The sequence below is a fragment of the Tenacibaculum sp. Mcav3-52 genome (assembly GCF_022347665.1).
Taxonomy (GTDB): domain Bacteria; phylum Bacteroidota; class Bacteroidia; order Flavobacteriales; family Flavobacteriaceae; genus Polaribacter; species Polaribacter mesophilus.
On sequence record NZ_JAKRGE010000003.1, the window covers coordinates 346,029 to 400,079 of the forward strand.

A 54,051-nucleotide genomic window follows, 5' to 3' on the forward strand; every position below is an offset into this window, starting at 1 on the left:
CCAATTCAAAATTTTGGGTTTTGTTGTATTTTTTGTTACAACTAATGTTTTTAAATGTCTCATGATAAATCCTTTTTTACCCATTAAATGGGATTAATTATTCGATGCTTAACATCGAAATTAATTGAGTTTACTTTTTCTGAAATATTAAGTGAGTTAATCTCCACTTTTTATTTCACTGTAAAATTACGGCAACAAAAAAAGGTATGCATTGACCTATGGTAAGAACGAATTACGATTATCTAACAACCGTAAATAAACAATCATAACTCGTATCTTAATTATTTGGTTTGAAGTTTTCTTCAGCAAGTGATTTACGAACACGACTCAAGCTTTCTGGAGTTATTCCTAAGTAAGAAGCTATCATCCATTGCGGAACTCGTAACATAATATCTGGATACATCTTTACAAAATCTAAATAACGTCTTTTTGCTGAAGCTCCAAGTAGTTGACTAATACGTTTGTATAATTGACGAATATGTTTTTGTAACAAATGCTCATTTTTTCTTCTAAAATCAGTATTTATTTTTGACACTTTATTAATAAAGTCCTCGTCTAACATTATAACTAATGTATCTTCTACAGCGTCAATATAATATGTTGATGGTTCTTGAAAATATACACTACCTCTATCACTTACAATCCAATTTTCAGTAGCAAACTGTAAAATATTTTCTTTTCCCTCTTCATTTAGGGCATATAAACGTAACAAACCTTTTTCTACAAAAAAGAAATGTGAACACACATCTCCTTCTTTTAATAAAAAATCACTTTTAGAAACGTTTTTTAAAGAAATAAACGATTGCATTTGAAGGTAATCATCTTCTGATAATCCTCCTTTTTCAATAAGATACTTTTTAAAGTTTGGTAGCTCCATACATTGATGTAATGAGCTACTAAAAATACAGTATTATATACAATATTTTACTTTTCTTCTGAAGTTTTAAGTACCTTACCTCTATATCTAATTGAATTTTTCTGCGTACTATTTACATAAATGGTACTCGATAAGCTAGGATATACTCTAACTATAACATTATAGTTTTCAGTTGTTGTATTTTTATCCTTTATTTTAAAACTAATTTTGTAACTATTCTCTTTATCTTCTGATACAACTAAATCTTCAGGAGTTCCTTCAAATTCAATTCCAATATCTGTACTTCCATAAGAACCTCCCATTTGTCGCTCTCCAAAATATGGTAAATAGGCTGCAACAGTATCTTTTTTCATTTTGAAAAAATTACTATTTCCTACTAAATTAATGTTTCCAGCGTTACTTCCTATAGGTAACAAACCTGCATTAGCTATTTGTGCCATTGCATTTGTAACCATTGGTTCAGCCCACTCTGATTCTATTTCAAAAGTTTTACTTTCTATAAGAGCGTTTAAGTTATCTATTTCTGACTGAGTTATGTTTTTAGAAGATGCACAACTAAGTAGTAAAAAAATCATACTAATAAAAAAAACAAATCTTTTCATACTTTACTGTTTTTAAACCTTTTACAAGATACTTAAATATCGTAAAACTTTCAAGAAAACAAGACTATTTAACGTTTGTTTTACTCTTTATTAGGTACAGAGAACAGATCCGGTTTTGCTCCTTTAATATCTCTATAAAAATCATAAAAATGATTCATATCAGCGTTCATATCATCTGTTAAGTAATAAGGAGGCGCTATAATAATTTGTTTGTTTTTAAAATCGAAAGCAAACATAACCACAGGTACATTGGCCCCTTTTGCGATGTAATAAAATCCAGTTTTCCATGAGGTTACTTTAGCACGAGTTCCTTCTGGAGATAACGCTAAACGGAATTCTTCATGCTGATTAAAAACAGCTACAATAGCATCAACCTTATTCGTGCTTTTACTTCTATCAACAGGAGCACCTCCTAAAGCTCTAAAAATAAACCCAAAAGGAGGTTTGAATAACGATGCTTTACCTATAAAGTTGACTCTTACACCAATAGTATTCCTCGCTAAAATAGCAATTGGAAAGTCTTTCCAGCTCGTGTGTGGAGCTCCAATAACAACATATTTTTTTAAGTCTCTTGGAAAATCTCCAACTACCTTCCAGCCTAAAACTTTGTGAAATATAAATTTAGATATCATTTACTAGGTATAAAGGTCAATGATACGGTTTTCCTTACAAAAATCAAATAATTTTAACCTATCTTGTCCTATATTTGTTCACTTAATTAACTTTTATTTATTCTAATGAATACCACTCTTTTACTTATTTTAATTGCTATTAGTACCTTACTAATTGGGTTTGTTATCGGAAACTTACTCTCTAAATTGAAGTTTAAACAACAAACTTCTGATTTAGAAAAAGAGATTGTAACCCTACAAAACCATCAAGCTAATTTTGAAATTCAGAAAAAAGAAAAGGAAGAATCATTTTCTCAACAAAAGGAAGACTTTTTAAGTAGATTAGACGAAAAAACTAAAGAAAATAGTGAATTACGTCGTGAAAAAGAGTTTACAGCTCTTGAATTAGCTAGAAAAAATGAAGAATTAAAAAACGTTCAATTAAAACTTCAAGAAAATAAAGAAGAAATAGAAAAGCTACAAGATAAGTTTACCAAAGAGTTTGAAAACTTAGCGAACAAAATTCTAGATGAAAAATCGAATAAGTTTACTGAGCAGAACAAGAAAAATATTAAGGATATTTTAAATCCACTTCAAGAAAAAATCCAAACTTTTGAAAAGAAGGTTGAAGACACTCAAAAAGAAAGTATTTCGATGCATTCTGCTTTAAAAGAGCAATTATTAGGGTTAAAAGAGTTAAATGCTCAAATGAGCAAGGAAACATTAAACTTAACTAAAGCTTTAAAAGGTGATAGCAAAACCCAAGGAAATTGGGGAGAATTAGTATTAGAACGTGTTTTAGAAAAATCTGGCTTAGAAAAAGACAGAGAATACTTTGTGCAACAATCTTTTACCAATGATGAGGGTAAACGTATCATGCCCGATGTCGTAATTCACTTACCTGATAACAAAAAAATGGTGGTTGATTCTAAAGTATCTTTAACTGCTTATGAACAGTATGTAAGTAGTGAAGACGATATTGTAAAAGAGCGTTTTGCAAAAGAACATGTTAACTCATTAAAGCGACATGTTGAGCAGCTTTCAGAAAAAAAGTATGAGGATATTTATAAAATAGAGTCTCCTGATTTTGTACTACTGTTTGTACCAATAGAACCAGCTTTTGCTGTAGCTTTAAATGAAGACAATACTTTATATAATAAAGCTTTTGAAAGAAATATTGTTATTGTTACTCCAACTACTTTATTAGCTACCTTACGTACTATTGATACCATGTGGAATAATGAAAAGCAACAACGTAATGCTTTAGAAATTGCACGACAAGCAGGTGCTTTATACGATAAATTTCATGGGCTGTTAGCTGATTTGGTTAATATTGGGAAGAAAATAGACGGTACTAAAGCCGATTATGCCGCAGCTATGAATAAGTTGGTAGAAGGTCGTGGAAACTTAATTACAAGTGTAGAAAAATTAAAGAAAATGGGAGCGAAAGCTAAAAAAGCACTTCCTGAAAAAATTCTCGAACGAGCTCAAGATAATGACGAATAAAAATAGGTACTCTTACCAGAGTACCTATTTTTTTTACCTTTAATTTTTTACTGTTTTTATTGATTTTTCAAAACACTTATTTCTTGAGGTGTAAGAGCTTTCTTTAATAAGATTAATTCGTCTATTGAGCCTATAAAGTTGTTAAGACCAGAAATAACACATGGTGAGTGTCCTACTTTAAACTTAGCAGTATTATCTATGCTCACAATTCCATCAGGAAGACTCCATGGAGTACTTACTTTTTCTTTTCCATTTATATAAATAGTCGTTTTTCTAATAGAATTATCTTTCACGATAACTACATGAGTCCATTTAGTTGGGCTCACATTTTCTAAATCAGCTGTTGCAGAACCATTTAAATCTGTCATAACATTGTCTGATCTCATTTCAACAGTTAATTCATTCGAACCTTTTTTATATGCTACTTGAATAAAGTCTCCTTTTCTACAGGCTTCTCTTTTAGATAAAATAGTAAAAGTAGCATCATGTAAGTTTGTAGGAACCTTGAACCAAAAACTCATAGAAAAGGATTCATTTTTAAAAGGAATAGCAGCAGGAAAACTAATTTCTGCTGAAGTTGTTGTGCTTTTATAAGCACTAGAGTTGTTTCCTTTTCTGTCTTGAGTAGCATCAAAGTCTTTTACAATACCATCATACGAGTTTTTGTTATCATTTGCTGAACCATTGAAAGGGTAATAAGCTATTAGATTGTTGTCTTTTAATAAATTTTCAAAAGGAGTAACTTCTTTTACAGGTAAATTTTCTTCATCTTTTGAACAAGCCCCAATAAGTAAGCTTACACACACTAAAACTGTGTAAATTTTTTTCATTTTTTTATTGTTTAAAATTAACTATATCGAATATAGTTTTACGACCTATAAAAAAACGAAATGGCTTTATGAGCAGTATAAAAAACTTTATAAAGAGTAAAAACAAAACCTGGGTTAGGTATATAAAAAAAGGTTGTCTTTCAAGACAACCTTCTTTTTATAAGGATATTGTTATATTACATAATAAACAAGCGTCTGTTATGCATTAAATCATATACCTTCTCTCCTACTGTTTCTAGTACTTCTTCGTTCTCAGCATTCATTAATGCTTCGTCTATTAAATCAACAATTACCTGCATATCTTCTTCTTTCAAACCACGTGTAGTAACTGCAGCAGTACCAACACGAATACCAGAAGTAACAAATGGTGATTCTGTATCAAAAGGAACCATATTTTTGTTTACAGTTATTTCTGCTTTTCCTAAAGCTTCTTCAGCAGCTTTACCTGTAATCTTTTTGTTACGTAAATCAATTAACATACAATGGTTGTCTGTACCTCCAGAAATAATTTCATATCCTTTCTCTACAAAAGCTTTGGCCATTGCTTGTGCGTTTTCTTTTACTTGAATTTGATATTCCAAGAACTCATCTGTTAAAGCTTCACCAAAAGCAACTGCTTTTGCTGCAATAACATGTTCTAATGGTCCACCTTGGTTTCCTGGGAATACCGCAGAGTTAATCAATGTAGACATTTTCTTTAATTTTCCTGATTTTAATTTTAATCCGAACGGATTTTCAAAATCTTTTCCAATCATAATCATTCCTCCACGAGGTCCACGTAATGTTTTATGAGTTGTTGTAGTAACTATATGACAGTGTGGTAGTGGATCAGATAAAATACCCTTTGCTATTAATCCTGCTGGATGTGAAATATCAGCCATTAAAATAGCTCCAACACTATCAGCAACTTCTCTAAACTTTTTAAAATCAATATCACGAGAATACGCTGAAGCTCCAGCAATGATTAACTTAGGTTTGTGCTCTTTTGCTTGTTGTTCTAAATGATCATAATCGATATATCCAGTTTCTTTTACCACTCCGTAGAACACAGGATTGTATAATTTTCCTGAAAAATTAACTGGTGAACCGTGTGTTAAATGACCTCCATGAGATAAGTCAAAACCTAAAATAGTATCTCCTGGTTGTAAACAAGCTGCAAAGACCGCAGTATTTGCCTGACTTCCAGAGTGTGGCTGTACATTTACATACTCAGCTCCAAATAATTCTTTAGCTCTATCAATCGCAATTTGCTCAACGATATCTACCACTTCACACCCTCCGTAATAACGTTTACCTGGGTATCCTTCAGCATATTTATTTGTTAAAACTGATCCTTGAGCTTCCATTACTTGGTCACTCACAAAATTTTCAGAAGCAATCAATTCTAAACCATTTAATTGTCGTTCTTTTTCCTCTTGAATTAAATCAAATATTTGATGATCTTTTTGCATGTTGTTTGTTTTGTTGCGTAAAGTAGCCAAATGTACTAAAATTTATGTATCCTTTTTTAAGGATTTTTAAAGAAGTTTACGCTAAAATACTTTCACATTTTTTTTACTCATCTTTTTGGGGTAAATTGAAAAAAATATGTAGGTTTGATGAAAATATAACAAAAACGATAAATGGAAATAACTGCTAATAACCCGAATAGAAAATCTTGGTTAACTGTAGCTGAAAACTCAGATTTTCCTATTCAAAATATACCTTTTGGGGTTTTTTTAACTAAAGATGATATCATAACAATTGGTACAAGAATTGGTGATTATGCGATTGATTTAGGTGCTTTACATCAATTAGGATATTTTGATGGAATTCCTTTAACAGATGATATCTTCTTACAAGACACCTTAAATGATTTTATTGCAGACGGACGTAAAACATGGCGTTTAGTTCGTAATAGGATTGCTGATATTTTTGATGTAAAAAACAGTAAGCTAAGAGATAATGCTGAGCACAAAGACAAAATAATCTTTAGAATGGATGAAGTTGAAATGCAACTTCCTGTCGCTGTAGGAGATTATACCGATTTTTATGCTAGTAAAGAACACGCAACGAATGTAGGGAGCTTATTTAGAGATCCTGAAAATGCCTTACTTCCAAACTGGTTACAAATTCCTATTGGCTATCACGGAAGAAGTTCTTCTATCGTGCCATCTGGTACTCCAATTCGTCGTCCTATAGGGCAACAGCGTCCTAATGAAGGAGAAACTACACCTAATTTTGGACCTTCTAAATTATTAGATTTTGAATTAGAAATGGCTTTTATTACTACAGTTGCTAACGACTTAGGAGATAGAATACCTATTGAAGAAGCAGAAGATTATATCTTCGGACTGGTATTGTTTAACGACTGGTCTGCTCGTGACATTCAAGCTTGGGAATATGTTCCATTAGGACCTTTCTTAGGAAAGAATTTTGCTTCAACAATTTCTCCTTGGATTGTAACCTTAGATGCACTAGAGCCTTTTAGAGTAGATAATCCTAAACAAGTATATGAACCTTTACCTTATTTAAAGAAAGAAGGAAAAGATAGTTACGATATTAATTTACAAATGGCTATTCAACCAGAAGGTAAAGAAGAAACTGTAGTGTGTAATTCTAACTTTAAATACATGTATTGGACTATGGTACAACAATTAACACATCATACAGTAAATGGGTGTCCTGTAAATGCAGGTGATATGATGGGTAGTGGTACTATTTCTGGTCCTACTCAAGATAGCTTTGGTTCAATGTTAGAATTAACTTGGAGAGGTAAGAACCCTGTTAAATTAAACGACGGTAGCGAACGTAAATTTATAAATGATAACGATACTGTTATTATGCGTGGTTATTGTAAAAATGAAAAAATTCGCATTGGTTTTGGTGAATGCTCAGGTAAAATTTTACCAGCTAAGTAAATACTTATCATTACTAATAATATAAGCATAAAAAAATCCAGTTCAAAAGAACTGGATTTTTTATTTTTATTCATCTTCAGGTGGTGGATGTCCATGAATTTGCTCATATACTTCATCAAAATTATTTCGTAAATAACTATTTAATTTTTTACGATAGTCATCTTGTAACCAATCAATGAAATTATGAGTACTCTTTGAGATACATTTTGAGTATCTAAAAATTCTATCATCAATATCTCCTCCCAACATTTTTGCTAATATCAATGCATCAAAAACATCTTCACTATTTTCAACACACATTTTTGCATGATGTTCTATTGATTTTTCCAGTACTCTTTTTGAAGACTCTCCTCCTTGAATAGTGTCTCTGTATACTTTTTTAACATCAAAATAAAGGTCTTCAGAATTAGCAAACTCTGCTTTAACATCTGCTGGTAACTCATATTTAAAGTCACTTTCTATTTCTTCATCAGATAATAAATTGTCTAGATAGAAATTAGGTGCCCTAAACATTTTTTGCCAATCTAAATCGGCACCCCAAGGTCCAAAACGATGGAAGTTGTTTCCTAAATCAATTACATTAAATTCTGATTTCCCAGGTAAAATACGAGAACCACGACCAATCATTTGGTAATATAATGTTAACGATTTCGTTGCTCTATTAAGAATAATTGATTGTACAGAAGGTTCATCAAACCCTGTTGTTAAGATACTTACCGAAGTAATTATAGCATTAGGTGTTTTATGAAACCATTTTAAGATAAAATCACGTTCCTTCTTAGTGTTAGTGTTATCTAAATGTGCAATTGGGTACCCAGCTCTTTTAAACGTATCATATACATGCAACGATGTATTAATACCATTGTTAAAAATTAAGGTTTTTGTTCCTTTAGCCCGTTCTTCATAAGCTTGTAAAAGCTTTGAAAGCATATCTGTATTTGTATATAAATCTTCAGATGATTTTACAGTATAATCACCATTAGCCCCTACTTCTAACGAAGTTAAACCTACATTATAAGAATAAATATTGGCTTTTGCCAAATATTCATTTTGAATTAAAGCCCCAATACTCTCCCCATCAATAAGCTCATCATAATTATCCTTCATAGGAAGCTTAATATTTGAACTTAAAGGAGTTGCAGTTACACCCAGTATAAAAGACTTATCAAAGAACTTAAATAGTTTAGTAAAAGAATTGTAATGTGCCTCATCAATAATTACTAAACCTACATCTGAAATATCTAACATATCGTCATTCAAACGATTGTTTAACGTTTCAACCATAGCTACAAAGCAATCAAACTCATTTTGATCGTCTAAACTTGCTTTACTATCTATAATTTTATTTACAACACCAAACTCTTTAAGCATTTTTGCTGTCTGTTTACACAGCTCTATTCGGTGTGTCATAATCAATACTTTCTTTTGATAATGTTTTAAGTATTGACGTGTAATTTCAGAGAAAATAACGGTCTTTCCTCCTCCTGTAGGTAGTTGATAAAGTAAATGGTAATTTTCGGGGGCATTCTCAAAACTTTTGAAAATTTTGTGCAATGCTTCTTTTTGATAATCGTATAGATTTTTTCCTTTCTTTGGTTGTGAAGTTGCTGTTTCGTTACTCAAATCTCTATTAATTTTGAAATACGCAAAAATACGAGGTATTTAAGGAAATCCCATTAAAAATGGCATCTTTTTTAGATTTTTTTCAAATCAATACGAGCAATATCGTAATGAGAAGCATGCGAAATTACTTCTCCATTTTTAACTACCAACAACTGAGGAGATTGATGTAAAACCTGAAATGTATACCCTATTTCATTAGAAACATCTCTATAGCTAAGTAAGTCAAGATAATACACTTTAAAATCTTTTAATTCCTCATCAAAACTGTTTACAAAACGTTTAATTACCATACTACTAATTCCACACCTTGTTGAGTGTTTAAAAATAGCAATTGGTTGTTTATTCGATAATTCTTTTATTTCCTTTATTTGCTCTACCGATGTTAATGGAGTCCAGTTAATAAATGACTCTTTTCCTTCTTTATTTTTGTCTTTTCTTCCAAAAATAGTGTTTAATACTCCCATTAAGTTCTTATTTTAATAACATTATTGTTCTTAATTATCATCCTACCAGTCAAAAAGTCATAAAAAATTTATTTTTAAAGACAAAATGTCTCTTGTTTTAAAAAAAAATCAATTGGTATTGAATTTGACTTTTATAGAGAAAAATAAAAACGATATGAATTTTAACAATTATACAATAAAATCACAAGAAACCATACAACAAGCGCAACAATTAGCGCAAAGTTATGGTAACAACCTTATAGAAAATGAACACATCTTCAAAGCTTTATTTTTAGTCGACGAAAATGTACTTCCTTTCATTTTAAAGAAACTCAATATAAATGTAACTGTTATACAACAAATATTAGATAAGCAATTAGAAAGTTTTTCTAAAGTTACTGGTGCTGACTTAATGCTTTCTCGTGAAGCTAATAAAACATTAAATGAAGCATCTATTATTGCTAAGAAAATGAACGATGAATATGTTTCTATTGAGCATTTAATTTTAGCTATTTTTAAATCTAAAAGTCAAATAGCACAAGTTTTAAAAGATCAAGGTGTTTCAGAAAAAAGTTTAAAAGCAGCAATTGAAGAATTACGTAAAGGAAATCGTGTGACCTCACAAAGTGCCGAAGAAACTTATAATTCTTTAAATAAATATGCTAAAAACTTAAATCAGTTAGCACAAGACGGAAAATTAGATCCTGTAATTGGTCGTGATGAAGAAATTAGACGTTTATTACAAATTTTATCACGTAGAACTAAAAACAACCCGATTCTAGTTGGGGAGCCTGGTACAGGTAAAACTGCGATAGCTGAAGGTTTAGCACACAGAATCATTCGTGGTGACGTTCCTGAAAACCTTAAAGAAAAACAAATTTTTTCTTTAGACATGGGAGCACTAATTGCTGGAGCTAAATATAAAGGTGAATTTGAAGAACGTTTAAAATCTGTAGTAAAAGAAGTAACAAAGTCTGAAGGAGACATCGTATTATTTATTGATGAAATTCACACTTTAGTAGGTGCTGGTGGTGGTCAAGGTGCAATGGATGCTGCTAATATTTTAAAACCTGCTTTAGCACGTGGAGAATTAAGAGCTATTGGAGCTACTACTCTAGATGAATATCAAAAATACTTTGAAAAAGACAAAGCTTTAGAACGTCGTTTTCAAAAAGTGATGGTAGATGAACCAGATACAGAAAGTGCTATTTCTATTTTACGTGGTATTAAAGATAAATATGAAACACACCATAAGGTTCGAATAAAAGACGAAGCCATTATTGGAGCCGTAGAATTATCCCAACGTTATATTACCAATCGTTTTTTACCAGATAAAGCGATTGACTTAATGGATGAAGCTGCTTCTAAATTACGTATGGAAATCAATTCTAAACCAGAAGAATTAGATGTACTAGATCGTAAAATAATGCAGTTAGAAATTGAAATTGAAGCTATTAAACGTGAAAACGATGAAACTAAGTTAAAATCTTTAAATGCCGATTTAGCTAATTTAAAGGAAGAGCGTAATGAAATCAATGCCAAGTGGCAATCTGAAAAAAATGTTGTAGATACTATTCAGAACTTAAAAACTGATATAGAAAACTATAAACACGAAGCTGAAAAAGCTGAGCGCAATGGTGATTATGGTAAAGTAGCTGAATTACGTTATGGTAAAATTAAAGAAGCACAAGAAGAGCTAGATAAACAACAAGATATTTTAGCAAATCAACAAGGAAACTCTTTAATTAAAGAAGAAGTAACCTATGATGATATTGCTGAAGTTGTAGCTAAATGGACCGGAGTTCCTGTTACTAAAATGTTACAATCTGAGCGTGAGAAGTTGTTAAAACTAGAAGATGAACTACATAAACGTGTTGTTGGTCAAGAAGAGGCTATTGAAGCAGTTTCTGATGCTGTACGCCGTTCTAGGTCAGGATTACAGAACCCTGACAAACCTATTGGTTCTTTCTTGTTCCTGGGAACAACTGGAGTCGGTAAAACTGAGTTAGCCAAAGCTCTTGCTGAATATTTATTTGATGATGAAAATGCCATGACACGTATTGATATGAGTGAATATCAAGAACGACATTCAGTAAGCAGATTGGTTGGTGCACCTCCTGGGTATGTTGGATATGATGAAGGCGGACAACTAACTGAAGCTGTTAGAAGAAAACCGTATTCAGTTGTATTATTAGATGAGATTGAAAAAGCACATCCTGATACTTTTAATATTTTATTACAAGTACTAGATGAAGGTAGGTTAACGGATAATAAAGGACGTATTGCTGATTTTAAAAATACCATAATTATTATGACCTCCAATATGGGCAGCCACATTATTCAAGAGAAATTTGATAATATGAAGGGAGACATTGATACTACTATAGATTTAGCTAAAACAGAAGTTTTAGGTTTATTAAAACAATCTGTAAGACCTGAATTTTTGAATAGAATTGACGATATTATCATGTTCACTCCATTATCAGAGAATAATATTAAAGAAATTGTAAAACTACAATTGAATAATGTTAAAAAGATGATTGCGCAACAAAACATTATTTTTGACGCTACAGATGAGGCTATCAATTACTTAGCTATAAAGGGATACCAACCAGAGTTTGGCGCGCGTCCTGTAAAACGTGTTATTCAAAAAGAAGTTTTAAATCAGTTATCTAAAGAAATTTTATCTGGACAAGTAACTACTGATAGTATTATTTTACTAGATGCTTTTGATGATGAGCTGGTATTTAGAAATCAATCGGATTTAGTTAATAACTAATTTTGAATAAAAAAAGGGAGTTTTTAACTCCCTTTTTTTAATTTACTACAATATCATTTAGTACGATTTCAGAAACTTTTTTTAGTTTACCTTCTTCATAAAGTTTATCAATGATATAAAAGTCAATACCATCTTCTAAAGGTTTATAGTTGTTATAATCAACAAAACGAATTCCGTTTATTATTTTTTCCTCTTTTATATCTCTAAAGCGTACTCCTCCTCCATTTGTATGATATTTATACGCTAAATAATCTAGTTGAAAATTATCTTTAGCAAACCAATATATAAATACATCATCAAAATCATCTCCTCCTCCTTCTTCTGTAAATGTTATTCTAATTTTATAATACTCTTTTCCTTTAACTTTAACTGATTCTAATAGCTTTTTTTGAACAGCTTTATCATTCAATCCAAAAGGTAAAACTGAAAAATAGTGAACTGAGTTTACAGAGTTTCTATAACGATTTTCATCTTTTTCCGTTAGCTCAACTAAGCTATCATTTACAAAACGCTCAAAATTGTCATTTGACAACACATCTTTTATTCTTACCGAGTCATTTTTTATAGTTCTAACTAATTTAAAAGCACCGTTATTTCTGACTGCTTTATAATTATTTTTTCTGAAATCAAAGGAAATTGTAGCATCTCCAATTTCGTTCAACCTAGAGTATGCTATTGACTTATCAATTATTTCTTGGGCAGTAAATTTTGGTTTACAAGAAACTATTGATAAAAATAATAAAATGTATAAATATCTCATAAAATGTTGTTTATTTTAGTCATTATAATCATAAACAAATTTACAAGTATTCATTAATTTTACTTGTTAAGTTTAACATAAAAAAAGAGCTACAATTAAGTAGCTCTATAAAAGGAATTAAAATTTATTGGTTTAAAACCTCATACCTACTCCAAAACCAATAAGTAACGGGTTTATATCTACTTCTGCTGGTACTGTCGCTACACCTGCATTTACAGAAACATCTGTACTTAGTCCTATATATTTTGCATCTACGTTTAAAAACCAAGTATCGTCTAAATCGTAATCAAAACCTAACTGAAGTGCATACCCAAAACTATTTTCATAATCTACATCAACCACAGCTCCTGGATTAGCATCGTAAAAAACAGTATAGTTAACACCTGCCCCAACATAAGGTTTAAAATCACTTATATTAAAATGGTATTGTAGCGTTAATGTTGGAGGTAATAACCAAACATCACCTAAATTAACATTTCCCAAGGCTGTGTTTACTGCTTTTACATCGTGATTAGTTGTTCCTAAAATTAATTCAGCTGCTATATTTTGAGTAAAATAGTAAGTAAAGTCTAATTCTGGAATAAAATTTTTACCTATTTCAACATCTCCTCCAATAGTACCAATTGTTGCAGATTCATTTGGTAAAACACTTACCCATCTAAAACGAGCTTGCCATTTTTTAAAATCATTTGTCTTAGCATTTTCTTGAGCATTTACATTACTAAAAAACAATGTTCCTAATACAATACTTAATATAATTTTTTTCATGATTATAAGTTTTAATTTTGAGCAAAATTACACTCCACACTTCCCTAAAAACATGACTTAAATCATAGCTTAATAATTTTATTTAACAACTTAAAATTATAGTTATATTTGTGTTTTATTTTATGCAAAAAAAAATTAACATACAGAATAAAAAGGCTCGTTTTGAATACGAGATACTTGATAAATACACAGCAGGAATTCAGCTCACAGGTACTGAAATAAAATCAATACGACAAAGCAAAGCTCGAATTACTGAGAGCTTTTGCGAGTTTAACGATAAAGGAGAGCTTTTTGTTGTAAATATGTACATCGAAGAGTATGCCTTTGGGCATCATTACAACCATAATCCCAAAAGTGAGCGCCGTTTACTACTTAATAAACGTGAATTAAAAAAACTTGAAAAGGAAGTTGAAGCTAAAGGTAATACAATTGTTCCTTTGCGTTTATTCATTAACGAAAGTGGTTGGGCTAAATTAGATATTGCTCTAGCTAAAGGAAAGAAAACCCATGATAAAAGACAAAATATTAAAGATCGTGATAATAAACGTGATTTAGCCAGAATAAAAAAGGCTTTTAACTAAATGAATGATACTTTCTTAAATATCATACAATGGAAAAAAATTATATATTTTATTTTTATTTTATTTCTATTTAAGTATTCTTTTTTATATGGTTATGGTTTTGAAACAACTCTCTCTTTTTTTGATCTTGGTTTACTATCTATTTCAAGTGCTTTCTTATTAGCTTCTGGTTACTTAACTAGCTTTTTTTTTAGAAACAAACAAAAAAAAACCAGACTCCCTTTAAATAAGATAAAAAAAGTATCTATTTTATTAATGATATTTGGAATTTTAGTAGGCTTAATTGTATCACTAAAGGTAAATAAAATATGGTATGGTCTTATTTTTATAATTTGTCCAATAGTTGTACACCTATATTCAAAAAACAATATCCAGAAAACCTTTTTTAGTAACATTGTTACTTCTTTTTTAAAACCTTTTGCCTTACTTATGCTTTGGTGGTTTGATTTCCCATTAAACTTATCTATAGAACAATGGGAATTATTTTATAACCTCCAGTTGATAACCATAGGTTACGTAATTATTTCTTTTCTTAGCAATATGGTCATAGAAATAATTATTGATATTATTAACGTAAACCATGACAATATAAATAAACAAAATACCCTACCTGTTTTACTTGGTAGAAAAAGGGCTAAAGATATTGCCTTGATGCTTTCGTTTATAGCTTGTTTATTTGTGTTTTCTGTTGCTGTTGCCTTTTTAAAAAATAAATTTATTTTTTCAACTATTATGCTGCTAGGAATACTCCCTGAACTATATTTTATATATAAACTAATGTTAGCTTCAGAAAGCAAAGACTATAATAATTTATTAAAAATAAGCTATATAAGTTTTTTTCTTGCTCTTTTAAGTGTTCCTACTATATCTTATTATATTAAATATGTTATCAACTAAATTATCACAGTATTCTATTATTCTTGCCTCAAGCTCTCCGAGAAGACAAGAACTTATTAAAAGCTTAAATATTCCTTTTACTGTTAAAATCAAAGATATAGAAGAAATTTATCCTGAGGAATTGCAGCAAACAGAAATAACTGACTTTTTGGCTGATTTAAAAGCCATTCCTTTTAAAAAAGATTTAAAAGAAAATGAGTTATTAATAACATCAGACACCATTGTATGGATAAATAATGAAGCCTTAGGAAAACCTAAAAATTACAATGAGGCGTTCCAAATGCTTAAAAAACTATCTAACACTACACATAAAGTTATTACCTCTATATGTATTACTAACAAATCATTTCAAAAAACTGTGAATGACACCACTATAGTCAGTTTTAAAGAACTTTTAGACGATGAAATTGATTACTATATAAAAACGTACCAACCGTTTGATAAAGCGGGAGCCTATGGTATTCAAGAATGGATTGGTAAAATAGGAATAACAAAAATTGAAGGAAGTTATTTTAATGTTATGGGGTTTCCTGTTCATAAACTTTACAAAGAATTATCAAAATTGTAGCTTTACATCTATATAAAAGATTATTTTTGATGCGTATTTACACAACACAAACTGATGAAAAAATATACTTATACTGAAAAAAAAGATACCCGTTCTGGGTTTGGTGATGGTTTAACAGAATTAGGACAGAAAAACCCTAATGTTGTAGCTTTATGTGCTGATTTAACAGGTTCATTAAAAATGAATGAGTTTGCTAAAAATCACCCTGAACGTTTTTATCAAGTAGGAATTGCCGAGGCAAATATGATCGGAATTGCTGCTGGATTAACTATTGGAGGAAAAATTCCTTTTACTGGTACATTTGCTAACTTTTCAACTGGTAGAGTTTATGATCAAATTCGTCAATCAGTTGCTTATTCTGATAAGAATGTGAAAATTTGTGCTTCTCACGCAGGGTTAACTTTAGGTGAAGACGGAGCGACACACCAAATTTTAGAAGACATTGGATTAATGAAAATGTTACCAGGTATGACTGTTATAAATACTTGTGATTACAGCCAAACCAAAGCTGCTACTTTAGCTATTGCAGAACATGAAGGTCCTGTATATTTACGTTTTGGGCGTCCAAAAGTACCAGTATTTATGACCGATCAACCTTTTGAAATAGGAAAAGCAATTCAACTTACTGAAGGTAATGATGTTACTATTGTTGCTACAGGTCACTTAGTATGGGAAGCTTTACAAGCTGCTGAACAATTAGAAGTTAAAGGTATTTCTGCTGAAGTAATAAACATTCATACTATTAAGCCATTAGATGAAGAAGCTATCTTAAAATCTGTTGCTAAAACAGGCTGTGTAGTTACTGCTGAAGAGCATAACAAATATGGAGGCTTAGGAGAAAGTGTAGCTCGTTGTTTAGCTACCAACGCCCCTACTCCACAAGAGTTTGTTGCTGTAAACGATAGTTTTGGTGAATCTGCTACTCCAAATCAGTTAATGAAAAAATATGGTTTAAATGACGAAGCTATAGTAAAAGCAGTTGAAAAAGTTATTTCTAGAAAATAAAAAACATAAACAACTAAACAATAAATACATCACTTTTAAGGTTTAAAGTGATGTATTTTTTTATATAAAAGTAAATATTTAACTCAATTATAATAGTGTAAATTAAAAACAAATGAAAAAAGCAATTTTTATCTTATGTCTTCTAATTGGAGGCTCACAGTTAGCACAAAGCCAAATACAAGGAGGTATTAAAGGAGGTATTAACTACAATTCTGACTCTTTTTATGATGTAAAAAATGATGTCTTTGATGGGGCCAAAAGTAAAACAGGTTTTCATGCTGGTGCTTGGTTACGTATAAAATTACCAGCTACTGGTTTATATATTAGACCTGAATTGGTATATACACAATTGAATAATAATGTTGTTTATTATCCAGAAGGAAAATCAAACAACTCAACAAATAACCAGAATGTCTCTTATGAAATTCAAAAAATAGATATTCCTGTTTTATTAGGTTTAAACTTTTTAAAAGTAGGACATGTTTTTGCTGGACCATCTTTTCAATATATTTTAGACTCTGATTTTAACTTTAAAGATCTTAAACAAGTAAATTCTGACGGTTTTTCAGTTGGTTTACAGTTAGGAGCTGGTGTTGAACTTGGTAAGTTGGGATTAGATGTACGTTGGGAAAGAGCTTTGTCTGATACTGAGTCTAAATTTGTAGATAATAATATTAGTGAAAATGTAAATTTTGATACTCGTATAAACCAAATTATTATAGGTTTATCATATAGGTTCTAACTTTTAAATTTTAAACATAAAAAAAACCGAAGTCTAAGACTTCGGTTTTTTTTATTTTACTTTTTTACCTTAAAAAATATCCCTGTTTAGATAATCTGGTATCGTAGGCTTATTTGGATCACTAAAATCGTTAGCTGGGTTTCCATCTCCATTTTTATCCTCGTCTTTTGATAAAACTCCATCTCCATCATCATCTGTATCTAAGTAATTAGGAATATTATCTCCATCAGTATCATCATTTCTAGGGTTTCCATCTCCATCTAAATCTTCTAATATAGAAGGTACTCCATCTCTATCATGATCTGTATCTTCTACAAAGTCGAATAAATCAATATAAAAGATTAACTGAGAATTGGCAGGTATTCCTCCATTTACCGAATTTCTATAAGCTAAGCCTGAAGGAACAATCAAAATTCCTTTTCCAAATTTATCATAAGAAATAGGCTCTCCTTGGCTAGATGTGTTAATGCCTGCTTTAAAGTTTGGAATTCCTAAAGTCCACCCTCTAATAGGCGTAGGAGCATCGAACTGACTTCCTGATAATGTCAAATTCCACCAAATTGGAGTAGTTCCTGTTTGACTTAACTCTAGTTGATCTACTTTAGTTGTATACCATACTTGATAGTTAGTTAGAACAGAGTCTAACTCTGTAGGGTTACCTTTCGGAGATTGTCCTTCTTCTATGACTAAATGATATAAATCATATTCAATATCGTTTTCTGTATGTGTCTTTTTTATTAACCTACTATCTTCTGACAATGGTGTTTTACCAGCAATTATAGGTTTTATAGAATCTATTGTATCATCAAAATAATAATTCTTTAAAAATTTTGCTATCGAATCTTTATCTTTCAAAGCTTGAGCTTCATGGTCAAAATTGTCAACTAAAGAGTTGCTATCACTTCCACAAGCATACAAAAGAGTACCTATAATGGCTGTATAAAATACATGTTTAAATTTTATCATTTAATTCTGAAATTTTAACGCGCAATTTACCATTTTTATACCTTTGTAAAAAATGAAACGATAAAAATTAACTTTTTATATGAGAATTGACAAATATTTGTGGTGTATTCGCTTGTTTAAAACCCGTAGTATTGCCACAGATGCTTGTAAAAAAGGGCATGTTAAAATAGAAGGCACTAACCTAAAGCCATCAAAAGAAATATTTGGTAACGAAGAAATAACTATTCGAAAAAATCAAATTAATTACAAAATAAAGGTGTTAGATATTCCACCCAATCGAGTTGGAGCTAAATTGGTTGATTTATATAGAAAAGACATAACCCCTAAAGAAGAGTTTGAAAAAACTGAGTTATTAAAATACGCTAAAGATTATTATCGTAAAAAAGGAACAGGGCGCCCTACCAAAAAAGATCGTCGTGATATTGATGATTATTATGAAGATTCTAATAAAAATGATGTTAATTTGTAAACCAAAACTAAGTTAAAGTTAACTAACTATGACAGCCGTAAATAATATCATTTTAAATAATACTCAAGTTGAACAAAAAATTCGTCGAATTGCTTTTCAAATTTACGAAAGCAATAGCGACGAAAAAGAAATTATTATAGCTGGTATTGCTGATAATGGATATTTTTTAGCAGAAAAAATTTCGACTATTTTAAGTGACATCTCTCCTTTATCAATAACTTTATGCAAAGTTTCTATCGATAAAAAAAATCCTATCAGTCCAATTACTACTTCTATTAAGAGTGAAGAATATCAAAATAAAGCATTAGTTTTAGTAGATGATGTTTTAAATTCAGGAACAACTTTAATATATGGTGTAAAGCATTTTTTAGAAGTTCCTTTAAAAAGATTTAAAACAGCTGTATTAGTTAATAGAAATCATAAAAAGTATCCTGTAAAAGCTGATTTTAAAGGAATTTCTTTATCAACTTCTATTAAAGAACATGTAGTTGTAGAGTTTAAGGTTAATGAAACAATTGCTTACTTAACTTAGTAATTTTTCTAACTCCTCTACTGTTTCATGTATGCTTTTATTATCAACTATTAATTTATATGTTGCTTTATTATAAAAGTAGCTTCTTTCAAACAAGTGCTTAGCAACAAACTCTGACAACTCGTCTTTGTTTAGGCGAGCTACCAGTGGGCGTTTACTTTTTTCGTTCGTTAGCCTATCTACAATGGTAGTGATATTTGTTTTTAAATATACAGATTTCACATCATTAACACTTAATAATACATCCATATTCCCTGCATAACAAGGAGTACCGCCTCCTAAAGACAAAATAAATTTGTTTTGTTTCTCTAAAAGTTCTTTTAGGTATACGTGTTCTTGTTTCCTAAAATAGATTTCTCCATTATTTTCAAAAATCTCAGAAACTGTTTTACCTTCCTTTTCCTCTATATATTCATCTAAATCTATAAACGGAATTTGCATTTTTTCGGCTAAAACTCGTCCAACAGTCGATTTTCCGCTCGCCATATACCCTAATAATACAATTTTCATAATCTAGTAATTAAGCAGTTACAAATATGAGTAAAAAATATTACAAAAAAGCTTTTTTGATTCAAAGAACAGTTGTATATTTGCAACCGCTTTCACAAAGAAGCAATGACCGGGTAGCTCAGTTGGTAGAGCATCTCCCTTTTAAGGAGAGGGTCCTGGGTTCGAGCCCCAGCCCGGTCACAAAAAGTTAAGCACATGCTTAACTTTTTTAGTTTATGCACGTATGGCGGAATTGGTAGACGCGCAGGCTTGAGGGGCTTGTTTCCAACGGAAGTGCAGGTTCGACTCCTGTTACGTGCACAATTAAGAAGTATAAAACTATTTATATCAGTACTTTACATATATTGATTTTATTTTTGAGGGAATATTTGTAAGAAATTACTACACCATTTTTTCACTCTTCAGAGTGTTTTTTTTTATTTTTAAAACATGAATATTTCTGAATTAGATAAACTTTGTAAAGTGGAAGCTCGAAAAGTTTTTGAAACTTTTAAAGAAACTATATTAACACCTCCTTTTATTGAAATCAAAAATACAGAGAGCTTTATAGATGATTCAATAAACTCTCAGATATCACAAGTTTATGGTACCAAAATAATGAAGACTTATATTGAACAAGTAAAGTCTGAACAACAAATGAAATATCTTCAAAATAAAATTAAAGAACACAAAGAAATACTTATTAAAACAGCTTTAAACTTTGCGAAAAAAAATTTAAAAAGACAATCCTAAAGTAAGTGCAGCTGCTCCTATTAATATTCCCTCAAAAACTGATAATCCTTTTTTTTGTTTAACTGATTTTATTTCTGTGTTTAACTCTTGTATTTTTAAGTTATTTAATACTTCTCTCTTATCTAAACTATCATTTTTTTTTACAAGCTGTATCACTGCATTTGAAAAGTCAATAGTTTTTAACTGAAGTTCTTTGTAGCGTAATTTTAAACTATCACCTTTCTGAACATCTTTCATTATTAAATCAAAAGTTCTAGTAGATAAACAAATACTATCTGTTTTCGTATTTTGAGAGAAAATCTCTACGCTGCTTATCAGTAATAGTAGAATTATTAATAGATTCTTCATCTTGTATGCGTTTTTGTTCTATTTTGTCTTTATTTAAAATCAATTCAGTAGCTTTATTCTTTATTGAAGTATTGTTTACTTTCCTTTGGTTCCTTAATTGCTCATTTTCATAAATGAGTTCATTTTTTTGAAACACTAACCCTTGTACATACTTATGCTTATAAACACCATAAACTACTCGATAATAAAGAGCTACCCCCACAAGCAATACAATTAGAATCAATAAAATCCTACCAAACCAATTTTGACTTTTCCAAAGTGTATTTATTAACCACATAACTTATTCATCTACTATTATTAATTCAAATTCTCTTGGAGCAATTGCTAAAATTCGTTGCATTGTTTTTTTACTACTGGTTACATCCCTAAAACCATCTCCATTAATATCTGTAAAATTATTACCAACAATTATACATCCACGAGTGTCTCTATAAAAATTACCAAAATGAATAAGAATGTAAGTTCTACCTGGTACATCTTCTAAAATAAAGTGCCACCCATATTTATCTGAATAACGTAGCTTGCATATATATTTACCTGCAGGAATACGAGATATTGAGTTCCTATTATCTCTATCCGGTAGCTCTAAAGACTTAACAGTAAGCAGTAAATTAACATCGTTATCATAAAATAATAAATTACCAAGAGTTTGTTTTTCTTCTTGTTTTAATCTAATTAATTTAGCTTTCATTTCTATTTTTTTTCGCTTCTCGTTTAGCTTTTATCTTATCTCTAACCTTAACTACATGGGGTTGTAAAAACACCCATACAACACCTGATATAATTGGAATTAAGAATTTAATAACATTATCTGTTGGAGTAGCTATTGCAGCAACTATTGAAGCTGCAATAACTTTCATTTCTAAAGGGTTAATATGTGTCATACTATTGAGTTTTATTACCTGTTAACTTTGATGCCCACTTAACTAATATGTCTAAAGCTTTATTATAAAATGCAGCTCCTACTGCTAAGAAAAAACCAACAGATAACAAGCTCCAATAGATTTCTTGTTCTGGTTTTTTGTCAGTTATTAAAAAAGCAAACATAGCTGAGTTATATACAGATGCTACGACTAAAATTAGCCCTAGTATCATTAATATTGTTTTAATTCCAATGTTTCGTATCTCTAAGAATTTTTTCATAATTATGGTGTGTATACATTCGTTTTGTAATTAGCTGTTATTCTTATTGTTCCAGAAGTAAATGTAACAGAAGAAAAAGTAGAGTTGCTTTGTACTGGACCAAAATATACCCTATTGTTCGATACAAAAAATGATTTTATTCTATCTAGATTACTAGAAGATAAGTTACTTCCATAAAAATTACCTATTGTTACAGCTCCTCCACTACCCGAATCAGCTAATTCAGGTAGGTTAGATATATATAAAGAACCTGAAGGTGTTCCTGAAGTATTTATGTTTGTTAAATATATATTAATCATTATATTATTACCTGTTCTAATGTATTCAGATTTATTTACTGTAAAAGAATATGTTGCTCCTCCTCCTTGGTCAACTAAAGTAGGTGTAAAAGTACCTTCTTCGTAAAAGCCTGCTGGTAACCCAGCATAATCTGATATGTTATCTGTATGTATTAATTCTTTCCATTCTCCCCAAGGTCCAGAATTTACTTTTGTTCTAAAATATGCTTTTTGACTGGTGCTAAATCCTAATTGAGTTATCCAATTATTTGAATCATTGTGAATTGAAGTACTGCTAACAAATGATAACCCTTGACCGTATGTTCCAGGAGCGGGTAATCCAGTGGTTACATTGTTCCAACCAAAGAAATCTATATCATATTTAGTATCAAGATTTGATTCAATAGAGGAATTTCTATTAGTGAAATCTGAAGCAGACACGCCTCCTAACTTTTCCGCGTTTACATTAGTAATACCTGTACCATTACCTGTATAAATACCTGTATTAAGGTTGATTCCTCTGTAAAAATTGAAATCACCACTATCTCTACCTACCGTATATAAATCATTTACAGTTGTTCCAGAAGCAGATTGAAACTTATAAGTATTGGATAAACCATCTAACATACGTCTAAAACCTACAGCATCAACACCCCAACTTGTATTTACGTCTTCTAATAAGTAGTAAGAACCTGATTCTGATTGATTAACTGATGTTTCTCCTATAATAAAATCTTTTTGTGTGTTACCATTCCAATTACCAATAAAACCAATATCAGATTTAATACTCCCTGCAAATTCAGACGGATAAGGAGATTCAGATTTTATAAAATAAGAATTACCATTAATCGTTGGTAAAGCATCGTTTCCAGCTCTTAAATAAGCTAAATCACCTGTTACTGTAGCTCCTCCTGTATCTACATCCAAATACAAAACATCAGCTTGCCCAACAGAACCATTTGTAAAAACCAATGAATTGTGTGAGCCTTGCATATAATTAGCAGTAGCACCAGTATTATCTATAATTGTTGATGAGCTTATACCTCTTAAATAATCGATAGCTGCAGCACCTGTAATTTTACTATCGTTAGATGTACCAACAATAAAATTTCCGTTACCACTACCTGAAGCTTCTCCTGTATTTTTAGTTCCATAAGCAAAATTAAAGTTGCTAGAGCTAGCATTTCTACCTACTAAGTTACTTCCAGTAACCCCTGCATCTTCAACAAGAGAGTTATTTACAACCCTTGAGACTAAACCATAAGTTGTATTACTTAAATTAGAAGGTGTTGAAGAAGCTTGTCTATCTACATCTATAAATTGAGCTACATTAGTTGATGTTGATGTTGATTCTTTTTTTACGGTTAAATTTGAACCAGCTATATTAGTATTTGAATTTAAAGGATCTATAACTGTATTTCCTGTTATATTTCCTCCAGCTTTTTTAAAATAAAAGTTTTCATAATCACTTTCCAAAGGAACAACAACGCCTTTTCTACCAAAAACGGAAGCTACATCATTATTGTTGTCTACTTTTTGCCATTCAACTCCGTTAGATATAATCCAATCACCCAAGCTATAAGTTTCTCCAAACCGAGTACCTGATTGTGTAACTACATAATAATGTCCTTTAGTTGAAGTAGCAGGAGATTCTGCTAATGTTGGTGTATTAGCTAATGCATCATAATTACCCTGATAACTCACGCTACCTACCAGTGCATCAGGAATTTGAGCCATTGGTATCTTACCACTCACATCCAAACTAGCAACTCCATTTGGTACCGCCTTTTGAGAATTATTAATAAAATTAGCTAATTCTGTTTGAACAGCCTGAACTGATGGGTACTTTGTGTGATTTACGATAGAGAAATCAGTTACTTTGTTAGATAAGTTTTCTTTTAAATCTAACTTGGGCTGTATTTGCAACTCTGCTCTATCTAGTAATGTTGTTTGAGGAATGTATTTCAGAACTTTTTTAGAATCAAGAACCCCAATACTATCCATAGCTGTACCTAACTCAACCCTAGTTATCTGCAAATCATCAGGTACCGTTGTTCTTTGAGCAGATACAATACCTATAGTAAATAGACTAAAGAGTATCAATAAAATTTTTGTTTTCATATTACTATTCGTTTTTTGATTAATGATTTTGTTTTACCATTGAAATATCATTGGTGTTATTGTTATATCAGTATCTGAAGTAAAAAAAACACTTAACTCGTTTCTAAAGCCAAGCGTCCAAATAACAGATGTTGCTGGTGAATATTCATTTATCTCATTACCTCCTGATGTTGTACCTATTTTTACCGTTGCAGCACCACTTATTCTTATCGAATATAAATTTGCATCTTGCGGTAATGTGTATTCATGAGGTTGATTAGCAGTAAGAGAAATTGGTTGTGCTGGTTTTAATCCTTTTGACACCTTTTCATCTATATAATCACCTAACAAGCTCCAAACACTTGTTTGACCAGGCACATCTGCTGATAATGTAACTTCAGGTAAATTACCAACATACACATACATTTTACCTCCATACACCCTATAATGAGGAGCTTCAGAAACCGTTAATGATTGCCCAGACTTCCATACAGGCACTTCTTGATTTAAGACCTTTATCGCTTCATTTATCTTAAAACCTCCAGTTCTTGCATCATCACCATCCTCTGCATTAGGTGCTGATCCTAAATTTATCTCTTGTAAATTATTCATATTGCTCATCAAATGTTTTTACTGTTGAATCAAAAGTCACTTTGGTAGAATCGAACGTAAAAGGATAACCACCTACACTAACCTCTTCAGCTTGATGACGTTCAGGAACTATAAACCTTAACCTATGTATTACATTATCTTTCATAATTAAACCTGCCATTCCCATTTAAAAAATAACTTATTGGATTCATAAGGCAAAAATCCATCCTCTCCCTCTAACCAAAATCTATATGCTGAATCGTCAGGAAAAGTATGTGTTATCTGCGTAGAGCCTACAGATATTACTTCTTCCTGCTCTGAACCTACAGGGTACCACCCTACAGGCAGGATAGAATCTTTATTCATTTTTTGCCACTTCTTTTTCAAGCTACTTGGAAACCCTAAAGAATGTGAAACATCTATTACAGCAGTTTTATTTTTAAAACTAATAGCATTAATTGAAATCTCATTTACTGGCGGTATAATCTCAGAAACCTTAACATACTCTTTATTCGATTCAACTCCTTGAATTAACACCACTTCATACCAACCTTTTTTTTCATCTGGCAAAGGATAAATTACATGCTTATAAACACCTGAAGATTGATTTATAACTACCTCTTCAACACTTCCTGTTGACACCCCACCGTTTATTGGTGAATCAGTAAATTTTGTAAATTTTAATACCGCTTCTACAGGAGATATATTTACCAACTCATAATCAACTATTATCTGCCAATAAGGCAATGTAAAAACAGGAGAAACAAAATCTGATTTAGCTGAAATTGTTATTAAAGGATCTCCTGAATCTTCAATTACATCTTCTTGTGACGCATCCCTACTTTCTAATCTTTCAAACATTACTACTTCGGTAGTTCCTTGCGTTAAATCGAGAGTTAAATTTGTTATATAATAATCTCTTCTATCAATGAAATTAAAAATTAAAAAATCTAAAGGAAAAACTAAACCAGATACAACACCCCTCACAGCATAACTAGCATCATATCTTAAATCTAAATACAAATCTGCTATAACTTCATGAAACTTTTTATTAGCTACACTATAACCATTAACCAACTGCCATTTATCTAACCAATTATCCAAATAAAAAGAACCATTACTAACATCTAAAGCAACAAATAATTCATCTGTCTTTAAAATTAAATCAATAGAACTTCTACCATCATAAGAGAAGTTTATTTGCCTTATCTCTAAACCGCTTTCACCTTGACCTAAAAAATAATCATCTGAACTTATTACCTGCATAGTATTATCTTCAAGCTTTCTATACAAGGAAAAACCACCACTTAACATTCTATACACATCATCATCAATACCTACAAAAATATTAGTATACCATAAATTACTACCGTTATATACCTCCTTAACCCTATGATACCTTACACTTACAGGGATAAAATTATTAGCTAATCCACCACTTTCTAATTGATTTTTTAAAGACTCAGAAAACATCAACCTTCTATTAGTAATATCCATCCTTGTAGTTGAATGAAAAACTTCTAATTCTTTGCTTGTTGTAAAATCTATTCCTCTATTTATACTATAATCTAAACTTGAATTAAAATTCATTTTAAACTCAAACACATTCACAAAAATGCTTGCATCTAAATAATCATGCCTTACTAACGGATATATACGAAAATCGTAATACCCTGTTTTTTCAAACATTAAATCTTTCACCTCTAATTTAAAACGAAGCTTATTTTCTTCTCTGGTAAATTCAATTTCAAAATAACCTGCTGGTAAATCATTATCTAATCTGGTAGACAAGTGCAATACCTCTTCAGTAAATGCTTGATTTTTATGTTCCTTATAATAAATTTCTAAGATTAAATGATCTTTTAAAACCTTGTTTTCAATATCGTCATCAATAGCAGCTTTCGCAGTTTCAATCTCTCCATTCCATTCAGCACCTAATAACCTTAACTCTCCTTCGTAATTCAATATAGCTGTTCTATCTACATCATCACTCCCTTCAATAAAAACTGGATTTTTTAGACTTAAATAATTTGAAGGTAAATCTGTTAATTGAATAAAACTTTTTTCACCTGAAGAAACAGTTGTACCTGCTACTTCACCACTTCTCAATAACAACTTAACATCACCTACTACTTTAGGATTACCTGACTTCACTACAAATCCATTAAAATATTTATCAAAATGTATTTTAGAAAAGTCATACCCGAAATCAGATAACGGAACATAAGTATCACCTTCAACCCTAGCATCATTACTAGTTAACTTCCAATACACTAAATCAGCATACAAACTATTGTAACCAAAATTATTAGGTATTGCAGTAACCACATCTTTAAGCAATAAATATTCGTCAGCACCCCAATCCCAAGACACGGTTAATTTATTTAAAGGAGCTTCCATTTCAATTAACGGAGTAGCAAAAAAAGTTCTAAACAAACGATCTCTATCTATTGTTTCAAAACCTTCAAAAACACTATTAATACTATATTTATAAAACTTAATAGTTTCTTCATTCAATCTATTTAACCCAATTACCCACCATTTACTTTTATACTGAAATACTTTACAGCCAATACTTGTTAATATAGCTTCTAACACATTATAACAACTCTTCGCTTTTCCTTTATCATCAATATAGCTTGAAGTATCAATTTCTAAATCACTATAATTAACATTAAAAGCAGTGTTTTGAACACTCTCAGCAAACATGATAGGTAATTGCATACCTGTTAATGATAAGCAGGTTTGCAATACATGAATAACACTCATTGTTGAAACACCTACCCAATCTAAATTCTTTAACCTACCAATACCATCTGTAGCAATAAACTCAATAAAGAAAGAACCTTTATCATAAGGCTCAGAAAATTGCTCTGGAAGTAAGAACCCACGCCATAACTCAACAGGATTTTCTTCATCTGAAACATCTTCTAATAATACTTTATATCTTGTTTCGCTACCCGTGAATAAGTGACCATACTTAGCATCTATTAAACTAGTTACATTCAAATTAAAACGAAGCTCACTAGCCATTAAAGCACCATACCTGTCTTCAAATCCATTGTATTGCAACTTAGGTGATCCTGCTTCCGTATCTTCTAATTGCAATACTCTATCATTTTCATGAGTATCAATAATTTTTATATCTAATATACCTATATCCATTAGCTTGTACGGCTTTTTCTTACATCGTATCTATCTAACACAGCTTTAAGCCTACCTGCATCTGCTGTTAATTCTCCACCTAAAGATATTTGTAAGTTTTGTGACGCAGGAGTTATTAACTCTTTTAACTTACTTAAAGGAGCTACAACCTCTGGGTTACTGCTCGCGCCTGCATACTCACCAATTAAAGCATTGGTAGGACCATAAACAATACCTCCATTTGCAAAAGGCGTTACACCACCACTTTCTTGCCCTCCTGAAAACTGAGAAGCAATACTACTAATAACACTACCAATAGCAACCAAAGCAACACCCGCAGCAATTGCAGCAAAGGGATTAGAAAATGCAGATTGAATAGCTAACATACCTACACCAACCTGTATAGCTGCTTCACCTAATTGAGTAACTAAATCACCAACAACTTTCAACATCATACCACCCACATCTGCCATTGATACCGCTCCTAAAATTAGACCACCAATCATTTCACCTATACCAGATAAAAAACTAGTTACCCCATTAGTAATGATATCTGACATCTGTATAGAGAAATCAATAAAATCATCTTGAATACCTTTTAACTCGGTATTTAATTTTTCTCTTTTATCTTTAACTCCCTTCACAAGACCATCTAAACTAGCTTTTTGCTTTTCATCTCCTTCTAATAAAGTTTTCGCTTTTTTCCTTTTACCAGTTTCAGGCTCAGGAGTTACAGAACCAGAAGAAGCATTAATATTATTTGCCTTAATAATATCTAACACTAATTTTTCTTCCTCTTTTAATAATGCTATTTTATCAAGTAACTGATTGTTAGCTATTTCTGAAATAACATTACCTTGATTTAATACCTTTAAAAGCGTTTCTTTTTGCTCTAAATTTATTTGATCGTTGGCAGTAACCTTAGCAACTTCATCAGCTCTATTTTTTTCACCATCAACTAAATTTTTTGCTTGCTTTAATTCTAGATCAATTATTTTAGATTGTATTTCTTGTAGTTTTGCCTGAGCTGCTTTTACTTTTGCTACTTTCAACAATTCTTCATTATACTTTTCTAAAGCTTTTCTAGCTTTATCAGTATTAATAGTTTCTAAATTTAGATCTCCTAAATATTTAGGAGATAACTTATTCAACTCTTTAATAGCTCGTATACGTTGATTTTTATTAATCCGCTCATCTTTAGCGATAGACACTAACTCAACTAACTTCGCTTTTTCTGCAGCTATAGATTTTGTTGCTTCATTATTTATTTGCGTTAGAATACTTTGTGTTTTAACAACTTTATCCGTTTCTTTTCTAAACAACACAAAATACGCTACTACAGCGCCCAACGCTATTAATAAAGCCCCGAAAGGATTAGAGGCAATCCAAACAGTTAGCGATTTAAACGCTACTGATGTTGCTGCCACCGCAGCTTTTAAACCTCCGAATACCGTTATTAAACCTGGTATTACATTCGTCATTAAGTATCCTAAAGCAACCAATACAGGTCCTACAGCAGCAGCTATACCCCCAAAAATTATAATACTTTTTTTAGTTTCGGGATTCAACCTTTTAAACCACCCTACTAACTCTTGTATCCTACCAATGAATTGTTTCGCTAAATCTTTTAATTTAAAAGTCTCTGCAATTTCTTTACCCAATTCTGCAAAACCTAAAACTAAGTTATCTTTTATAGTTGAATATAAGCCATGTAAAGTTTCAGATTGCTTCGCCATTTGCTCGTTAAAAATACCACCTTGATCAGTCATACTCTTTAACGCATCTTGCAATAAACTAAAAGAAATTTTACCCTCTTTCGCCATAGCAAAAACCTGATCTTTTGCAATACCAAACTTATTTGCCAAAATATCAATAATCGGAATACCTCTATCTGAAAGTTGCAATATCTCTTCAGTCATAGCCTTCCCTTTAGCCTTCACTTTACCAAAAATAGCAGCCATATCACTTAAAGGAACATTTGCTCCAGCCGAGATATCACCTAAAAACTTTAGCTTACTCAATAACTGATCTTGCTGAACACCAAAAGAAAGTAATTGCTTCGCTGCCTTCCCTACACCATCTAACTGAAAAGGTGTTTTTGCTGTAAAATCTGTTAATTCTTTTAATAAAGATTTTGCTTTAGATCCAGAACCAACCATTGACTCAAAAGAAGTCTCTAACACTTCTAAATCAGCAGCCGACTTTAAAGAAACACCACCCAACCCTACAATAGGAGCTGTAATACCTACTGACATTTTCTTACCTACATTTTGCAAGTTCTTACCCACCTTTTTCATTTGGCGAGTTGCTGACTGCATTTGCGTAGAGAACTGCTTTAAATCGGCAGTAAAGGCTATATTTATATTTGCTAAGGCTGACATTTATTTTTTATCAAAAATTTGTTTGAGTTCTTCTCTTGATTTTGGTTTGCGAGATTTTTCGGTTTCTTGAGTTTCTTCCCAAGGAAACTCCATAATATCTTGAATCTTTAATTTTTTATTATCAGAATACGGTAAAATTGCATGATACATAAGCATTCTCGCTCTATACCATTCTGATTGCTCTTTTTCGGCTTCTCGTTTTCTAAACCCTTTTAAAACATTATAAAACTGCCTTGGTGTTAAGCTATAGAAATACATTATTTCTAAACCAACTTCACCACACGCCAAAGACTCCAATTCGTCAAAAGTCGGGTCGAATATTTCTTCTTTATCCGACCCTTCTTTTAGTTTCCCCCTTTCTTTGGTTTTACATTGTTTTTAGGTAAAGAATCAGTAAAAACTTTCATAATTTCCATTATATCAACCTTACCTATCATAACCGCATCCATAACATCATCAACAGAAACATCAACAGAATCATCAACGTTTTTTACTCCTGAAATAACTAAATTTCCTATAAAGTCTAATTGCTCAAAAGACGGATCACTACCCATCTTATCAAGTTTTAGTTTTTTTACAATCTTATCAATTCCAGATACTTTATCGTGTTTATAAATTTTACAAACACGACGTAAAGCGCCGTAACCGAAACGAACTTTATACTTTATATTACTAACTTCTATATACATATTACACAGTTGTTCCAATGTTTAAATCCCCTGACCCCTTAACCGAATAATCAAAAGTCACAGCTTCTTCTGTTTGGGTATTTATAACAAAATTCTCAATATACCCCTGCCCATCTAATGCAATATTACCTGTAACACCATCTGCTAAAGTCACAGAAACTAATGTTTTTGCTTTCCACGCATCTGCAATAGCCTTTAAATCCTCTTGAGTTGTAGCACCACTAGCAGCATAAGCACTTGATGATAATGAAAATGTTTGTTTACCAGGAGACACTTCAACCCCATTCGTATCTTTTGAAGCAATTTCTTTAAACTCAGTACTAGCGTTAAGCGTAGAATTTGTTTCATGAAACACCTCTTTAGTACCTATTCTGATACGCATTTTTGATCCTTCTAAAAAAGCCATGATTTCTTATATTTTAATGTTAAATTTTTGTTGAATAAACAGCCAACCTTCTTCTGTTTGAAAAGGCTCGCCTCCTAATTGTTGGTAAGCAACACTTGAAGTTCCAAATGCTTCTTCTACCGCATCTGCTATTTCACAACACGTATCATAATCGGCAGCGTAACTCTCTACTACTACCTCATACCGTTTCGTACTATCTTTTGAAATTACCCCGTTATCTTTTATATGATAGGTTATGAATTTTTCTTTTTCATCAGCTGAAGCTAACAGCGGATAAATACTATCAACTCCATTAGATAATAAATCTACTAGTGCTTGATGCGCTTTTAAATCGCCAAATACCGTTGATGAACATGCTGTAAAACTCATTTACTTAACCTATTTATTTGTTTTTGAATATATTTTGATACTTTTTGCTCAGCATCTTTAGTTACTCCTCCTTTTGTTTGCTCGTACGCTTTATCTATAAAAGGATTCGACTTTATTTTTTTAGTTCCCCGAATAACAAACTGTCTTAAATACCAACCGTCTGCTCTTCTTGTGCTTCTAGGACTTACAATAACCATTGGGTTTTTAGCCTTTCGCATTGTTTTTTTTCCTATACTTCGCCTTCCTGTTCCTGGACTAATTACCGTACCAAAACGCTGTCCTTTTCTTTTTTGAACGTGATGCTTTCTACTTACAGGAGCTAAGTTTTTAGCAGCCTTTACAGTAGGATTAGCAACTTGATTTAATATTTTAACAACCTCTCTATTCTTTACCTTGTCATTAGCCAAGGATTTAATTTTTTTTTCTAGCTCTTTAAAACCTGATATTTCAATTAATGGTTTAGTCACGTTTTACTCCTTTTACAGCTAAATATCTTTTCCTTCCTATCTTACTTACATCAATAATATTGTACGTTTCTCCTTCGTAATCAATCTCTTTTTCGTGCGCACCTACACCTGTTAATTGTTCATCGTAACGAACCGTAAACTTTTTCTTATTAATGTAAACTATACGTCCTTCTACTTCCTCGGTACCAGAAATATCCTCTACCTTTGACCAACAATTTTTCAACACTTGCATCGTTGGTGTTGACGCTCCTGATGTTGGAGATTTTATTTTAACGACACTCTTAAAAGTAATTCGTTCGGTTAGTTCACCTATAAATGTTTTATCCTGTTGCATAATATTTATAAGGACCTAATAAGTTTTGAACTGATGTTGAGTAGGTTTTCGGTCTGTCTGACCTAAACTCGTAAAAGTCTGATACTAATAATAATACCGCTTGTTTTATCGCTTTCGGCAGCTTTTTAAACCCACAAGTAACTACTAACTTAACAGCATCTGAACGTTGCTCTTTTACAATAGGTAATTCATCTACCACGTAATCAACTATACTTTCAAACTTGTCTATTTTTTTTAATTGATAAGATGTTGCTGAAAGTGTTTGTAATACATTATTTTCATCGTAGTACTGGATAGAATCAACAGAGATTTTTGTTTGCTGCTTGAAGTTTAACACATCTTCAAAAGACACACCATACACCTCGTACTGCACATTTTGAATTATACGCCCAGTATAACCTTCTGCATACGAAATAGCAGCACCTATATAGCTTTGTATTAAAACATCTTCTTGAGTAAATTCTGGCTCAATTTTTAAATGCTCCTTAACAACCGCTAACGATACTATTTCTGGTATTTGTTGATTTTCTACTTCTACGAAATAAGCCATAACTTATACTTTTTCAGCGTACTTCGCTTCGATTAATTCTGTTGCTAAAGGCTCTGGAAGTTCAACTTCTTCACCTACACTATACGGCAATAAAAACTTACCAGAAGGAGATAATAAAAACTTAACTTTTACTAACTCAACATCGTTATTCTCTTCTGAAAATGAAGCAACTAATTTTTTAAAAATAGTTTCATCTTTATTAGTTTCTTTAAAAGAAACACCATGATCGTTAGCCATTTGCTCTAACTGTTCACGGGTAAAATCTTCAACAGTTTTATCTTTTAATAAATTTTCTAAATTTGACATGATTTTGTTTTTTTAAAAAAACTCGGTTACGGCACTTCATAACCGAGTTTTAACGTTAACCAAACTAATTACCTATGGAAATTATACCGTGAATTTCTTATTGAAAGCAAATGCTTTTGGATGCACAACTTGCACATCTGCATACGCATTTACTATTAATCTTACCTTACCAGCAGTTGCTTGTGTTAATGGATCTACCTTGATAGAAATACCACCCCAACTACCTGTAAATGCTTGTTTCCAATCTCCAAAAATTAATGGATGATTACCTGTTAACTCTGGAACTAAGTTGGTAGAAACTAACTTACTTCCGTTTAATTCTTTACCATCTGAAAGCATAATGCTATCGGTACCAGAAACCTTAGGAGTTGTTTTTAATTTACCTTTTAAAAGCTTGTTGGTTACATAACCTAACGAAGCATCTGTAGCGTTAGAAGCTTCAATTAAAGTTTCTAACTTAACAACCTCTGCAAATGTAGGAGCAGCTGCAGTTGCCATGTTTGCATCGTTAACTCCTGTTAAGTTTAAAATACCTGTAGGAGCTTTACCACCCGCACCATTTAAAACAGCAGAAGCCAACGTTCTTCCGTACGCATCGTTAAGCATACCAATAATCATTGCTTCAATTCCGATACTTGATTGTAAAATCAATTGCTCAGAAATATCTACTACCGCTACTACTCTTTTTGGCTTTAATACTGGACCATCAAAATCAGCATCAGTTTTTGATGTTACATTTTCGTTTTCATCTGCCCAAACAAAAGAAACATCTGTATGAGATAATAAAGGAACATTACCAACTAAACCAGGTAAATGCGTTACACCTAATTCTGATAATGGATTGTTAGGAATTAAAGGCGCTACCATTCGTGGCGCTTCATCAACAACCAACTTACCACCTTTTAAACCTGAATCTCCTGTAACAGATTGATCTCTTTTTTCCATCATAGAAGAAGGAATACCAATAGAAGCACCTCTAGGAACTTCTAATCCGCTAGATCTTAGCTCTTTTTCTGCTTCTTGCGAAGCTTCTGCTTCTGCACCATCTAATTTCCCACCGTCTAAAACAGAACGAATCGCTCTTGTTAAAGAATAATTTCTTTCTTTATTTTCAGTACGTACAGCAGGCGCACCACCATCTACTCGTTCACCGTTTTCACTTGCACGCTTTTCGTTTTCTTCGATTTGCTTTGCTCTAGCAATTTTAGGCTCTAACTCATCAATTTCTGTCTGCAAATCATCGAACCTCGTTTCCTCTGTTTCATTCAAATCTCTGTTTTCTGAACGCGCCTCATTAACTAAATCTCCTTGCTCTTTCACTAAAGAAGCACGCTTTTCTAATAAATCTTTGTAAGTTTTCATTTTATAAACTTTTATTTTTATTAATAATTAATTGTGCTTCTCGCACTGATTTTCCGTTTTTTTTGTTTGAATTTTTTCTTAAATCAAAACTTCTTTTTGCTACTGAAGTATCTTGATAAGCAGGGAAAGTAACAGGAGCTACATCATATAGCTTACCAACTTTTTTAATTTGACGAATATCTAAATCATCCTCTTGTTCAATCCAAATAGTCTCCTCAGCTCTAAACTGAAAAGATGATTCTGAAACATCACCTGAATCTATAGCATCTTCTAAATCTTTTGCATACGACCTATTTGGAGTAGTATATCTATATTTCAAACCTTCCTTATCCACCCAAATATCTAGGGTACCCGAAGCTGTTCTTCCTAATATTTGATTTGGATTATGATTTAACAAACATCTAACATCATCTTTTAACACATCATCAAAAGCACCTTCCAATATCTCCTCATAAAACCAATTCCCTATTTTTGTTCTAGTATTAAAAATAGCAGCAGTACCTTCAATTACTGAAGGCTTATCCTCTTCCCCTTCACTTCGTTTTTCTACAGAAATAGGAGCTACAACAATCCTACTTTCAATATCTTTTATATTTAACTTATCACTCATCATTCAATGATTTTAGTTCTTGTAATTTTGCTTCTATCTGCTCTAAAGTTTGAGCATTAACTGGTGTTAATGGCTCTTCTAAACCATCAATCGCATTTAATTCTAACAATGCACGTACTTCATTACGCGTCATAGCACCACTAAAAATTAATTTTGAGAAATAATCTGCTTGCGTTGCTTTGTCTGCCTGAAGTAAAGAGTTGTGATTGAAATGAATATACAACCCTTCTTGTTGCTGTTTTTTAGTTAACAGCTTCACATCGTATTCCGATTTAAAACTTATTGCCCATGGCAGAACAGAATCGGAAACATGCGCAATTTCTTGATGCTCAATGTTTGAAAAGGTAGCATTGTCTAAACTTTTAAGTTTATGAGGCGGGATGTTTAACCAACGAGCAACTTCCACAATTCCTTCTTTATGTGTCAATAAGAATTGAGTTTCTTGCGGGGTTAAACGGATGTGTTGGAATGATCCCATTTCATCCAAAACCGCTACTTTAAATTTATCTTTGTTAGACAATCTTCCAGATAAAGCACTCGCATAACGAGTTTTTGCATCACCATCCATAGGTTTTGCAGTGGTAACAATACCAACACCTTCACCTTTGGTTTCGTAATAATCGGATGCGTACTCTTGCGAGTTTAAATTAACACCTAAACTCAACGCAGCAAAGGTTACTACACCAATACCTGTAATTCCGTTTAAAGTGAACCCTGGTACATGGATAATATCTTCAGCATTAAAAGGAACACCATCTATATGATAAAAAAGTTTGTTATTGAATTTTCGTACTTCAACTTGCGATTTGTTTTGGTCAACATATTGAAGCGCTGTTACTTCTTGCGTAATTTCGTTACGTATAATAATTGCATACGCGTTACCTTTTAAAATAGCACTTAATAGCATTACCTTATCAAAAGAAAAGGCTGTCATGTACTGGTTAGGTCGTTTAGAAATTACATAAGTAAGGTTACTACCGTGTATTTTTTCGCGGTTACGTCCGTCTTTTTTATACAGTGCTTTTGGTAGTTTTGCGTAGTCGTTGCAAAGAATATTTACACCGTTGTAAAATGCAGATAAGGTTAACGCTGTAGTGTTGTTTATTGGCGTTCCTCTTTTTGTAGTACCGCCACCAAACCAATTTAAGAAGCCTGAGCCAATAGATACTGGCTGACTTCTTTGCTGAGAGAGAGTAGATTGTAACGCTTCGAATATCATACACTTACTTAATTCAAGTGTAAAGATGCGACTGCGTTTAAAAAAAAATGCGAATAAAATATTCGCTTTTTAATTCTGGTTAGTTATTTGTGTTTTTCTACATATAAACGACAAGCTCTATGAAACTCTTCTACAGATTTTTTAACCTGAAAACCTGCAAAACCAATAGAACTTCTTAATAAAGTAACATCTCTACCTGACAGCTCTTTAAACTCTGGCATTCCATCTTTTTTTATACGTTTATCATAATACTCTTTAAGCAACTTCATATCTGTTATTTTTTTATTTTAAAAATAAATATACTAACACCTATCATTAATTCAACAATAATTAATAAGCATACTAATATGTATCTTACCAAATTACGAAATAAATCTAATTCTAAAAGTAAAGAGGTTGCAAATGCTACTAAAAAAGTGATTACCACTATTGCTACTACTTGTAAATCTTTATATTTCTTCATGTTCTACTTTCAGATTATCTAAGTATTTATTAATTACCGAACGCACTCGGCTTTCTTTTAATCCTGTTTTTTCTGCTATCATAGCTACTATCTCTGTATTTTGTTTACTTGTATCTAGTAAACTTAAATACATATCGATAACTATTGCTGTTTTTTCGTTTTCTAACATGGGTTACTTTTTTATATAGTTATTTCTACTCATTCTAAACGAATCGAAATCGTTGTATTTGTAATGATTAAATATTAAATAGTGTAATTCATTAGTTACGTTAAATGCTTGCTTTTGGGTTTTACACTTAAACAGGATTTTAAAATAATATTCCATGAATCCGCTAGTGGTACCTAGTTGTTTGGCAATTTCAAAAGCGAGTGCTTTTATTTTGTTTTCGAATTGTTCGGCTTGTTGTAGTTGATTCATAGTTATAGAATACTTTACATTAATATCCAAATTTTAAAACCTCGATTAAACTCTATTTTACCCATTCCTGATATTGCATCAGATATAGATTTATAACCTATTGATTGAGCATATTTTGTTTTTTGTGACCAAGTATCTAAATTTTCTTTATCAGATGTTTTTTCGGTAGCTTTAGAAACACAAGACTCACAATAGTCTTTTCCTTTATTAAATTTCACATTAAAGTCTACTCTTAAATCTTTTAAAAGTTTATCTGATTTCCAATTTGTTATATCCTTCTTACATGAATCACAAATTATTTTTCTTTGTATAAGTATTGACATGCTATATAATTTTTGAAAGAATTAAACCAATAACAACTCCTATACCTATAATCAGCACTACAAACAAATAGAACCAGAAAGACAAACTTAAATTCGTGCCTAATCCTGTAACTGGATCTCCCATCATTTCAGCATAATGAATAGGGTCGTATTCTTTTAGATAATCTCTATATTCCTTTGTCATGATTTCTACAGTTAATATTCTTCACTTAACACAATAACTTCCCCTTCAGCATTAAGCTCTGAGACAGAATCAGAATCTTCTGAGAAAATCACCTTTTGTTTTTTTACTGAAGACAATAAGCCATAAGTAAAATCTGTAGTTCTTTCATCAATGAAAACATCCATGTTATCATCAAAAGGCTCTAATGCCTTAATAAGCTCTTTTTTTGTCATTTCTTTTATTCTTTTGTTACTACTGTTTTTTACATTTACATCCGTCTAGCTTAACAGATTCTTTATCTGTATCTATGATTTCTGTCTTTCCTCCTTTGTGATGGATTTCTGCAATAATTGCTGTAAAATCTTCATCAATAGCATCTCCTCCATAAATTAAAGATGCTGCTACAACACCACCACATTTACAGGCTACTCTTACCGCCAAACTTGTTTTTATTAATTTCATGTTTTCTTCTGTTTGTTTATAAATTCTATTGCATCATCTAAACTTACTGCTTTTGAAACTCCTGTTTTCAAAACAGCAATAGTCTTATCAAAAGAGTTAACTCTTAGGTACACATTCTTAACTTGCAAGACACTATAAACAGAATATCTGCTTATCGTTTTAATTACGTCTTTCTCTAAATAGTCTAATTCTCTATTGTTCAAAATCTACTGTTTAATTGCTTCTATAGTTTCTTTTATCCTCATTTCTTCAGTTAGTGATTCCGCTTTGATACATATGTAACCACTTTCTTTTAACTCTTCTAAAAGTTCAGACTCATGAAAAGATGATATATCTTTTGTCTCTACATCATCTTCATCAACCATATTCAAATAACTTTCAGCATAATCTTCAATATCCCAATCACAGATATTTTGCAGAATAAAAGTGTTGAAACAACCTTCGTAATTTTCTCTTGTGTGAATTTTTCCGTTTAGTTTGATTTCGTTTATCATGTTTTCTACTGTATTAAAGATTTAGTCGATGGCATTTCAATGTAATGTGTTGGCGCACTATCATAGCGAGCAAACCAATCATCTTGATCGTTATTCCATCTCAGAGAACACCAACCTAAATCACCTACATCAGTTTGAAAACACAACCTTGTGCCGTTTGGATTAAAATCCTCACAAATCCAATTTTTGTTAAAACCGATCACTTCCTCGTGATGTTCTCCTAATTCTTCTATTTTTTTAAATTCCATAATTTCTACAGTATTAATAGTCTTGTATTACAAACATTTGAATTTCTTCCTCCGATTCATCTGCATGAATCCAAGTTAATTTTTGAGTGCCTGAGTTTTCAGCATGAACTACTTCATGATCCGTATCATCTTTAAATATTCCTACTTGCATATCATCAGGTAAGTTTTCAATCTTTTCTTTTAGGTCTTTAATTGTCATAATTCATTCTTTTTAAAGTTAGATAGGCGGGAAAGATTCGAACTTTCAGTCTGGACTTCCTTCTTAAGCTTCTAGGTCTCTCGTTGCGGGATTTAAGCATCAACCGACCAGAACCGCCCTATTTGTTTAATTACAGTATTTCGGTTTTAATAATTCTTCTCCAAGCAGCATTAGATTTTGTCTCTCTTAGTTGATTAATCAACTCATCATTAAGTAATTTATCTTCTAAATAATCTTTTGTATAAATCTCTTGGTCTTCTAATTCTTGTAAACTTTTTACACTCATAATTTCTACTGTTTTTTTAAATAGTCTCTAATAATCGCCCCAACGAAAAAGTATAGGGCGATTAATACTGGTATGCCAACCAATAATAAAATTGTTGCTTTCATTATTTTGATCTTGCTTCTAAAAGAGGTAAACCAGCTTCTGTAGGAACGTATATCTTGTCGCCCTGACTATTTCTGATAGCATCTATTTTCAAGTACTCTAAATATTCTTTATTTCCTTTCATTGATTCTCCAATTATTCTATTTGCTTCAGCTACACCTTTTGCTCTCTCAATCTCTGCCTGCGCTTCTGCTTTAGCTATTTTTACTTTAGCTTCTGCTTCTAATGTTGCGCTCTCATTTTTTGCTTTTGCTTCTTCAATCATTGCCTTTTTACTAGATTCAGCTTCTAATAAAATTGCTTTTCCGTTATTTTCAGAATCTAACAAATGTTGTTCTCTGCTAAATTCATAACAAGATGTAAATGTTAATGATAGTACGATTAGCGTTAAAATGTTAATTTTTTTCATTTTGATTGTTTTTAAATTTTTAGCGATTTCTTAATTAGTAGGTATCGCTATTTAACCTACTGTTTATTAATTTTAATTTTTCGTTGAGCATTTTTATTTCCTTTATTTTTATGCTCTGATTTCTTTACATTAATTCCCTCATGCTTCAAGCACTTATATACTGAACCTTGTGCAATACCAAAAGCATTTTGAATCATCCGAATACTTTTAGAGTCATCTAACCACATACTTGCAACAGCAGGAGCAATTTTCTTTAACCGCTCACTCAAGCCTTTTGGTCTACCTCCAACTTTTCCTCGTTTACGAGCAGATACTAAACCACTCATTACACGTTCACGATTAATCTCTCTATCCATTTGATTTAATGACGTGAACACATTAAATATAAATCTACCATGCGGTGACTTAGTATCTAAAAAAGGTTCTTGTAAGCTTTTAAATTCTATGTTACTACTCTCGAAAAACTCCATCATAGAAAGCATGTGCTTTACATTTCTTGCTAATCTGCAAGATTTCCAAACCACCACAGTATCACCTTCACGTAATTTCATTAACATTGTCTCTAAACCTTTTCTATCTTCTTTAGCTCCTGAAGCTACGTCTGAATGAATATTTCGTTCTTCTATTCCAAAAGCCTCTAAAGCATCTATTTGCATTTGCAAATTCTGCGCTGCTGTACTTATTCTTACGTATCCGAAAATCATAATTTGTTGTATTCTTTTTTTAGTACGTTTTTTTGAAATTTGTTTATCCAAAGGTGATTTCTTCTTCTGGATTATTGTATTTACTTTCGTCTACTTCTTCAACCGTCATAGTTCCTGCCATTGCCATTATAGAAGCTATTATACCATCTATTCGTTTGGTTGATTTTGATTTGTCTAATCTCACGTTTTCGTTCGTGTCTGATATTGGCACGCACCCACTTAGCATATATTTTAATATTGGGTTTTTACCAACGCGTAATTTTGCCGACATAATTAGTCGCTGAAATTCTTTTGTTGGACTTGTATAGTTCATCAATGTTTGTGAAAACGGAGATAACTCTACACTTTCTTCCATTAAATTTTGAACCAATACTCCCGAGAACTTACGGTCATACTCCACATGTTTTGTTTTATGCTTGAAAAATTGCTTTACTATCGTATTTTTTACCACGTTGTAATCCACCATATTTCCTTCTGTAGCTATTAAATATGTGTCGTTTTCGTCTTCTGCATTCTCTCTTTTCATTGATGCCCAGTAACGATATGGCACTCCATCTTCTTTACTGCGTTTATCTATAGTTTCTTTCGGACAAAAACACCAAACTTTTAAATCCCTTACTCCATTTTCGTCAGGTTCTGAAATCATTGCATAGGCTGTAATATCAGTGGTTGACGAAAGGTCTAACCCTCCACAGTTACCCAACAACGCAAAATTTTCTTCTTTAATTGGTTGCTGGCAAGCATCCCAGTACTCAGCATCTATCCAAACTTCTGGAGCATCAACCCACATGTTTAGGTGTTTGGTTTTGAAGTTGGGTATTTTACTTGGTTGGTTTTTCGCTTTGTTATACTCACCAATTAAGAAATCCATTGAAACGGTTACGCCTAAATTTGGATTTGCTTTTACCCAACAGCTCGGGTCCTCCCAATCATCGCCTTCATCTAAATCGTGAATCATTATGAAGAAGGTATCATCTTCATCTATTCCTTCTAGGATTCGTTCGCAACTTTCTTCAAATTTTTTACATACACCATGCACGTTAAATCCTGCGGTGGTAATAGTTTTGGTTAAAGGTTGTTTTCTTGCTGCTGAAGAACTTTCTAAGTTTTCTTTTACCGTATCATCACGATGTGCATGGTATTCGTCAATAATTGTTCGGTGGGAGTTAATACCGTCTTGTGTTTTAGAATCTCCACCCAACGGTTTCATAAACGAATTTGTTGGTAAAAACTTAATTTCTCTTTGAAGAACTCTAAACCCAAGCTTTTGTAATAAGCTTGATTTTTTTATAAACTCAGCCGCCTGATTAAAGCATAATTTTGCTTGTTCTTCTTTGGTTGCTCCGATATACACTTCGGCTCCTTGCTCAAAATCGAACGCCATACAATACAAACCATCGCCAGCTTCAACAGCGGTTTTACCGTTTTTCTTGGCTACTTTTTCGTAGGTGTTTTTTATTAATCGAACCGATTCGCCAAATTCGTTTTTGGTTTGCCAACCATACACGTTGTACAAAAAGAATTGTTGATGTGGCGATAACAAAAACGGTGCTCCTGCAGATTTACCTTTGGTATGCTTCAGGAAATTTTCAAAGAACTTTATAGCTGCAAATCCTTTTTTGTGATCTAACCAATACCCTTTTTCATCGACAGTATCTATCAGATTGTAAAATCGCTCTATTGCTAGTTTGATTTTACGACCTGTTACAATGTTTCCTGAGAGGACATCTGCTGCGTATTGAAACGGTATTGAGTTTTGTATTTCTTGTGGGATTTGCATTTTAATCAACCTACTATTTCTCCTGAATAAATATTTTTAACAAAAAGAACCGATGCGCAATCTTTATATATTTCTAACACTATAGCTTTTGAAGAAGAAGCTGACTCTCCACCTGGCTCAACTTGTTTAACTTCTCCTTCTAGGCTTAAATAAGTAACTTGATACATCGTTTATATTAAATTTATTTATATATTATTAGCGATTACTTCTTGTGTTGTTTCAATGACTTCATCTAACATTGTTAGGTTGTCGTCGGTCCAGAATTCACTTAGAAAATCATAACCAAACTTTTCTTCTAATTCTGTTTTTACTTGTTTTTTTAATTCTCTTGTTTTCATTTATCCGTGTAATTTTTTTAGTACTTCATCAAATAAATTTAATTGCCCACCTACAGTATCATCTACTTTTAATTTTTGGCGATCCTTAATACTTAACCCAAAATGCGCTGAGACTTCATCGAGGTGCTTGTCTGCTTTTTCTAAAATGGAAATATGTGCCGAAACGTTGTTAGCTCCTGAGAGGAATGTTTGCACCATTCCACCGTGGTACCCTTTTTTGTTTATTTCAGCAATTGCCAAACAACGAGCATCCATCCAAATTGCAGCTTTTTGTAAATGCGTTAAATCTAGTTTTGAAAATTGTTTTGTTTTTACAAATTCATAACCAAACCAGTACCACCATTTTTTTTGTTTTGCATTCAACTTCATAGAAGTTTCAGGCTTCGGAAGTTCTTCTAAAACTTCGTATAGTTTTTTTTCGGTTTCCGTTAACTCAGTTTTTTTATCAACTCCTGAATTACTATGAACCACTTTCATATTTTGTTCTTTCATAATCTTCTACTTTTTACCCCCCCCTATCTAAAAATATCAGTGAGTAAAATTCTCACTGGTAGGCGATGTACAGAGGATTTCTCCTTTAGAGATTTTACCCCATACCCCTATAAAATTTTATTTTTATGAGCATCACGCCCCGATTTTTTATCGTGGCATTTCTTATTCATCGATTGCAATTCTTTCCAATCGTACGGATCTAAATTATTATCTAACAAGTACTGCAAACCTTTCACATGATCTACAACCTGAGCAGGTAGCACTCGTTCTAATTCTTTACACTCTTTACACTCACACAAAGGATTCTCACTTCGGTAAGCTTTAGAAACTTTACGCCAAGGACGACCGTTATAAAACTTTGAGTTATCGTGCAATCTTCTACCGTGCGACACACGTTCTTCTTGCCACGGCTTACGTTTAGGTGTTGGTGCTTTAGGCATTAGTAAGACATTTCTTGTTCAACATAACCGTCTACATACTTTGTCTTATCTTCTACATATCTAAGCCCAACGTTACCTAAAGAACCGTTACGATTCTTTTCAACCATCAACACAGCATTCTCTTCACCCATCAGCCCTAACTCATCAAACAAATCAGGATTTGAACCTAAAGTATAACCATAGTAACCAGGTCGATACAACATACCAATTACATCTGCAGCTTCTTCTATTGCACTCGCTTCTTTTAGGTGATACTTCTTAGGTAAATGATACTTACTCTTACGAACCTCTCTACTAATTTGACTTAAACCAATCACAGGAATATTGAGCTCTTTTGCGATGTTCTTACACTCCCTTGCAGCCTCACCAACATTAATTCGTGTTTCTTTATCTCCTGAAAACATTTGAAGAAAATCTATTACCAACAACTTAATACCAAACTTTCTTTTTAAGGCACGAGCTTTACGTTTCATTTCTGGTACCGTAAGCGCAGGCTTATCGTCAATGTGAATTGGATAACCTTTCATCTCATCAACCACACTGTATAAAGTTTCGAAGTAACTTGTTTTCTCAAAACCTGTACGCATTAACTGATTCATATGAAAATTTGAATTAACCGCTGTTGCCCTAATAGCTAATTGCTTTACTGACATTTCCATACTAAACATACCTACAGGCTTACCAGCTTGTGCAGCCGCTAACATTGAACACATAACGAAAGCAGTTTTTCCCATCCCGCTATCTGCACCAATTACAATAAAATCTGTATTTTGCCACCCAGAAAAATGCTTATCTAAAGCCGATAACCCAGTTGGTAAACCTGTTACCGTTCCTTGGTTGTTCGTTAATCGCTCAACATGTTTCGGCAAACTTAGCATTGCTTCTTCCCAAGTCATTGAGTTTTGATTAGACGATAACACATCTTCAATCGAACTTAAATCTGCACCAACATTTTCTAACAAATCAAACGTACTAACATCTTCACGATACGCGTCTTTAAGCAGTTTACTTCCAATAGAAATTAACTGACGCTTTATAAATAATTCATGCAATATCCTACCATGGCGCTCAATGTGAGCAGAAGAAGCTACACACTGAGAAAGCTCAACTAAATACAAATCTCCACCAGCATTTTCAATAGCATTCATTTCTCTCAACTTATACGAAACTGTACGTAAATCGATAGGCTCGTTCTTACCAAACAAGGTTTTTATAGCTTTAAATATTAACTGGTGCTTTGGTAAGTAAAACATCTTTTCAGTTAAAAACCCTTCTACATCATCCATTGCTTTAACATCCACCAAAAAAGCTCCTAATACCGATTTTTCAATCTCAATATCTTGCGGTGGTAATTTTCCTTGTTGTAGTATGTTTTCATTCTTATCCAATTCTTTTACGTTTTATGCTTGGTTGATCGTCATTACTTCTAATCACTTTAAAATCTCCTTGCCAATTAAACTTTAATCTTTTTAATCTACCCAGTAATTTATTTACTGTAAATTCAATTTCTTCTTCTTGAACTTTAATTTCGAAGTACTCTAAAAACTTCTCATAATTGGAAATGTATTTTTTGTTTTGCATTTCCCAAACTTCTAGTTTTTGAGTAGCAGTTTTTTGAAGAAATTCATAAGCACTTTTGTCTATATATATTTGATTACTGGTATATTGATTATGATTCGTCGGGATTTTTCCCGACCCTTGACTAACACTCTCTTTAATATCAAGGCTTTCAGCGTTTTTTTGAGGTTCGGGATTTTTATCGAACCTTGTCGGGATTTTTCCCGACCCTTGAGAAGCTTCGGGATTTTTCCCGACCCTTAAAACCTGTTTTCCTTTGGCAGTTAATCGGATAAAATTTTTCTGATTTTTACCTAATTTTTTACTCTCAACATACCCCTTATCTTTTAACTCTTTAGTAAATCGATACGCTCTATCTGACGACTTAAAAACAATAGGTAATTCATCAGCAATTTTTCCAAAAGATATATTGTAAAACACGCCTTCCTCAAAATTTTCAGCTACCGCCCACGTACTTAGTTTAGAGAAAAATTCCATTAAAACACCGTGCTGATAACTTAGCTTATACTTTACACACATTTGCTGATTTACAACGATACTATACTCCATATTACACTACTTCATTTATCAGCTCAGATACATAAAACCTTTTCGTTAACTCAAACAATACAGAAGCAAAAGAGGTGTTTTTACTTAACTTTACCGCATATACAGTCACCACTTTTCTAACCTCTTTTTCAGAACGCCCAAAATAACAGCTCAAATCAGCAAAGCGAGCCTTTAGCAACACAACAGCTAAATACGCTACTACTTTACGGTGATTTTCAACAGGAACTAACCTACTATTTAACACCACCTGATCTAAAAGAGTTATCTTTTCCATTACTGAACTTTTTTACATTCTTTACACTCTTCTATTTTATCAAAAAAACCACGAGGTTTACACAATTTACCCTTAGCACACCTTGGCTTCGGATAGGTTCTTTTAACCTTATTGTTTTGCTCACTCATAATTTTGATTATTTAAACGATATACAAATACATACAATAAACAAACGATACTAGCGCTATCCAGTGAATTATACCTAGTACAATTATTACACTATCTTTTGTTTGAAATAAATAACATTCTTTCACGTATTCTTTCAACCCCTGCTTAAATTGGTTTAAATTCATAATTGTATAATTTTATATTACTTTTTATTTACTGGTTCAGAAATAGCTGCATCAACTTCAGATATTTTAAACATTAGTTTTCTACCCAATCTACGTTTAGGTATAATACCGTCATTTATGTAGTTTTCTACAGTTCTCGGACTCATACCCAAATACTCCGCTAAATTTTTAACACCTGATATATAAGTTTGATTCACCATACTTATTACTCTTGTTTTAAAACCTCCATAATCGACTCAATACGATCACATAAATTATTAGACACATTAACACCCTCCCAAAACAACAACACATCAAACCTATTAAGCGTTGGCTCTATAGTTATACATACATTGTAAAATGCAGTAAAACCTTTAAAACCAAGCCCCCCGAATTGTTTCAAAACAAGCCAACGCTTTAGATTTATATTATTACCCCTCATACCTTCTAACTTTTACAGTTTTCTTCGCCATTCGTTTACCATTACGAACTTTTCTTACATCATAATCTTCTACAGAAACTATCATAAACAATTGAAGCAATAAAAAGAACACACCTGGAATAAATGCCTTCGGATTTTCTAAACTCAATAAGTATTTTTGCACAACACCCGCTTTACTTTGAACTTTCAACTTACGCCTTATAGTACGTGTATGCGTGTGTACTGTTTGTGTAGAAATACAAAGCACATCTGCAATTTCTTTTTGACTTAAATCACTAGCTATTGCATGAGCAATTCTATTTTCCTGTTTCGTTAATTCTTGTATCATAGTCTCTTAAAATTTCTTCTTTCATATCTTCAAAACCACACTCATCATAAGCATTTGCTAAACGAGTAGCACACTCTAAAACAAGTTCATTTGCATTTTCTTTACCTGCAATTACTCTAGGTATCCAAGTACTCGATTTATAACCAAACACTTTTGTCATTTCTTGCATAACCCCATAAGGCAGGCTATCACGCAACTCTTCGCTTCCTTTTAATTGTTCTCCCATTTTTGTGGTATTTTTAAATACACTACATTGTTCAATAGATATATTTCCTTAGATTTGAACTAAACAACGTAGTACATTACAAATATATTAATATTTACTAGTATTATACTAGTATTATATGATATATTTTTCGTTTTATTATATACACCATTGATTAACAGATGATTAACAAGGAGAAAAAAATTAAATTAATTAAGGAATTAGCAGAAAAAGGAGGTATAACTCCCTATCAAATAGGCTTAGAAACATCAATTTCAATCAGTTCTGCTACAAAAATATTTAATGGAGAGCAACCAAATCCAAGAGATAAAACTTTAAATACCATACTAAATTATATTGAAAATAAGATAACAGGAAGTGTAACACAATATGGTTTATCTCCTGAAATTACAGCAAAACAAGAAGCTATCATTACTGAAGAAGGTTCTTTAGAATATCATAAAACACCAAAATTAGAGCAATTTAAGCAGCTACCAATAGATGAGAAATTAAACCTACTTTACGAGCTAGAAACTAAAAACAGCGAAAAACTAGATGTAATTTCAAGCGCACTCGGTAAAGCATTATTAGATATTGAAGAAGCTTTAGAGCCTACAAATGAGAAATTAAAAAAACCTTAACATAAGTTTGTTAAGGTTTAATCTTAAAACTCATCATCAAACAGCTTTTCAATAAAAGCCATTTCATCGTTTCGTTTTAGTAATTCAAGCTTATACTGTTCACGTATTTTTTTACGCTCTTTATAAGTATAATTTTTACTATGAGTTTGGTAATTAAGTATTTTAAGCAGTAGTTGATACCCCAATATACAACGTTTTAAGTTTAAGCAATCTTTTAAATTTAAAGGGAACAAAACTACTCTTGCTTAACAATTCTTTCAATTTCATCTAACACCTCTTCTTTTTCCTCATCTGAAGCACTATTAATTTTAAGCTTAGCCAAGGCTAAATTTTGATTTTTCAACTTGTTTCGCGTATGTTCATTAAACTTAGTAATATAATGAATAGCAATTACTATAAAAATAGAACAAACTATCGTCATAAAATAATAAGAAACATTACTTAAATCCTCAAAAGGATGAAATATCCATAGTAAATAAAACAACACACCCCCTAACACCAAACTATTCAACACTTTTACCCCTATATTTTTTTTATCAAAATAACAAGATCTAAACATCATATACAAAACATAAAGAAAAACACAAAACATAGGACCAAAAGAAGCCCAAAAAATCTTCTTTGTTTTAAACCCAAAAAAAACTTCTGCTTCTTTTACTTTATAAAAGACAGGTTTTGCTTTATTTTTATTTTCAACCGCTAATAAATAAGCGGAATATTCAGGGGTTCCTTTTGCTATATTTTTTACTCTAACCAAAGCAGCACTAACACTATCTATCGATAACTGATATTCTGATTTTGCTTTTATATATTCAGAACTATGATCATCTAAAAACTCAAACCCAAACATTAATACCACACACAAAACCCCTAAAACATAAGGTAGATACTTTTTAATCTTCAGTATCATCTGGATCCTCTTCACCTCCTCCTCCTGGATTAGTGACATCTCCTTTGTTAATTCCGAATAATTCTTGTTTTTCATTTTTTTGTTTTTCTATAATTTCATCTGCATTATCAGTACAAGAAATAAAACCAAAAACTGTAGCTACCATCGCTATAAAAAATACATTTTTCATAATTTAAAGATTTTAAAAAATTAATCTCTAAAAATACAAAATATAGCGAACTAACTTTTAATCATAGTTTTAAATCTTGTTTTTTAAATATAAATAAGATCGTTTTGCTAAACCCACATTTGTAGGCACCATAAATTTATTTCTTAACCGCTGCAAAAAAGTTCTAAGTGAACTTCCACTCATTTTTAACTCTTCTTCTATCTCACTACTTGAAAACTCTTTATGCAATAACTCTAGAACCTGAAGCTCTCTTGGGGTTACTTTTTCTTCAATAATCTTATCATAATCAACATCTAAGTTTTGTGATAAAATCAACTCTTGTACCTTTTTTGAATAAAAAACACCTCCAGCAAACACTTCTTTTAAAGCTTTTACTATTACATCACCAGCTTCTTCTTTTAAAACATAACCTTTTACACCCAATTCTATCGCTTTTGCAACAAACATTTCTTGCCCAAACGAAGAAACAATAATTACTTTTACTTTAATATGCTCTTGCTTAAACAACTTTAAAGCTTCAAAACCATCTATAGGTGACATTTCAATATCCAACAACAAGACATCACAAGCGTTATTTTTTAACCAATCAAGCAACTCAATACCATTATTAGAATAACCTGTTATATTAATATCTTCACCTTCAAAAACACTTTGATATCCTCTCAATAAAACCTCATGGTCGTCAGCTATATGAACATTCATTTCTTCAATTTAAAAAAATCCAACTTGCTCAAATGTAGTTTATATTTTTTTGTAACTTGTAGACAAAACCCTAAGCGTTAAAAATTAACACGTAAACTATGAAGAAAATTCTATTTGTTTTTTACACAATTTACAGCATTACTCTTTTCTCACAAGAAAAGACACTTGACTCTATATTAAACTTCAAACTAACCAAAAACGATATTATTTGGCAAAAAATTTATCCAGTAAACGACTCCTCTAAAATAGTCAACATTAAAAACCAAATACAATCTCAAGAATTCACACACAAACTAAAAATAGTTAATAATTCATATAACGGCAGATCAGAAAACTATGGAAAAAGATTAGTCAAAAATACACCATATTATGCTACATGGGGTTTTGATACTTTCTTAAAAATTGAATTCAAAAAAAACAAGTACAGAGTAACTGCTAGTGACTTTATTTTCAGAGGACCATTACTTAACATTTATGGGGCACAAAAAAAACAAGACTATCCTTTAAAATTAAATATAATTAGAAAAAATAAATTTAAGAATAATAGAAAATCTCTAAAAGTTTTAACAAAACTAGACTCAATTCTAAATAGTAAATTCATAATTAAAGAAACAAAAGAAAATAACTGGTAAAAAAACTATCCTCTTCTATAATAATTATCCCAATGTTTCTTCAATTTCAACGCATGCTCCTTCGGAGTAACTTTTATGTAATTTAAAAATGCCTTCTCAGTTTTATGGCCAGTAATTTGCATTATTGAATAACTAGGAAAATCACTTTTATACAAGTTCGTAGCAAAAGACCTTCTACATGTATGTGAACTTATTAAATCATGTTTTGGATACACACCAACTACTTTTCTTTTCTTTTTTTTACACAATAAAGAACCTTTAGTCAATGTATTTATACCAACCTTTTCACATACTTCTTTTATAACTCTATTATACTCTACATCTGATACAGGCTTAGGTATACCACGTTTTTCAATAATCTCAATCACCTGCCAATGCAATGGAATTACAACTTCAACACCTGTTGTAGATAATGTTTTTTTAGGTTTAATTATTATCATATCATCATCAATATTACCAATCCGCGACCAATCAGAAACTCGTAAACCAATCCAGCAACCAATTACACACCAATCTCTTACATTTGAATATCTTGGTTTTTTAGAAAAATCATACTCAAATAATTTTGTAATTTCATCTTCACTTAAATACACTGAAAGAGACTCTTCAGACGAAACATAAAACCCCCTACTTAATGTTTGTTTATTTATTTTAACACCAATAGTCTCAGCATGCTTTACAAAGGTCCTTATATTTTTAAAAAAAGCACCTACAGTATTTTTATTCTCAAGCTTATCAATCGTGTTCAAATGTTTTGTGAAATCGTAATGAAAATCTAAATCTAAATCAGAGAAAGTAAGCTTTACATTGTTTTTTTTCTCAAAATCAAGCAACGATTTATAAGTACGCTCATAGTCTTGTTTTGACCTTAAACCTACTGGCTTACCAGTTCTTGGGTTTTTTCTCTGATCGATAGTGTCTATATAATTCCTAACAAAAGGAAGAAAATAAGTATTTTTATTAACCTCTATTTTACTAGATCTAAATCCCAGGTAGATTTTTTCTAAATCGTTCTTTGTTACTTCAACAGAAGTAACCAACAACTCATTATATTTACTCAAAAAACACTGTTGAAGATCATTTAAAAATTGATTTTGTTTTTCCGCAGTTAGATAAGTTTCCTTATTAACTTTAATTCGTTGTTTTTTATGGTACCAGTTTTTTTCTGAAACTTTTATCCCTAAAGATTTTCTGTATTCTTTATATTTGGAAGACCAACTAAAAGAGAAATTAACAGTATATATATTTTGCCTTGTAGTTTCTCTTAAAAAATAACTAAACGTTGCCATTTTATGCGGGAATATTTGTGGGAATAAATATATAAAAAGAAAGTAAAAGAGGGTTGTATTAAGTTGTAAAAATTACTTTAAACTTAATCAAAAATCCCAAAACAAGCCACAACCCCCTATAAACAACAGTATTTTTAATTAACGCACCCGACTCCTGTTACGTGCACAATAAAAAAAGCACTATACATTTTGTATAGTGCTTTTTTTATTTTTTCTGTAGAATTTAAAACATCATAAAAACCGAATACAAATTAAAACAAGGAGACTAATCAGCCTCCTTGCACTTAAATCATAGATAAATTATTTAATTTAATATATATGTGTTATAGTCTAAATAACAAGTATCATCTTGAACTATGGTTCTTACACCGTTCCATGTTTGATTATGAAAACCATCTCCTACTGTATAATTATCTACATACGGATTGTGTCTTGTATAATCCTCCCATTTCTTTGAACTAAGATTATATTCATACTCATTATAAGCCTTTACTCCATCTCTATAAACATAACATCCAGAGTCACATTCACCTACTACAGAAACTATTCTAAAGCGCTCACCTGCTTTAGCTTTTACCATAAAGTCAATTACTTTTCCATCGGCTACACTTCTTTTTTGTCCAAATTTATAATAGTCTAAACCTACATGTTCTTCAATTCCGTATCCCCAGTAAATTTTCTTTCCTGCTAAATACCAAGATCCTAATTCTTGATCATATTTTTCTACATAAAACCTACCAAAAAGCTCAGCTCCACTAGTTCCATGATCACTTCCATATAATGCTACATTAGTTGGATCTACTCTTATTTTATCATAATACACTAAATCACATTCTTTGATAGTATACTCTAAATTTGAACTTACTTTGAAAGGTCTATTATCATATGTATAATTCACTTTATATGAGATAGGATATCCTGGATTATCAACTGACACCTCTGCTCCTTCTTTTAAAAAATCAACAACTCTATCTAAATTATTAGCCATAGCAGCTAAAGATGATGCTATTCCTGAAGTTGCATTTCCTCCTAACTGCTTTACTTTAACAGTCGATTCACTGAAAATAGATTTATATCTTGCTTCTATTTCTGCATTCACTTTTGTTCCTACTGCTTTATATGCAAAGTTCAATGCTGCTTCTACTTCCTTAGCACTACTACTAGATTCATAAATTAACGTATATAGTTTACCATAAGTTACTGACTCTATATACGAAGACGGATTTTGTTGATCTTCACTTACCTCTAAATAATCAGTAACATAAGGTTTTAACCTATCTGGAGAAACATTACTGTTAAACCAACCATTCTTTCCAATAATTCCTTCTTTAGGAGACACTGAAGCCGTGAAAAAACGTTGCTTTAAAGTAACTGCATATCTTGTTTTTTGGCTAGAAAAGTCAAGCCCAAAACTACCAGATACTTTTACGCTTGGTCCAGAGTACCCTGCATTTAAAGAAAGTTGAAATTGTTTTTCATCATGAATTCTTTGAATACTAATATCAAAGCTAGCAGGAAAATTAGCTTCACTTTTATAGTATGCATTTAAAATAGAATTCAAATTGTCTTGTACTTTTCCTGGTGTTGGCGCTTCAATTACTCTTGAAGTAGAAGCAGATGTTCCCGATAACACGTTAACTCTTACCTCTACTGGATTCCTGTCTTCTCCTGAAATAGGTATAGATACTGGAGCTCCTTCTTGTATAGATCTTGCTGCTACTAAATTACCTGGCCATAATAA

The 54,051-nt window shown here is 31.6% G+C and carries 78 protein-coding genes and 2 tRNA genes (2 of these 80 running past the window's edge); 15 read left to right on the plus strand and 65 right to left on the minus strand.

Features of this window, described 5'->3' with window-relative positions; translation table 11 throughout:
• The 4 genes from MHM83_RS10735 to MHM83_RS10750 form a co-directional block, all read right to left on the minus strand.
• Positions 1 to 63 carry the start of a hypothetical protein gene (locus MHM83_RS10735; RefSeq protein ID WP_239179694.1) on the minus strand. Its footprint begins 282 nt before the window's first position, so the window shows 63 of its 345 coding nt (coding positions 1–63); the start codon lies at positions 61 to 63; its stop codon lies beyond the left edge, outside the window.
• Positions 64 to 277: 214 nt separating this feature from the next.
• The gene (locus MHM83_RS10740; protein ID WP_073184017.1) at positions 278 to 877 is read right to left on the minus strand and encodes a Crp/Fnr family transcriptional regulator; all 600 of its coding nucleotides are present in this window, start codon (positions 875 to 877) and stop codon (positions 278 to 280) included.
• Between the two features lie 47 nt (positions 878 to 924).
• Positions 925 to 1,479, minus strand: a complete 555-nt coding sequence (locus MHM83_RS10745) for a DUF4251 domain-containing protein (protein ID WP_167713825.1) — start codon at positions 1,477 to 1,479, stop codon at positions 925 to 927.
• 80 nt (positions 1,480 to 1,559) lie between these two features.
• On the minus strand, positions 1,560 to 2,111 hold the full coding sequence (locus MHM83_RS10750; protein WP_239179695.1) for a 1-acyl-sn-glycerol-3-phosphate acyltransferase: 552 nt from the start codon (positions 2,109 to 2,111) through the stop codon (positions 1,560 to 1,562).
• A 105-nt stretch (positions 2,112 to 2,216) separates the two neighbouring features.
• On the opposite strand from MHM83_RS10750, the gene rmuC reads away from it, so the two are divergent.
• Entirely contained in the window at positions 2,217 to 3,596 is a 1,380-nt protein-coding gene (gene rmuC, locus MHM83_RS10755; RefSeq protein ID WP_239179696.1) for a DNA recombination protein RmuC, read from the plus strand.
• Between the two features lie 56 nt (positions 3,597 to 3,652).
• Here the strand turns inward: rmuC and MHM83_RS10760 are convergent, their stop codons facing one another.
• On the minus strand, positions 3,653 to 4,426 hold the full coding sequence (locus tag MHM83_RS10760) for a LamG domain-containing protein (RefSeq protein WP_159614964.1): 774 nt from the start codon (positions 4,424 to 4,426) through the stop codon (positions 3,653 to 3,655).
• Positions 4,427 to 4,602: 176 nt separating this feature from the next.
• Positions 4,603 to 5,877, minus strand: coding sequence for a serine hydroxymethyltransferase (glyA, locus tag MHM83_RS10765; protein WP_047788803.1), 1,275 nt, complete (start codon positions 5,875 to 5,877; stop codon positions 4,603 to 4,605).
• Between the two features lie 171 nt (positions 5,878 to 6,048).
• Between glyA and fahA the strand changes: the two genes are divergently transcribed.
• A complete protein-coding gene (gene fahA, locus MHM83_RS10770; RefSeq protein WP_047788804.1) occupies positions 6,049 to 7,326 on the plus strand; it encodes a fumarylacetoacetase in 1,278 nt (425 codons plus the stop codon).
• Positions 7,327 to 7,392: 66 nt separating this feature from the next.
• Here the strand turns inward: fahA and MHM83_RS10775 are convergent, their stop codons facing one another.
• Both MHM83_RS10775 and ytxJ read right to left on the minus strand, forming a co-directional pair.
• On the minus strand, positions 7,393 to 8,949 hold the full coding sequence (locus tag MHM83_RS10775) for a DEAD/DEAH box helicase (protein WP_047788805.1): 1,557 nt from the start codon (positions 8,947 to 8,949) through the stop codon (positions 7,393 to 7,395).
• Positions 8,950 to 9,020: 71 nt separating this feature from the next.
• Positions 9,021 to 9,413: a bacillithiol system redox-active protein YtxJ gene (gene ytxJ / locus MHM83_RS10780; protein ID WP_239179697.1), complete on the minus strand. Its 393-nt coding sequence runs from the start codon at positions 9,411 to 9,413 to the stop codon at positions 9,021 to 9,023.
• A gap of 154 nt (positions 9,414 to 9,567) precedes the next feature.
• On the opposite strand from ytxJ, the gene clpB reads away from it, so the two are divergent.
• Positions 9,568 to 12,171: an ATP-dependent chaperone ClpB gene (gene clpB / locus MHM83_RS10785; RefSeq protein WP_239179698.1), complete on the plus strand. Its 2,604-nt coding sequence runs from the start codon at positions 9,568 to 9,570 to the stop codon at positions 12,169 to 12,171.
• A gap of 37 nt (positions 12,172 to 12,208) precedes the next feature.
• Here the strand turns inward: clpB and MHM83_RS10790 are convergent, their stop codons facing one another.
• Both MHM83_RS10790 and MHM83_RS10795 read right to left on the minus strand, forming a co-directional pair.
• Entirely contained in the window at positions 12,209 to 12,931 is a 723-nt protein-coding gene (locus tag MHM83_RS10790; protein ID WP_239179699.1) for a DUF6503 family protein, read from the minus strand.
• A gap of 132 nt (positions 12,932 to 13,063) precedes the next feature.
• The gene (locus MHM83_RS10795; RefSeq protein ID WP_159614968.1) at positions 13,064 to 13,699 is read right to left on the minus strand and encodes an OmpW/AlkL family protein; all 636 of its coding nucleotides are present in this window, start codon (positions 13,697 to 13,699) and stop codon (positions 13,064 to 13,066) included.
• A 122-nt stretch (positions 13,700 to 13,821) separates the two neighbouring features.
• Here MHM83_RS10795 and smpB point away from each other — a divergent pair, with 122 nt between their 5' ends.
• The 5 genes from smpB (at position 13,822) to MHM83_RS10820 (ending at position 17,492) form a co-directional block, all read left to right on the plus strand.
• Positions 13,822 to 14,280: an SsrA-binding protein SmpB gene (gene smpB / locus MHM83_RS10800; protein ID WP_047788809.1), complete on the plus strand. Its 459-nt coding sequence runs from the start codon at positions 13,822 to 13,824 to the stop codon at positions 14,278 to 14,280.
• Positions 14,281 to 15,177, plus strand: coding sequence for a UbiA family prenyltransferase (locus tag MHM83_RS10805; RefSeq protein ID WP_073184031.1), 897 nt, complete (start codon positions 14,281 to 14,283; stop codon positions 15,175 to 15,177).
• Positions 15,164 to 15,745 carry a Maf-like protein gene (locus MHM83_RS10810; RefSeq protein WP_159614969.1) on the plus strand — a complete coding sequence of 194 codons (582 nt, stop codon included), beginning with the start codon at positions 15,164 to 15,166 and terminating at the stop codon, positions 15,743 to 15,745. The genes MHM83_RS10805 and MHM83_RS10810 overlap by 14 nt, the downstream gene beginning before the upstream one ends.
• 54 nt (positions 15,746 to 15,799) lie before the next feature.
• Positions 15,800 to 16,750, plus strand: a complete 951-nt coding sequence (locus MHM83_RS10815) for a transketolase family protein (RefSeq protein ID WP_239179700.1) — start codon at positions 15,800 to 15,802, stop codon at positions 16,748 to 16,750.
• A gap of 112 nt (positions 16,751 to 16,862) precedes the next feature.
• A complete protein-coding gene (locus MHM83_RS10820) occupies positions 16,863 to 17,492 on the plus strand; it encodes a porin family protein (protein WP_239179701.1) in 630 nt (209 codons plus the stop codon).
• Between the two features lie 69 nt (positions 17,493 to 17,561).
• Here the strand turns inward: MHM83_RS10820 and MHM83_RS10825 are convergent, their stop codons facing one another.
• Positions 17,562 to 18,458, minus strand: a complete 897-nt coding sequence (locus MHM83_RS10825; RefSeq protein WP_047788814.1) for an FKBP-type peptidyl-prolyl cis-trans isomerase — start codon at positions 18,456 to 18,458, stop codon at positions 17,562 to 17,564.
• A 79-nt stretch (positions 18,459 to 18,537) separates the two neighbouring features.
• Here MHM83_RS10825 and MHM83_RS10830 point away from each other — a divergent pair, with 79 nt between their 5' ends.
• A complete protein-coding gene (locus MHM83_RS10830; protein WP_047788815.1) occupies positions 18,538 to 18,927 on the plus strand; it encodes an RNA-binding S4 domain-containing protein in 390 nt (129 codons plus the stop codon).
• 28 nt (positions 18,928 to 18,955) lie between these two features.
• Positions 18,956 to 19,459: a phosphoribosyltransferase domain-containing protein gene (locus MHM83_RS10835; protein ID WP_047788816.1), complete on the plus strand. Its 504-nt coding sequence runs from the start codon at positions 18,956 to 18,958 to the stop codon at positions 19,457 to 19,459.
• Here the strand turns inward: MHM83_RS10835 and MHM83_RS10840 are convergent.
• On the minus strand, positions 19,451 to 19,969 hold the full coding sequence (locus MHM83_RS10840; protein ID WP_047788817.1) for a shikimate kinase: 519 nt from the start codon (positions 19,967 to 19,969) through the stop codon (positions 19,451 to 19,453). The genes MHM83_RS10835 and MHM83_RS10840 overlap by 9 nt on opposite strands.
• A 107-nt stretch (positions 19,970 to 20,076) precedes the next feature.
• On the opposite strand from MHM83_RS10840, the gene MHM83_RS10845 reads away from it, so the two are divergent.
• The 3 genes from MHM83_RS10845 to MHM83_RS10855 all read left to right on the plus strand — a co-directional run bounded on the left by MHM83_RS10845 (position 20,077) and on the right by MHM83_RS10855 (position 20,701).
• A tRNA-Lys gene (locus MHM83_RS10845) sits at positions 20,077 to 20,149 on the plus strand.
• A 37-nt stretch (positions 20,150 to 20,186) separates the two neighbouring features.
• Positions 20,187 to 20,269 (plus strand) — tRNA-Leu (locus tag MHM83_RS10850).
• Between the two features lie 129 nt (positions 20,270 to 20,398).
• Positions 20,399 to 20,701, plus strand: coding sequence for a hypothetical protein (locus MHM83_RS10855; protein WP_239179702.1), 303 nt, complete (start codon positions 20,399 to 20,401; stop codon positions 20,699 to 20,701).
• Here the strand turns inward: MHM83_RS10855 and MHM83_RS10860 are convergent.
• The 47 genes from MHM83_RS10860 to MHM83_RS11090 all read right to left on the minus strand — a co-directional run bounded on the left by MHM83_RS10860 (position 20,684) and on the right by MHM83_RS11090 (position 47,988).
• A complete protein-coding gene (locus tag MHM83_RS10860; protein ID WP_239179703.1) occupies positions 20,684 to 21,049 on the minus strand; it encodes a hypothetical protein in 366 nt (121 codons plus the stop codon). The two genes, MHM83_RS10855 and MHM83_RS10860, sit on opposite strands and share 18 nt — an antisense overlap.
• The gene (locus tag MHM83_RS10865) at positions 20,973 to 21,326 is read right to left on the minus strand and encodes a hypothetical protein (RefSeq protein ID WP_239179705.1); all 354 of its coding nucleotides are present in this window, start codon (positions 21,324 to 21,326) and stop codon (positions 20,973 to 20,975) included. Before MHM83_RS10865 ends, MHM83_RS10860 begins: the two co-directional genes overlap by 77 nt.
• A 3-nt stretch (positions 21,327 to 21,329) precedes the next feature.
• Positions 21,330 to 21,740 (minus strand): DUF5675 family protein, encoded by a 411-nt coding sequence (locus MHM83_RS10870; protein WP_239179707.1) that lies wholly within the window; start codon positions 21,738 to 21,740, stop codon positions 21,330 to 21,332.
• Positions 21,730 to 21,933 (minus strand): hypothetical protein, encoded by a 204-nt coding sequence (locus MHM83_RS10875; protein WP_239179709.1) that lies wholly within the window; start codon positions 21,931 to 21,933, stop codon positions 21,730 to 21,732. Before MHM83_RS10875 ends, MHM83_RS10870 begins: the two co-directional genes overlap by 11 nt.
• Before the next feature lies 1 nt (position 21,934).
• Complete coding sequence (locus tag MHM83_RS10880) at positions 21,935 to 22,192, minus strand: hypothetical protein (protein ID WP_239179711.1); 258 nt, start codon at positions 22,190 to 22,192, stop codon at positions 21,935 to 21,937.
• A gap of 2 nt (positions 22,193 to 22,194) precedes the next feature.
• Positions 22,195 to 24,591 (minus strand): hypothetical protein, encoded by a 2,397-nt coding sequence (locus MHM83_RS10885; protein ID WP_239179713.1) that lies wholly within the window; start codon positions 24,589 to 24,591, stop codon positions 22,195 to 22,197.
• A gap of 33 nt (positions 24,592 to 24,624) precedes the next feature.
• Complete coding sequence (locus tag MHM83_RS10890; RefSeq protein WP_239179715.1) at positions 24,625 to 25,182, minus strand: hypothetical protein; 558 nt, start codon at positions 25,180 to 25,182, stop codon at positions 24,625 to 24,627.
• On the minus strand, positions 25,175 to 25,342 hold the full coding sequence (locus MHM83_RS10895; protein WP_239179717.1) for a hypothetical protein: 168 nt from the start codon (positions 25,340 to 25,342) through the stop codon (positions 25,175 to 25,177). Before MHM83_RS10895 ends, MHM83_RS10890 begins: the two co-directional genes overlap by 8 nt.
• Complete coding sequence (locus MHM83_RS10900) at positions 25,330 to 28,326, minus strand: hypothetical protein (RefSeq protein WP_239179719.1); 2,997 nt, start codon at positions 28,324 to 28,326, stop codon at positions 25,330 to 25,332. Before MHM83_RS10900 ends, MHM83_RS10895 begins: the two co-directional genes overlap by 13 nt.
• Positions 28,326 to 30,686: a tape measure protein gene (locus tag MHM83_RS10905; RefSeq protein ID WP_239179721.1), complete on the minus strand. Its 2,361-nt coding sequence runs from the start codon at positions 30,684 to 30,686 to the stop codon at positions 28,326 to 28,328. Before MHM83_RS10905 ends, MHM83_RS10900 begins: the two co-directional genes overlap by 1 nt.
• On the minus strand, positions 30,687 to 30,983 hold the full coding sequence (locus MHM83_RS10910; RefSeq protein WP_239179723.1) for a hypothetical protein: 297 nt from the start codon (positions 30,981 to 30,983) through the stop codon (positions 30,687 to 30,689).
• Positions 30,984 to 31,030: 47 nt separating this feature from the next.
• Positions 31,031 to 31,375 carry a hypothetical protein gene (locus MHM83_RS10915; protein WP_239179724.1) on the minus strand — a complete coding sequence of 115 codons (345 nt, stop codon included), beginning with the start codon at positions 31,373 to 31,375 and terminating at the stop codon, positions 31,031 to 31,033.
• A 1-nt stretch (position 31,376) separates the two neighbouring features.
• Positions 31,377 to 31,781 (minus strand): phage tail tube protein, encoded by a 405-nt coding sequence (locus MHM83_RS10920; RefSeq protein ID WP_239179726.1) that lies wholly within the window; start codon positions 31,779 to 31,781, stop codon positions 31,377 to 31,379.
• 6 nt (positions 31,782 to 31,787) lie between these two features.
• Entirely contained in the window at positions 31,788 to 32,150 is a 363-nt protein-coding gene (locus MHM83_RS10925; RefSeq protein WP_239179728.1) for a hypothetical protein, read from the minus strand.
• Positions 32,147 to 32,617, minus strand: coding sequence for an HK97-gp10 family putative phage morphogenesis protein (locus MHM83_RS10930; RefSeq protein WP_239179730.1), 471 nt, complete (start codon positions 32,615 to 32,617; stop codon positions 32,147 to 32,149). The genes MHM83_RS10925 and MHM83_RS10930 overlap by 4 nt, the downstream gene beginning before the upstream one ends.
• Positions 32,610 to 32,951 (minus strand): phage head closure protein, encoded by a 342-nt coding sequence (locus MHM83_RS10935; RefSeq protein ID WP_239179732.1) that lies wholly within the window; start codon positions 32,949 to 32,951, stop codon positions 32,610 to 32,612. The genes MHM83_RS10930 and MHM83_RS10935 overlap by 8 nt, the downstream gene beginning before the upstream one ends.
• Positions 32,938 to 33,501: a head-tail connector protein gene (locus tag MHM83_RS10940; RefSeq protein ID WP_239179734.1), complete on the minus strand. Its 564-nt coding sequence runs from the start codon at positions 33,499 to 33,501 to the stop codon at positions 32,938 to 32,940. Before MHM83_RS10940 ends, MHM83_RS10935 begins: the two co-directional genes overlap by 14 nt.
• Positions 33,502 to 33,504: 3 nt before the next feature.
• On the minus strand, positions 33,505 to 33,807 hold the full coding sequence (locus MHM83_RS10945) for a hypothetical protein (RefSeq protein WP_239179736.1): 303 nt from the start codon (positions 33,805 to 33,807) through the stop codon (positions 33,505 to 33,507).
• Positions 33,808 to 33,888: 81 nt separating this feature from the next.
• Positions 33,889 to 35,169, minus strand: a complete 1,281-nt coding sequence (locus tag MHM83_RS10950) for a phage major capsid protein (RefSeq protein ID WP_239179738.1) — start codon at positions 35,167 to 35,169, stop codon at positions 33,889 to 33,891.
• Between the two features lies 1 nt (position 35,170).
• On the minus strand, positions 35,171 to 35,779 hold the full coding sequence (locus MHM83_RS10955; RefSeq protein WP_239179740.1) for an HK97 family phage prohead protease: 609 nt from the start codon (positions 35,777 to 35,779) through the stop codon (positions 35,171 to 35,173).
• Complete coding sequence (locus MHM83_RS10960) at positions 35,772 to 36,998, minus strand: phage portal protein (protein WP_239179742.1); 1,227 nt, start codon at positions 36,996 to 36,998, stop codon at positions 35,772 to 35,774. The genes MHM83_RS10955 and MHM83_RS10960 overlap by 8 nt, the downstream gene beginning before the upstream one ends.
• An 83-nt stretch (positions 36,999 to 37,081) precedes the next feature.
• Positions 37,082 to 37,267, minus strand: coding sequence for a hypothetical protein (locus MHM83_RS10965; protein WP_239179745.1), 186 nt, complete (start codon positions 37,265 to 37,267; stop codon positions 37,082 to 37,084).
• Positions 37,268 to 37,272: 5 nt separating this feature from the next.
• Positions 37,273 to 37,461: a hypothetical protein gene (locus MHM83_RS10970; protein ID WP_239179747.1), complete on the minus strand. Its 189-nt coding sequence runs from the start codon at positions 37,459 to 37,461 to the stop codon at positions 37,273 to 37,275.
• Entirely contained in the window at positions 37,448 to 37,630 is a 183-nt protein-coding gene (locus MHM83_RS10975) for a hypothetical protein (RefSeq protein WP_239179749.1), read from the minus strand. Before MHM83_RS10975 ends, MHM83_RS10970 begins: the two co-directional genes overlap by 14 nt.
• Positions 37,631 to 37,633: 3 nt before the next feature.
• The gene (locus tag MHM83_RS10980; protein ID WP_239179751.1) at positions 37,634 to 37,879 is read right to left on the minus strand and encodes a hypothetical protein; all 246 of its coding nucleotides are present in this window, start codon (positions 37,877 to 37,879) and stop codon (positions 37,634 to 37,636) included.
• A 14-nt stretch (positions 37,880 to 37,893) separates the two neighbouring features.
• A complete protein-coding gene (locus tag MHM83_RS10985) occupies positions 37,894 to 38,202 on the minus strand; it encodes a hypothetical protein (RefSeq protein ID WP_239179753.1) in 309 nt (102 codons plus the stop codon).
• Between the two features lies 1 nt (position 38,203).
• On the minus strand, positions 38,204 to 38,386 hold the full coding sequence (locus MHM83_RS10990; protein WP_239179755.1) for a hypothetical protein: 183 nt from the start codon (positions 38,384 to 38,386) through the stop codon (positions 38,204 to 38,206).
• An 11-nt stretch (positions 38,387 to 38,397) separates the two neighbouring features.
• Positions 38,398 to 38,598, minus strand: coding sequence for a hypothetical protein (locus tag MHM83_RS10995; RefSeq protein ID WP_239179757.1), 201 nt, complete (start codon positions 38,596 to 38,598; stop codon positions 38,398 to 38,400).
• A 19-nt stretch (positions 38,599 to 38,617) separates the two neighbouring features.
• Positions 38,618 to 38,827 carry a hypothetical protein gene (locus tag MHM83_RS11000; protein WP_239179759.1) on the minus strand — a complete coding sequence of 70 codons (210 nt, stop codon included), beginning with the start codon at positions 38,825 to 38,827 and terminating at the stop codon, positions 38,618 to 38,620.
• The gene (locus tag MHM83_RS11005) at positions 38,824 to 39,030 is read right to left on the minus strand and encodes a hypothetical protein (RefSeq protein WP_239179761.1); all 207 of its coding nucleotides are present in this window, start codon (positions 39,028 to 39,030) and stop codon (positions 38,824 to 38,826) included. The genes MHM83_RS11000 and MHM83_RS11005 overlap by 4 nt, the downstream gene beginning before the upstream one ends.
• Before the next feature lie 3 nt (positions 39,031 to 39,033).
• Positions 39,034 to 39,321 (minus strand): hypothetical protein, encoded by a 288-nt coding sequence (locus MHM83_RS11010; RefSeq protein ID WP_239179763.1) that lies wholly within the window; start codon positions 39,319 to 39,321, stop codon positions 39,034 to 39,036.
• A gap of 5 nt (positions 39,322 to 39,326) precedes the next feature.
• On the minus strand, positions 39,327 to 39,569 hold the full coding sequence (locus tag MHM83_RS11015) for a hypothetical protein (RefSeq protein ID WP_239179765.1): 243 nt from the start codon (positions 39,567 to 39,569) through the stop codon (positions 39,327 to 39,329).
• Positions 39,570 to 39,582: 13 nt separating this feature from the next.
• Positions 39,583 to 39,768: a hypothetical protein gene (locus MHM83_RS11020; protein ID WP_239179767.1), complete on the minus strand. Its 186-nt coding sequence runs from the start codon at positions 39,766 to 39,768 to the stop codon at positions 39,583 to 39,585.
• Between the two features lie 130 nt (positions 39,769 to 39,898).
• Positions 39,899 to 40,054: a hypothetical protein gene (locus MHM83_RS11025; RefSeq protein WP_239179769.1), complete on the minus strand. Its 156-nt coding sequence runs from the start codon at positions 40,052 to 40,054 to the stop codon at positions 39,899 to 39,901.
• A 103-nt stretch (positions 40,055 to 40,157) separates the two neighbouring features.
• Positions 40,158 to 40,565 (minus strand): hypothetical protein, encoded by a 408-nt coding sequence (locus MHM83_RS11030; RefSeq protein ID WP_133535638.1) that lies wholly within the window; start codon positions 40,563 to 40,565, stop codon positions 40,158 to 40,160.
• Between the two features lie 56 nt (positions 40,566 to 40,621).
• A complete protein-coding gene (locus tag MHM83_RS11035) occupies positions 40,622 to 41,320 on the minus strand; it encodes a recombinase family protein (RefSeq protein WP_239179771.1) in 699 nt (232 codons plus the stop codon).
• Positions 41,313 to 43,049 (minus strand): terminase large subunit, encoded by a 1,737-nt coding sequence (locus MHM83_RS11040; RefSeq protein ID WP_239179773.1) that lies wholly within the window; start codon positions 43,047 to 43,049, stop codon positions 41,313 to 41,315. Before MHM83_RS11040 ends, MHM83_RS11035 begins: the two co-directional genes overlap by 8 nt.
• Positions 43,050 to 43,054: 5 nt before the next feature.
• Positions 43,055 to 43,216: a hypothetical protein gene (locus MHM83_RS11045; protein WP_239179775.1), complete on the minus strand. Its 162-nt coding sequence runs from the start codon at positions 43,214 to 43,216 to the stop codon at positions 43,055 to 43,057.
• 18 nt (positions 43,217 to 43,234) lie between these two features.
• Positions 43,235 to 43,387 (minus strand): hypothetical protein, encoded by a 153-nt coding sequence (locus tag MHM83_RS11050; protein ID WP_239179777.1) that lies wholly within the window; start codon positions 43,385 to 43,387, stop codon positions 43,235 to 43,237.
• On the minus strand, positions 43,388 to 43,879 hold the full coding sequence (locus tag MHM83_RS11055) for a P27 family phage terminase small subunit (protein WP_239179779.1): 492 nt from the start codon (positions 43,877 to 43,879) through the stop codon (positions 43,388 to 43,390). It lies immediately after the preceding gene.
• 107 nt (positions 43,880 to 43,986) lie between these two features.
• Entirely contained in the window at positions 43,987 to 44,319 is a 333-nt protein-coding gene (locus MHM83_RS11060; RefSeq protein ID WP_239179781.1) for a hypothetical protein, read from the minus strand.
• Entirely contained in the window at positions 44,319 to 45,707 is a 1,389-nt protein-coding gene (locus MHM83_RS11065) for a replicative DNA helicase (protein ID WP_239179783.1), read from the minus strand. The genes MHM83_RS11060 and MHM83_RS11065 overlap by 1 nt, the downstream gene beginning before the upstream one ends.
• Positions 45,700 to 46,446: a hypothetical protein gene (locus MHM83_RS11070; protein ID WP_239179785.1), complete on the minus strand. Its 747-nt coding sequence runs from the start codon at positions 46,444 to 46,446 to the stop codon at positions 45,700 to 45,702. Before MHM83_RS11070 ends, MHM83_RS11065 begins: the two co-directional genes overlap by 8 nt.
• A 1-nt stretch (position 46,447) precedes the next feature.
• Positions 46,448 to 46,720, minus strand: coding sequence for a hypothetical protein (locus MHM83_RS11075; protein WP_239179787.1), 273 nt, complete (start codon positions 46,718 to 46,720; stop codon positions 46,448 to 46,450).
• 310 nt (positions 46,721 to 47,030) lie between these two features.
• Positions 47,031 to 47,213, minus strand: coding sequence for a helix-turn-helix domain-containing protein (locus tag MHM83_RS11080; RefSeq protein WP_239179789.1), 183 nt, complete (start codon positions 47,211 to 47,213; stop codon positions 47,031 to 47,033).
• Between the two features lie 210 nt (positions 47,214 to 47,423).
• The gene (locus MHM83_RS11085) at positions 47,424 to 47,762 is read right to left on the minus strand and encodes a response regulator transcription factor (protein WP_239179791.1); all 339 of its coding nucleotides are present in this window, start codon (positions 47,760 to 47,762) and stop codon (positions 47,424 to 47,426) included.
• A complete protein-coding gene (locus tag MHM83_RS11090) occupies positions 47,731 to 47,988 on the minus strand; it encodes a hypothetical protein (RefSeq protein WP_239179793.1) in 258 nt (85 codons plus the stop codon). The genes MHM83_RS11085 and MHM83_RS11090 overlap by 32 nt, the downstream gene beginning before the upstream one ends.
• A 161-nt stretch (positions 47,989 to 48,149) precedes the next feature.
• Here MHM83_RS11090 and MHM83_RS11095 point away from each other — a divergent pair, with 161 nt between their 5' ends.
• Positions 48,150 to 48,608: a hypothetical protein gene (locus MHM83_RS11095; protein ID WP_239179795.1), complete on the plus strand. Its 459-nt coding sequence runs from the start codon at positions 48,150 to 48,152 to the stop codon at positions 48,606 to 48,608.
• Between the two features lie 23 nt (positions 48,609 to 48,631).
• Here the strand turns inward: MHM83_RS11095 and MHM83_RS11100 are convergent, their stop codons facing one another.
• The 4 genes from MHM83_RS11100 to MHM83_RS11115 all read right to left on the minus strand — a co-directional run bounded on the left by MHM83_RS11100 (position 48,632) and on the right by MHM83_RS11115 (position 50,389).
• Positions 48,632 to 48,793 (minus strand): hypothetical protein, encoded by a 162-nt coding sequence (locus MHM83_RS11100; protein ID WP_239179797.1) that lies wholly within the window; start codon positions 48,791 to 48,793, stop codon positions 48,632 to 48,634.
• A 50-nt stretch (positions 48,794 to 48,843) separates the two neighbouring features.
• On the minus strand, positions 48,844 to 49,518 hold the full coding sequence (locus MHM83_RS11105) for a hypothetical protein (protein WP_239179799.1): 675 nt from the start codon (positions 49,516 to 49,518) through the stop codon (positions 48,844 to 48,846).
• The gene (locus MHM83_RS11110) at positions 49,502 to 49,687 is read right to left on the minus strand and encodes a hypothetical protein (protein ID WP_239179802.1); all 186 of its coding nucleotides are present in this window, start codon (positions 49,685 to 49,687) and stop codon (positions 49,502 to 49,504) included. The genes MHM83_RS11105 and MHM83_RS11110 overlap by 17 nt, the downstream gene beginning before the upstream one ends.
• A 69-nt stretch (positions 49,688 to 49,756) precedes the next feature.
• Positions 49,757 to 50,389 (minus strand): response regulator, encoded by a 633-nt coding sequence (locus MHM83_RS11115; RefSeq protein ID WP_239179804.1) that lies wholly within the window; start codon positions 50,387 to 50,389, stop codon positions 49,757 to 49,759.
• Between the two features lie 98 nt (positions 50,390 to 50,487).
• On the opposite strand from MHM83_RS11115, the gene MHM83_RS11120 reads away from it, so the two are divergent.
• On the plus strand, positions 50,488 to 51,021 hold the full coding sequence (locus MHM83_RS11120) for a hypothetical protein (protein WP_239179805.1): 534 nt from the start codon (positions 50,488 to 50,490) through the stop codon (positions 51,019 to 51,021).
• A 5-nt stretch (positions 51,022 to 51,026) separates the two neighbouring features.
• Here the strand turns inward: MHM83_RS11120 and MHM83_RS11125 are convergent, their stop codons facing one another.
• Positions 51,027 to 52,310: a site-specific integrase gene (locus tag MHM83_RS11125; protein ID WP_239179807.1), complete on the minus strand. Its 1,284-nt coding sequence runs from the start codon at positions 52,308 to 52,310 to the stop codon at positions 51,027 to 51,029.
• 304 nt (positions 52,311 to 52,614) lie between these two features.
• A protein-coding gene (locus tag MHM83_RS11130; protein ID WP_239179809.1) for a thiol-activated cytolysin family protein crosses the window boundary here: on the minus strand, positions 52,615 to 54,051 show its 3' portion. 282 nt of this gene lie beyond the right edge of the window; the window shows 1,437 of its 1,719 coding nt (coding positions 283–1,719); its start codon lies beyond the right edge, outside the window; it ends in the stop codon at positions 52,615 to 52,617.

Excerpts from the sequence above, each read along its gene's own strand:
- MHM83_RS10740 (WP_073184017.1), bottom strand. The coding sequence starts at position 877 with ATGGAGCTACCAAACTTTAAAAAGTATCTTATTGAAAAAGGAGGATTA.
- MHM83_RS10745 (WP_167713825.1), bottom strand. The coding sequence starts at position 1,479 with ATGAAAAGATTTGTTTTTTTTATTAGTATGATTTTTTTACTACTTAGT.
- MHM83_RS10750 (WP_239179695.1), bottom strand. The coding sequence starts at position 2,111 with ATGATATCTAAATTTATATTTCACAAAGTTTTAGGCTGGAAGGTAGTT.
- rmuC (WP_239179696.1), top strand. The coding sequence starts at position 2,217 with ATGAATACCACTCTTTTACTTATTTTAATTGCTATTAGTACCTTACTA.
- MHM83_RS10760 (WP_159614964.1), bottom strand. The coding sequence starts at position 4,426 with ATGAAAAAAATTTACACAGTTTTAGTGTGTGTAAGCTTACTTATTGGG.
- glyA (WP_047788803.1), bottom strand. The coding sequence starts at position 5,877 with ATGCAAAAAGATCATCAAATATTTGATTTAATTCAAGAGGAAAAAGAA.
- fahA (WP_047788804.1), top strand. The coding sequence starts at position 6,049 with ATGGAAATAACTGCTAATAACCCGAATAGAAAATCTTGGTTAACTGTA.
- ytxJ (WP_239179697.1), bottom strand. The coding sequence starts at position 9,413 with ATGGGAGTATTAAACACTATTTTTGGAAGAAAAGACAAAAATAAAGAA.
- clpB (WP_239179698.1), top strand. The coding sequence starts at position 9,568 with ATGAATTTTAACAATTATACAATAAAATCACAAGAAACCATACAACAA.
- MHM83_RS10790 (WP_239179699.1), bottom strand. The coding sequence starts at position 12,931 with ATGAGATATTTATACATTTTATTATTTTTATCAATAGTTTCTTGTAAA.
- MHM83_RS10795 (WP_159614968.1), bottom strand. The coding sequence starts at position 13,699 with ATGAAAAAAATTATATTAAGTATTGTATTAGGAACATTGTTTTTTAGT.
- smpB (WP_047788809.1), top strand. The coding sequence starts at position 13,822 with ATGCAAAAAAAAATTAACATACAGAATAAAAAGGCTCGTTTTGAATAC.
- MHM83_RS10805 (WP_073184031.1), top strand. The coding sequence starts at position 14,281 with ATGAATGATACTTTCTTAAATATCATACAATGGAAAAAAATTATATAT.
- MHM83_RS10810 (WP_159614969.1), top strand. The coding sequence starts at position 15,164 with ATGTTATCAACTAAATTATCACAGTATTCTATTATTCTTGCCTCAAGC.
- MHM83_RS10815 (WP_239179700.1), top strand. The coding sequence starts at position 15,800 with ATGAAAAAATATACTTATACTGAAAAAAAAGATACCCGTTCTGGGTTT.
- MHM83_RS10820 (WP_239179701.1), top strand. The coding sequence starts at position 16,863 with ATGAAAAAAGCAATTTTTATCTTATGTCTTCTAATTGGAGGCTCACAG.
- MHM83_RS10825 (WP_047788814.1), bottom strand. The coding sequence starts at position 18,458 with ATGATAAAATTTAAACATGTATTTTATACAGCCATTATAGGTACTCTT.
- MHM83_RS10830 (WP_047788815.1), top strand. The coding sequence starts at position 18,538 with ATGAGAATTGACAAATATTTGTGGTGTATTCGCTTGTTTAAAACCCGT.
- MHM83_RS10835 (WP_047788816.1), top strand. The coding sequence starts at position 18,956 with ATGACAGCCGTAAATAATATCATTTTAAATAATACTCAAGTTGAACAA.
- MHM83_RS10840 (WP_047788817.1), bottom strand. The coding sequence starts at position 19,969 with ATGAAAATTGTATTATTAGGGTATATGGCGAGCGGAAAATCGACTGTT.
- MHM83_RS10855 (WP_239179702.1), top strand. The coding sequence starts at position 20,399 with ATGAATATTTCTGAATTAGATAAACTTTGTAAAGTGGAAGCTCGAAAA.
- MHM83_RS10860 (WP_239179703.1), bottom strand. The coding sequence starts at position 21,049 with ATGAAGAATCTATTAATAATTCTACTATTACTGATAAGCAGCGTAGAG.
- MHM83_RS10865 (WP_239179705.1), bottom strand. The coding sequence starts at position 21,326 with ATGTGGTTAATAAATACACTTTGGAAAAGTCAAAATTGGTTTGGTAGG.
- MHM83_RS10870 (WP_239179707.1), bottom strand. The coding sequence starts at position 21,740 with ATGAAAGCTAAATTAATTAGATTAAAACAAGAAGAAAAACAAACTCTT.
- MHM83_RS10875 (WP_239179709.1), bottom strand. The coding sequence starts at position 21,933 with ATGACACATATTAACCCTTTAGAAATGAAAGTTATTGCAGCTTCAATA.
- MHM83_RS10880 (WP_239179711.1), bottom strand. The coding sequence starts at position 22,192 with ATGAAAAAATTCTTAGAGATACGAAACATTGGAATTAAAACAATATTA.
- MHM83_RS10885 (WP_239179713.1), bottom strand. The coding sequence starts at position 24,591 with ATGAAAACAAAAATTTTATTGATACTCTTTAGTCTATTTACTATAGGT.
- MHM83_RS10890 (WP_239179715.1), bottom strand. The coding sequence starts at position 25,182 with ATGAATAATTTACAAGAGATAAATTTAGGATCAGCACCTAATGCAGAG.
- MHM83_RS10895 (WP_239179717.1), bottom strand. The coding sequence starts at position 25,342 with ATGGCAGGTTTAATTATGAAAGATAATGTAATACATAGGTTAAGGTTT.
- MHM83_RS10900 (WP_239179719.1), bottom strand. The coding sequence starts at position 28,326 with ATGGATATAGGTATATTAGATATAAAAATTATTGATACTCATGAAAAT.
- MHM83_RS10905 (WP_239179721.1), bottom strand. The coding sequence starts at position 30,686 with ATGTCAGCCTTAGCAAATATAAATATAGCCTTTACTGCCGATTTAAAG.
- MHM83_RS10915 (WP_239179724.1), bottom strand. The coding sequence starts at position 31,375 with ATGTATATAGAAGTTAGTAATATAAAGTATAAAGTTCGTTTCGGTTAC.
- MHM83_RS10920 (WP_239179726.1), bottom strand. The coding sequence starts at position 31,781 with ATGGCTTTTTTAGAAGGATCAAAAATGCGTATCAGAATAGGTACTAAA.
- MHM83_RS10925 (WP_239179728.1), bottom strand. The coding sequence starts at position 32,150 with ATGAGTTTTACAGCATGTTCATCAACGGTATTTGGCGATTTAAAAGCG.
- MHM83_RS10935 (WP_239179732.1), bottom strand. The coding sequence starts at position 32,951 with ATGCAACAGGATAAAACATTTATAGGTGAACTAACCGAACGAATTACT.
- MHM83_RS10940 (WP_239179734.1), bottom strand. The coding sequence starts at position 33,501 with ATGGCTTATTTCGTAGAAGTAGAAAATCAACAAATACCAGAAATAGTA.
- MHM83_RS10945 (WP_239179736.1), bottom strand. The coding sequence starts at position 33,807 with ATGTCAAATTTAGAAAATTTATTAAAAGATAAAACTGTTGAAGATTTT.
- MHM83_RS10950 (WP_239179738.1), bottom strand. The coding sequence starts at position 35,169 with ATGAAAACTTACAAAGATTTATTAGAAAAGCGTGCTTCTTTAGTGAAA.
- MHM83_RS10955 (WP_239179740.1), bottom strand. The coding sequence starts at position 35,779 with ATGAGTGATAAGTTAAATATAAAAGATATTGAAAGTAGGATTGTTGTA.
- MHM83_RS10960 (WP_239179742.1), bottom strand. The coding sequence starts at position 36,998 with ATGATATTCGAAGCGTTACAATCTACTCTCTCTCAGCAAAGAAGTCAG.
- MHM83_RS10965 (WP_239179745.1), bottom strand. The coding sequence starts at position 37,267 with ATGAAGTTGCTTAAAGAGTATTATGATAAACGTATAAAAAAAGATGGA.
- MHM83_RS10970 (WP_239179747.1), bottom strand. The coding sequence starts at position 37,461 with ATGAAGAAATATAAAGATTTACAAGTAGTAGCAATAGTGGTAATCACT.
- MHM83_RS10975 (WP_239179749.1), bottom strand. The coding sequence starts at position 37,630 with ATGTTAGAAAACGAAAAAACAGCAATAGTTATCGATATGTATTTAAGT.
- MHM83_RS10980 (WP_239179751.1), bottom strand. The coding sequence starts at position 37,879 with ATGAATCAACTACAACAAGCCGAACAATTCGAAAACAAAATAAAAGCA.
- MHM83_RS10985 (WP_239179753.1), bottom strand. The coding sequence starts at position 38,202 with ATGTCAATACTTATACAAAGAAAAATAATTTGTGATTCATGTAAGAAG.
- MHM83_RS10990 (WP_239179755.1), bottom strand. The coding sequence starts at position 38,386 with ATGACAAAGGAATATAGAGATTATCTAAAAGAATACGACCCTATTCAT.
- MHM83_RS10995 (WP_239179757.1), bottom strand. The coding sequence starts at position 38,598 with ATGACAAAAAAAGAGCTTATTAAGGCATTAGAGCCTTTTGATGATAAC.
- MHM83_RS11000 (WP_239179759.1), bottom strand. The coding sequence starts at position 38,827 with ATGAAATTAATAAAAACAAGTTTGGCGGTAAGAGTAGCCTGTAAATGT.
- MHM83_RS11010 (WP_239179763.1), bottom strand. The coding sequence starts at position 39,321 with ATGATAAACGAAATCAAACTAAACGGAAAAATTCACACAAGAGAAAAT.
- MHM83_RS11015 (WP_239179765.1), bottom strand. The coding sequence starts at position 39,569 with ATGGAATTTAAAAAAATAGAAGAATTAGGAGAACATCACGAGGAAGTG.
- MHM83_RS11020 (WP_239179767.1), bottom strand. The coding sequence starts at position 39,768 with ATGACAATTAAAGACCTAAAAGAAAAGATTGAAAACTTACCTGATGAT.
- MHM83_RS11025 (WP_239179769.1), bottom strand. The coding sequence starts at position 40,054 with ATGAGTGTAAAAAGTTTACAAGAATTAGAAGACCAAGAGATTTATACA.
- MHM83_RS11030 (WP_133535638.1), bottom strand. The coding sequence starts at position 40,565 with ATGAAAAAAATTAACATTTTAACGCTAATCGTACTATCATTAACATTT.
- MHM83_RS11040 (WP_239179773.1), bottom strand. The coding sequence starts at position 43,049 with ATGCAAATCCCACAAGAAATACAAAACTCAATACCGTTTCAATACGCA.
- MHM83_RS11045 (WP_239179775.1), bottom strand. The coding sequence starts at position 43,216 with ATGTATCAAGTTACTTATTTAAGCCTAGAAGGAGAAGTTAAACAAGTT.
- MHM83_RS11050 (WP_239179777.1), bottom strand. The coding sequence starts at position 43,387 with ATGAAAACAAGAGAATTAAAAAAACAAGTAAAAACAGAATTAGAAGAA.
- MHM83_RS11055 (WP_239179779.1), bottom strand. The coding sequence starts at position 43,879 with ATGAAAGAACAAAATATGAAAGTGGTTCATAGTAATTCAGGAGTTGAT.
- MHM83_RS11060 (WP_239179781.1), bottom strand. The coding sequence starts at position 44,319 with ATGCCTAAAGCACCAACACCTAAACGTAAGCCGTGGCAAGAAGAACGT.
- MHM83_RS11070 (WP_239179785.1), bottom strand. The coding sequence starts at position 46,446 with ATGGAGTATAGTATCGTTGTAAATCAGCAAATGTGTGTAAAGTATAAG.
- MHM83_RS11075 (WP_239179787.1), bottom strand. The coding sequence starts at position 46,720 with ATGGAAAAGATAACTCTTTTAGATCAGGTGGTGTTAAATAGTAGGTTA.
- MHM83_RS11080 (WP_239179789.1), bottom strand. The coding sequence starts at position 47,213 with ATGGTGAATCAAACTTATATATCAGGTGTTAAAAATTTAGCGGAGTAT.
- MHM83_RS11085 (WP_239179791.1), bottom strand. The coding sequence starts at position 47,762 with ATGATACAAGAATTAACGAAACAGGAAAATAGAATTGCTCATGCAATA.
- MHM83_RS11090 (WP_239179793.1), bottom strand. The coding sequence starts at position 47,988 with ATGGGAGAACAATTAAAAGGAAGCGAAGAGTTGCGTGATAGCCTGCCT.
- MHM83_RS11095 (WP_239179795.1), top strand. The coding sequence starts at position 48,150 with ATGATTAACAAGGAGAAAAAAATTAAATTAATTAAGGAATTAGCAGAA.
- MHM83_RS11105 (WP_239179799.1), bottom strand. The coding sequence starts at position 49,518 with ATGATACTGAAGATTAAAAAGTATCTACCTTATGTTTTAGGGGTTTTG.
- MHM83_RS11110 (WP_239179802.1), bottom strand. The coding sequence starts at position 49,687 with ATGAAAAATGTATTTTTTATAGCGATGGTAGCTACAGTTTTTGGTTTT.
- MHM83_RS11115 (WP_239179804.1), bottom strand. The coding sequence starts at position 50,389 with ATGAATGTTCATATAGCTGACGACCATGAGGTTTTATTGAGAGGATAT.
- MHM83_RS11120 (WP_239179805.1), top strand. The coding sequence starts at position 50,488 with ATGAAGAAAATTCTATTTGTTTTTTACACAATTTACAGCATTACTCTT.
- MHM83_RS11125 (WP_239179807.1), bottom strand. The coding sequence starts at position 52,310 with ATGGCAACGTTTAGTTATTTTTTAAGAGAAACTACAAGGCAAAATATA.